Origin of the sequence: Pseudoxanthomonas putridarboris (genome assembly GCF_038321125.1) — a bacterium.
Taxonomy (GTDB): Bacteria; Pseudomonadota; Gammaproteobacteria; order Xanthomonadales; family Xanthomonadaceae; genus Pseudoxanthomonas_A; species Pseudoxanthomonas_A putridarboris.
Window position 1 is genome coordinate 112,456 of the sequence record NZ_JBBWWT010000004.1, and the last position, 57,671, is coordinate 170,126.

Annotated in this window: 43 protein-coding genes, 2 tRNA genes and 1 pseudogene (2 of these 46 only partly in view); 22 read left to right on the forward strand and 24 right to left on the reverse strand. The window is 68.4% G+C overall.

The window, feature by feature from the left end; all coding sequences use genetic code 11:
• From AAD027_RS10465 to AAD027_RS10480, 4 genes are all read right to left on the reverse strand, one after another.
• On the reverse strand, positions 1–1,129 hold the 5' portion of the coding sequence (locus AAD027_RS10465) for an IS4 family transposase (protein ID WP_425605436.1). 83 nt of this gene lie to the left of the window's left edge; the window shows 1,129 of its 1,212 coding nt (coding positions 1–1,129); its start codon is at positions 1,127–1,129; its stop codon lies off the left edge, out of view.
• A gap of 423 nt (positions 1,130–1,552) precedes the next feature.
• Entirely contained in the window at positions 1,553–2,470 is a 918-nt protein-coding gene (locus AAD027_RS10470; RefSeq protein ID WP_341725976.1) for an RHS repeat domain-containing protein, read from the reverse strand.
• A gap of 150 nt (positions 2,471–2,620) precedes the next feature.
• The gene (locus AAD027_RS10475) at positions 2,621–3,535 is read right to left on the reverse strand and encodes a M48 family metallopeptidase (RefSeq protein ID WP_341725977.1); all 915 of its coding nucleotides are present in this window, start codon (positions 3,533–3,535) and stop codon (positions 2,621–2,623) included.
• Between the two features lie 17 nt (positions 3,536–3,552).
• Positions 3,553–5,406, reverse strand: a complete 1,854-nt coding sequence (locus tag AAD027_RS10480) for a formylglycine-generating enzyme family protein (protein ID WP_425605437.1) — start codon at positions 5,404–5,406, stop codon at positions 3,553–3,555.
• An 89-nt stretch (positions 5,407–5,495) separates the two neighbouring features.
• Here AAD027_RS10480 and rnd point away from each other — a divergent pair, with 89 nt between their 5' ends.
• Both rnd and AAD027_RS10490 read left to right on the forward strand, forming a co-directional pair.
• Entirely contained in the window at positions 5,496–6,605 is a 1,110-nt protein-coding gene (gene rnd, locus AAD027_RS10485) for a ribonuclease D (protein WP_341725978.1), read from the forward strand.
• An 18-nt stretch (positions 6,606–6,623) separates the two neighbouring features.
• Positions 6,624–6,699 (forward strand) — tRNA-Ala (locus AAD027_RS10490).
• A 143-nt stretch (positions 6,700–6,842) separates the two neighbouring features.
• Here the strand turns inward: AAD027_RS10490 and AAD027_RS10495 are convergent.
• The 3 genes from AAD027_RS10495 to AAD027_RS10505 form a co-directional block, all read right to left on the reverse strand.
• A complete protein-coding gene (locus tag AAD027_RS10495; RefSeq protein WP_341725979.1) occupies positions 6,843–9,599 on the reverse strand; it encodes a TonB-dependent receptor in 2,757 nt (918 codons plus the stop codon).
• A gap of 321 nt (positions 9,600–9,920) precedes the next feature.
• Positions 9,921–12,701, reverse strand: a complete 2,781-nt coding sequence (locus AAD027_RS10500; protein WP_341725980.1) for an alpha-1,6-glucosidase domain-containing protein — start codon at positions 12,699–12,701, stop codon at positions 9,921–9,923.
• 88 nt (positions 12,702–12,789) lie between these two features.
• Positions 12,790–14,406, reverse strand: coding sequence for an alpha-glucosidase family protein (locus AAD027_RS10505; RefSeq protein WP_341725981.1), 1,617 nt, complete (start codon positions 14,404–14,406; stop codon positions 12,790–12,792).
• A 390-nt stretch (positions 14,407–14,796) separates the two neighbouring features.
• On the opposite strand from AAD027_RS10505, the gene AAD027_RS10510 reads away from it, so the two are divergent.
• A complete protein-coding gene (locus tag AAD027_RS10510; RefSeq protein WP_341725982.1) occupies positions 14,797–16,188 on the forward strand; it encodes an MFS transporter in 1,392 nt (463 codons plus the stop codon).
• Positions 16,188–17,867 (forward strand): alpha-amylase family glycosyl hydrolase, encoded by a 1,680-nt coding sequence (locus AAD027_RS10515; RefSeq protein ID WP_341725983.1) that lies wholly within the window; start codon positions 16,188–16,190, stop codon positions 17,865–17,867. The genes AAD027_RS10510 and AAD027_RS10515 overlap by 1 nt, the downstream gene beginning before the upstream one ends.
• Before the next feature lie 444 nt (positions 17,868–18,311).
• Here the strand turns inward: AAD027_RS10515 and AAD027_RS10520 are convergent.
• From AAD027_RS10520 to AAD027_RS10545, 6 genes and pseudogenes are all read right to left on the reverse strand, one after another.
• Positions 18,312–19,885, reverse strand: a pseudogene (locus AAD027_RS10520) (PepSY-associated TM helix domain-containing protein).
• 8 nt (positions 19,886–19,893) lie between these two features.
• Positions 19,894–20,157 (reverse strand): hypothetical protein, encoded by a 264-nt coding sequence (locus AAD027_RS10525; protein ID WP_341725984.1) that lies wholly within the window; start codon positions 20,155–20,157, stop codon positions 19,894–19,896.
• Positions 20,157–20,453: a hypothetical protein gene (locus AAD027_RS10530; protein ID WP_341725985.1), complete on the reverse strand. Its 297-nt coding sequence runs from the start codon at positions 20,451–20,453 to the stop codon at positions 20,157–20,159. Before AAD027_RS10530 ends, AAD027_RS10525 begins: the two co-directional genes overlap by 1 nt.
• A gap of 31 nt (positions 20,454–20,484) precedes the next feature.
• The gene (locus AAD027_RS10535) at positions 20,485–22,620 is read right to left on the reverse strand and encodes a TonB-dependent siderophore receptor (protein WP_341725986.1); all 2,136 of its coding nucleotides are present in this window, start codon (positions 22,618–22,620) and stop codon (positions 20,485–20,487) included.
• A 359-nt stretch (positions 22,621–22,979) separates the two neighbouring features.
• On the reverse strand, positions 22,980–24,020 hold the full coding sequence (locus AAD027_RS10540) for a LacI family DNA-binding transcriptional regulator (RefSeq protein ID WP_341725987.1): 1,041 nt from the start codon (positions 24,018–24,020) through the stop codon (positions 22,980–22,982).
• Between the two features lie 215 nt (positions 24,021–24,235).
• A complete protein-coding gene (locus tag AAD027_RS10545) occupies positions 24,236–24,706 on the reverse strand; it encodes an OsmC family protein (RefSeq protein ID WP_341725988.1) in 471 nt (156 codons plus the stop codon).
• Between the two features lie 266 nt (positions 24,707–24,972).
• On the opposite strand from AAD027_RS10545, the gene AAD027_RS10550 reads away from it, so the two are divergent.
• On the forward strand, positions 24,973–25,842 hold the full coding sequence (locus AAD027_RS10550; protein WP_341725989.1) for an MBL fold metallo-hydrolase: 870 nt from the start codon (positions 24,973–24,975) through the stop codon (positions 25,840–25,842).
• Between the two features lie 12 nt (positions 25,843–25,854).
• Here the strand turns inward: AAD027_RS10550 and AAD027_RS10555 are convergent, their stop codons facing one another.
• The 7 genes from AAD027_RS10555 to AAD027_RS10585 form a co-directional block, all read right to left on the reverse strand.
• Complete coding sequence (locus tag AAD027_RS10555; RefSeq protein WP_341725990.1) at positions 25,855–26,592, reverse strand: murein L,D-transpeptidase catalytic domain family protein; 738 nt, start codon at positions 26,590–26,592, stop codon at positions 25,855–25,857.
• Positions 26,593–26,650: 58 nt separating this feature from the next.
• A complete protein-coding gene (locus tag AAD027_RS10560) occupies positions 26,651–27,682 on the reverse strand; it encodes a L,D-transpeptidase (RefSeq protein WP_341725991.1) in 1,032 nt (343 codons plus the stop codon).
• A 193-nt stretch (positions 27,683–27,875) separates the two neighbouring features.
• Complete coding sequence (gene thrC / locus AAD027_RS10565) at positions 27,876–29,165, reverse strand: threonine synthase (protein ID WP_341725992.1); 1,290 nt, start codon at positions 29,163–29,165, stop codon at positions 27,876–27,878.
• Between the two features lie 45 nt (positions 29,166–29,210).
• Positions 29,211–30,140 carry a homoserine kinase gene (locus tag AAD027_RS10570; protein WP_341725993.1) on the reverse strand — a complete coding sequence of 310 codons (930 nt, stop codon included), beginning with the start codon at positions 30,138–30,140 and terminating at the stop codon, positions 29,211–29,213.
• A 313-nt stretch (positions 30,141–30,453) separates the two neighbouring features.
• On the reverse strand, positions 30,454–32,946 hold the full coding sequence (thrA, locus tag AAD027_RS10575; RefSeq protein WP_341725994.1) for a bifunctional aspartate kinase/homoserine dehydrogenase I: 2,493 nt from the start codon (positions 32,944–32,946) through the stop codon (positions 30,454–30,456).
• A 331-nt stretch (positions 32,947–33,277) separates the two neighbouring features.
• Positions 33,278–33,733: a GNAT family N-acetyltransferase gene (locus AAD027_RS10580; RefSeq protein WP_341725995.1), complete on the reverse strand. Its 456-nt coding sequence runs from the start codon at positions 33,731–33,733 to the stop codon at positions 33,278–33,280.
• A gap of 47 nt (positions 33,734–33,780) precedes the next feature.
• Positions 33,781–33,857, reverse strand: a tRNA-Arg gene (locus AAD027_RS10585).
• A 162-nt stretch (positions 33,858–34,019) separates the two neighbouring features.
• Between AAD027_RS10585 and amaB the strand changes: the two genes are divergently transcribed.
• The 6 genes from amaB (at position 34,020) to AAD027_RS10615 (ending at position 40,233) form a co-directional block, all read left to right on the forward strand.
• On the forward strand, positions 34,020–35,552 hold the full coding sequence (gene amaB, locus AAD027_RS10590; RefSeq protein WP_341725996.1) for an L-piperidine-6-carboxylate dehydrogenase: 1,533 nt from the start codon (positions 34,020–34,022) through the stop codon (positions 35,550–35,552).
• A gap of 96 nt (positions 35,553–35,648) precedes the next feature.
• Complete coding sequence (locus AAD027_RS10595) at positions 35,649–36,452, forward strand: class I SAM-dependent methyltransferase (protein WP_341725997.1); 804 nt, start codon at positions 35,649–35,651, stop codon at positions 36,450–36,452.
• On the forward strand, positions 36,449–36,727 hold the full coding sequence (locus tag AAD027_RS10600; RefSeq protein WP_341725998.1) for a DUF4190 domain-containing protein: 279 nt from the start codon (positions 36,449–36,451) through the stop codon (positions 36,725–36,727). Before AAD027_RS10595 ends, AAD027_RS10600 begins: the two co-directional genes overlap by 4 nt.
• A 3-nt stretch (positions 36,728–36,730) precedes the next feature.
• Positions 36,731–37,786, forward strand: coding sequence for a quinone-dependent dihydroorotate dehydrogenase (locus tag AAD027_RS10605; RefSeq protein WP_341725999.1), 1,056 nt, complete (start codon positions 36,731–36,733; stop codon positions 37,784–37,786).
• Positions 37,783–38,823, forward strand: coding sequence for a UDP-N-acetylmuramate dehydrogenase (gene murB / locus AAD027_RS10610; RefSeq protein ID WP_341726000.1), 1,041 nt, complete (start codon positions 37,783–37,785; stop codon positions 38,821–38,823). Before AAD027_RS10605 ends, murB begins: the two co-directional genes overlap by 4 nt.
• Positions 38,824–39,324: 501 nt before the next feature.
• Positions 39,325–40,233: a DMT family transporter gene (locus AAD027_RS10615; RefSeq protein WP_341726001.1), complete on the forward strand. Its 909-nt coding sequence runs from the start codon at positions 39,325–39,327 to the stop codon at positions 40,231–40,233.
• Here AAD027_RS10615 and AAD027_RS10620 read toward each other — a convergent pair whose 3' ends face one another.
• Complete coding sequence (locus AAD027_RS10620; RefSeq protein ID WP_341726002.1) at positions 40,234–42,957, reverse strand: serine/threonine-protein kinase; 2,724 nt, start codon at positions 42,955–42,957, stop codon at positions 40,234–40,236. It lies immediately after the preceding gene.
• Between the two features lie 97 nt (positions 42,958–43,054).
• On the opposite strand from AAD027_RS10620, the gene AAD027_RS10625 reads away from it, so the two are divergent.
• Both AAD027_RS10625 and AAD027_RS10630 read left to right on the forward strand, forming a co-directional pair.
• The gene (locus AAD027_RS10625) at positions 43,055–43,951 is read left to right on the forward strand and encodes a diguanylate cyclase (RefSeq protein ID WP_341726003.1); all 897 of its coding nucleotides are present in this window, start codon (positions 43,055–43,057) and stop codon (positions 43,949–43,951) included.
• Positions 43,952–44,512: 561 nt separating this feature from the next.
• Complete coding sequence (locus AAD027_RS10630; RefSeq protein WP_341726004.1) at positions 44,513–45,151, forward strand: hypothetical protein; 639 nt, start codon at positions 44,513–44,515, stop codon at positions 45,149–45,151.
• Here AAD027_RS10630 and AAD027_RS10635 read toward each other — a convergent pair.
• Positions 45,148–46,140 (reverse strand): DedA family protein/thiosulfate sulfurtransferase GlpE, encoded by a 993-nt coding sequence (locus AAD027_RS10635; protein ID WP_341726005.1) that lies wholly within the window; start codon positions 46,138–46,140, stop codon positions 45,148–45,150. The two genes, AAD027_RS10630 and AAD027_RS10635, sit on opposite strands and share 4 nt — an antisense overlap.
• A gap of 183 nt (positions 46,141–46,323) precedes the next feature.
• Between AAD027_RS10635 and AAD027_RS10640 the strand changes: the two genes are divergently transcribed.
• The 3 genes from AAD027_RS10640 to AAD027_RS10650 all read left to right on the forward strand — a co-directional run bounded on the left by AAD027_RS10640 (position 46,324) and on the right by AAD027_RS10650 (position 49,359).
• Entirely contained in the window at positions 46,324–47,019 is a 696-nt protein-coding gene (locus AAD027_RS10640) for an aspartate/glutamate racemase family protein (protein ID WP_341726006.1), read from the forward strand.
• A gap of 251 nt (positions 47,020–47,270) precedes the next feature.
• A complete protein-coding gene (locus AAD027_RS10645) occupies positions 47,271–48,686 on the forward strand; it encodes a pectin acetylesterase-family hydrolase (RefSeq protein ID WP_341726007.1) in 1,416 nt (471 codons plus the stop codon).
• A gap of 55 nt (positions 48,687–48,741) precedes the next feature.
• Positions 48,742–49,359, forward strand: a complete 618-nt coding sequence (locus tag AAD027_RS10650; protein WP_341726008.1) for a hypothetical protein — start codon at positions 48,742–48,744, stop codon at positions 49,357–49,359.
• Positions 49,360–49,540: 181 nt separating this feature from the next.
• Here the strand turns inward: AAD027_RS10650 and AAD027_RS10655 are convergent, their stop codons facing one another.
• Both AAD027_RS10655 and ispG read right to left on the reverse strand, forming a co-directional pair.
• On the reverse strand, positions 49,541–50,212 hold the full coding sequence (locus AAD027_RS10655; RefSeq protein ID WP_425605445.1) for a phosphatase PAP2 family protein: 672 nt from the start codon (positions 50,210–50,212) through the stop codon (positions 49,541–49,543).
• Positions 50,213–50,216: 4 nt separating this feature from the next.
• Positions 50,217–51,479 (reverse strand): flavodoxin-dependent (E)-4-hydroxy-3-methylbut-2-enyl-diphosphate synthase, encoded by a 1,263-nt coding sequence (gene ispG / locus AAD027_RS10660; RefSeq protein ID WP_341726010.1) that lies wholly within the window; start codon positions 51,477–51,479, stop codon positions 50,217–50,219.
• A 141-nt stretch (positions 51,480–51,620) separates the two neighbouring features.
• Between ispG and AAD027_RS10665 the strand changes: the two genes are divergently transcribed.
• From AAD027_RS10665 to AAD027_RS10690, 6 genes are all read left to right on the forward strand, one after another.
• Positions 51,621–53,261 carry an acetolactate synthase large subunit gene (locus AAD027_RS10665; protein WP_341726011.1) on the forward strand — a complete coding sequence of 547 codons (1,641 nt, stop codon included), beginning with the start codon at positions 51,621–51,623 and terminating at the stop codon, positions 53,259–53,261.
• 37 nt (positions 53,262–53,298) lie between these two features.
• A complete protein-coding gene (locus AAD027_RS10670) occupies positions 53,299–54,726 on the forward strand; it encodes an aldehyde dehydrogenase family protein (protein WP_341726012.1) in 1,428 nt (475 codons plus the stop codon).
• Positions 54,727–54,786: 60 nt separating this feature from the next.
• A complete protein-coding gene (locus AAD027_RS10675) occupies positions 54,787–56,022 on the forward strand; it encodes an ATP-binding protein (RefSeq protein WP_341726013.1) in 1,236 nt (411 codons plus the stop codon).
• Positions 56,019–56,570: a response regulator transcription factor gene (locus AAD027_RS10680; RefSeq protein ID WP_341726014.1), complete on the forward strand. Its 552-nt coding sequence runs from the start codon at positions 56,019–56,021 to the stop codon at positions 56,568–56,570. The genes AAD027_RS10675 and AAD027_RS10680 overlap by 4 nt, the downstream gene beginning before the upstream one ends.
• Positions 56,571–56,836: 266 nt before the next feature.
• The gene (locus AAD027_RS10685; protein ID WP_341726015.1) at positions 56,837–57,478 is read left to right on the forward strand and encodes a DUF3011 domain-containing protein; all 642 of its coding nucleotides are present in this window, start codon (positions 56,837–56,839) and stop codon (positions 57,476–57,478) included.
• Between the two features lie 15 nt (positions 57,479–57,493).
• Positions 57,494–57,671: the start of an AprI/Inh family metalloprotease inhibitor gene (locus AAD027_RS10690; RefSeq protein ID WP_341726016.1), read on the forward strand. The gene runs 431 nt beyond the window's last position; 178 of the gene's 609 nt are visible here — the first part of the coding sequence; its start codon is at positions 57,494–57,496; its stop codon lies off the right edge, out of view.

Below are 57,671 nucleotides of genomic sequence, written 5' to 3' on the forward strand. Positions count from 1 at the left end.
GCCATCTTCGCAGCAGTGCTTCACGCCCCAGCCGGACCAGGCTGTACAGCCTTCGTGAGGCCGGATAGGGATTGAGGTTGTCCTGTGCATCAATCGCTTCGGCCGCCATGCCCGCCAGCCACGATACGAACATCGCCAGCGCATGCAACAGCAGCAACACCTCGATCCGTTCGCGCTTGCGGGTCAGACTGTCCTCGTAGGCATGCCCGTCACGATGGGACTTGAGGTCCCGGAAGCTCAACTCGATCTGCATGCGTCGACGGTACACCGCCACGATCTGCGGCACCGTCATGTTTTCCAGCGAAGGCGAGACGGCCAGCAGCCAGGGTTCGGCCTCGCGGCGGGCACATTGCCGGCTGTGCTTGTTGCGTCGCCGTGCGCCCTTGAGGGTGATGTGTTGCCGACCTTGCGGCGCCCGGGCGTAGAGCACCAGCCGCGCCTGGATCGGTGCGCTACGCACCAGATCGAACATCCCCAGGTTGCGCGCATGCGCCGGTCGCACCAACCCATGCAGGGCGCGGCAAGGCATCCACTGGTCCGGGCAATCCTCGACCTCGACCGGCTTGAGATGGGTGCGATGGCGCAGGCGCGTGATCCAGTGCCATCCCATCGCCTCGACCGTCCGGCACCAGGGGGCACGGAAGCCGGCATCGGTGACCAGGATCGGCCGGATATCGGGCGGCAACAGCGCCTTCAGGCACAGCAGGAAGCGACGTTCGGCCTTGGGGGAGGCCAGTTGCCGCTCCGGGAAGACCTGCTCGAACAGGGTCAGCGTGCGACCGCCCACCGGCACGGCCGCACGCAGCAGATGCCAGTGGCCGTCGGCCTTCAGGCGGCACCAGTCCACGACGATGATGGGCGCCGGCGTGCGGATCAGCCATTGCACCATGCCGCCATACAGGCGTTCGCGTTCGGCGTGCAGATGTCGGTTGCCGAGCAACCGATCCAGGCGCTTGAGCGGTGCACGGATGCGCTCGGCGCCGAGCCAGCTTCGGGCCAGGTCAATCAACACCAGACGGCGACCGGCCAACAACGACTCGACCGCCAACAACAGGATCTGTCGGCGCAGGGCATGCATGGGAGTCAGTGCCGAGGTCAGGCATCTTTGCAATACTTGAGTGGCGCGCATGGTCTGCGATCCTCATTGGTGTGGTAACCACGAAGATCGCGCCATGCGCGCACCTTTGCAAACTAGGATCAATGCAAATCATTGATCTGGAAAAGAAAAATGTGGGGAAACCACAGCCTCCGTCCCCTTTGGGTCGCTTTCTCGGCCCCACCCACCCCCAATTGAGGGTCTACTCTGATCCATGCTTCGTATGGCTTCCGCTTCTCGCAGAAGCCCATATCAGCAGCACAGCAAGCATAAGTATTCCACCGCCAATTATTTGATGATACGCCCCAAAATCAAATACAAAACCATACTTACTACTCCTGAAAAATTGAGATGAAAAAACCCTCACTCCTACAAGAGCTATCACTATCGGAATAATAAACTTTGAAAAGTTCACGATTTCCGTCCTCGTCCTAGCATAAGAAGCACGACCTAGCCTCATCTATGGATTGTAGGATCAGGCGGCGGCGGAGGTGGAGCCACTTGCACCTGTTCAATCTCACCGACCACCGCAGAGCCCAAACCAGCTGCAGCTCCTGCAGGCGTCATAGCCGGAGGGCCAGGAACAACATAGCTTGAAACTGCATCGGTTATCTTCTCCATGTTTGCCGCAGCAGAGACATACGCTCCTCTGACTATGTCAGCCTCTACCGTACCTGCGGCTGCGGCACCAATTGCCGCAGCCGTATTAGAAGCTGCATTCAATCCCTGCTGAGCCACTAGTCCCGTTTGCAAGCTTGCACTCTCAGCCGCAGTTGCCACCATCGCTGGAGCACCAACAGTAACAGCAAGGCCCGCTGTCGCGCCGACTGTAGCGACTACCACTGCACCACCCACGAGCAATGCATCCCCCCGATCCGCCCCAGGAATGGGGGCGTGAGGATTGGTCCTATCACCCCGAGGAAGAGGAAGGAAGTCGCAAAAAATCCAGCAACGGCCATCCGGATCAGTGAACCGGTAGGGGTTGTTGCCGGCATATCGGTAGCGATGGAAGTAGTTGACTGGATCGTCGTACGCCATCACCGGATCAACGGAGAGGAAACACCCGCAGATGGGGTCATAGTACCGCTGCTGCATGTACGTCAGCCCCGTGGCCGCATCCTGCACGTGGCCCGTGAAGCCGATGCCCTGGTAGTTCGGCTTGCCGATCACCGCGCCGTACGGCTCGTAATCGTACCGCTCGATGACCTCCCCGGCCTGGTTGGTCACCGCCACCGGACTGCCCAGCGCATCGGTGTGGATGTACTCCACCGTCGTCTGCGCACATAACACCGGAGCAAGCAGACAAAGAAAAATCGTGATCCCTGCCCGGATGGCTTGTATACCCGCCACTCCATTCCACATTCCAATACTCATATGCCTGCATCCATTCGAAACTCCCTGCTTGAAATGTCGCTGTCATGCGCCAGGCCTGCTACGCACAATTGAACTCGCAAAGGCGGCTATCTACCTATCATCGGTGGACGGAATGTCGCAGCAATAAGCATCACGCCAGGTGGGCGGCCTTCACTGCACAGCCGTCTGCTTGCAGAACCTCTGCCGGTATTCCATCGCTTTCGGCATCAGCGCGGTCAGGTTCTGGATGCGCGTGCCGGGATTGGGGTGGGTGGAAGAAAACTCGGGCGGCGCCTGCCCGCCGCTGGCTTCGCTCATGCGCTCCCACAGCGGCACGGCTTCCTGCGGATTGAAGCAGGCCGCGGCGGCCAGCATCAGGCCCACTTCGTCGGCCTGCGTCTCGTGCGTGCGCGCATACGGCAGCAGGTAGCCGTAGCCCATCGCGGCCATCACCATCTGTTGCTGCTGCGGGTCCATGCCGCTCATCGCGCCGGCCATCTGACCGATCTGGGTGAGCTTCTGCTGCGACATGCGCTGCGCGCCGTGGCGCAGCAGGGCATGGGCGATCTCGTGCCCCATCACCACCGCCACCGCATCGGCGTTCTGCGCCACCGGGATCAAGCCGGTGTAGACCGCCATCTTGCCGCCCGGCAGGCAGAAGGCGTTGGCCTGGTCGGACTGGATGACGTTGACGTCCCAGTCGAACGACTTCCAGTTGCCGCTGGGCTGCGTGCCGCGTTCCTGCGCGATGGCCGCCTCCACCTCGGGCACCTTGGCGATAAGCCGCTGCGCGATGGCCCGCACCTGCTGTGCGATCTGCGAGTTCGGGTCCACCGGGCGCTCCTGCGACAGGATCTCCTGGTAGGCCTGCAGGCCCAGCGCCTTTTCCTCCTCCACGCCGATGGAGCCGTCGATCAGCACCTTCTCGCCGGTATAGGGGTCCACCGTGCGGTTGGAGAGGTAGTAGCACCCGCCGTAGACCAGGAACCCCAGCAGGATCAGCCAGCGCACGTTACCGAAAAGACCGCGCCCCTGCGGCGCAGCACGCTGCTCGTGGCGGCCCCGACCAAATGGATCTTGCCTCATCACCCTCTCCTTGGCGGCTAGATGCCGCGGACCACGCGGAAGCCCACCCGCGCATTAGTCATATCCGAATCCGAGGACGAACGCCATGCGGCACGCGCATGCGCCGGCGAACTGGCCCACGAACCGCCCCGGACCACGCGCGAGCGGCAGCCCGGATTGAACCACGCCGCGCCGTCGGCCGGCGCGCGGCGGTAGCTGGCGTGCCAGCAGTCGGCCACCCATTCGCTGGTGTTGCCGCCCAGGTCCTTGAGGCCCCAGGCATTGGCACGGAAGCGGCCGACCGGCGCCGGCCCCCAGTAGCCGTCGCCATAGCCTACGAAGGCGTTGTTCCAGCGCCGGCCGCCCGGCGACACGTCGTTGCCGCCGGTCAGGTTGCCGAAACCGCGCGGGGGCTGCCCGTTGCCCCAGGGGTAGCGGCCCTGTTCGCCGGACCGCAGGGCATATTCGTATTCGGCCTCGCTGGGCAGGCGGTAACCGTGGCCGGTCTGTCCGGCCAGCCATTCCGCGTAGGCTTCGGCGTCGTACACGCTGACGTGCAGCACCGGCATGTCGTCGGCCGCCGGATCGCCGGCATGGTCCGAACGCCAGTCCACCCCGCTGCGCCGCACGAAGTTGCCGCTGCGTTCGTCGTAGACGATGGAATGTCCGCGGCGCGTGGCGCGGGGCCGGTACTGGGTGGCTTCGACGAAGCGGCGGAACTCGCCCACCGTGACCGCATGCCGCGACATGGCGAAACCGCGGTCGAAGCGCACGTAGTGCGAAGGCTTCTCGGCATCGACGGCTTCCAGTTCGTCATCGGCGGCGCCCATCCGGAAGCCGCCATGCGGCACCACCACCATTTCCGGCCCGCGCCCGCCGTTGTGCAGGGCATCGGTGAAGGCCTGCCCCGGGCGGAACAGGCCGTAATGGGTGGCCAGGTCGATCCGCTCGCGGAAATCGGCCGCCACGCGGTCGCCGGGCTCGGCGATGCGCAGCACTTCGGCCAGCTTGCCGCGCGCCTCCTTCAGGCCGGCCGGCGTGGCCAGGTCGCGCAGGCCGCTGTCGCGCAGTTCGGCGATGCGGGCCATGCGGATGGCATTCACCCGCTGGCGCGCATCCGCCACGGTCGGGGCGTCCTCGCGCACCCGCGCGGCATGGCCCAGCCAGACCAGCGCGGTGTCGAAATCGCTGGCCAGCGCGGCCTCCTCGGCGTGGCGGATCATGGCGCTTTCCACCGCCGCCACGCCCTGCAACGCGCGCGCCTGGCCGGGTTTCCATTTCAGCACTTCGCGGAAACCCGCCAGCGCGCCACCGCCGTTCTCGCCCAGCCGGCCTTCGCGCAGGGCGCGCTCGCTGGCCAGGTTCAGCCTGGTGAGCTGGTCCACTTCGTCCACCCGGCCCAGGTAGGCCAGCACGGCCTCGTCCTCCGGCGATACCGCACGCGCCACGGCCGCGATGGCGCGCGCGCGGCGCAGGGATTCGGTGCGGTCGTCCGCGAACCGCAATGCCTGCGCGCCCTGCTCCAGCAGCCGGTCCAGGCTGCGCTCCAGGCCGGTTTTGGCGCGGGCGTCCTGCGGGTCCTGCCGCAGCAAGGCCAGGTAAAGCGGGATCGCGTCCTCGCCAGTATCGAACAGGCGGCCGTCGGCCAGCGCGCGTTCGGCGCGACGAAGCGTGGCTGCGCGCGCTTCGTCGCCCAGGTCCACCGCCGGCGGCTGCCAGTTCAGCTCGCCGATGCCGCTGTCATCGCCGCTCACCGTCACCGTGGGCATGCGCGGGGGGCCGTCGGCCGCATCGTCGCCCAGTGCCGGCGCCGCGTCGCGCGAGCAGGCGCCCAGCAGGCATGACGACAGCAACAGCGTGGTGAGGATCGCGCGCAAACAACCTCCGTGCATCGAACGGGCCACCGCCCGGCGGTATCCGGCGGTGCGACGTTAGGCTATTGTCCCCTGCCTGAGCAAACGACGCACCAAGCGGAGATTTCGTGCCCCACTGGATCGACACCCCCACCGCGCTGGATGCGCACCTGCGGCACCGCCCGGCCCGCATCGGCCTGGATACCGAGTTCGTGCGCGAACGCACCTTCTGGCCCCAGCTGGCCTTGGTGCAGATCGCGGTGGACGACCAGATGCTGCTGGTCGACCCGCTGGCCGCCGGCATGACCGACGCGCTGAAGCCGGTGCTGGCGGACACCGCCATCACCAAGGTCATGCACAGCGCCAGCGAGGATCTGGTGGCGTTCAAGTTCACCTGTGGCGTGCTGCCCACGCCCTTGTTCGATACGCAGATGGCCGCCGCCCTGGCCGGTGTGGCCGCCGGCATCGGCTACCAGAAACTGGTGGAACGCATCGCCGGCGTCGCCTTGCCCAAGGGCGAGACGCGCTCGGACTGGCTGCGCCGGCCGCTGAGCGAAGCTCAGCTGCACTACGCGGCCGACGACGTGCGCTACCTGTTCGCCATGCACGACGCGCTGGAAACGCGGCTGCGCGAAGCCGGACGGTTGCAATGGCTGCAGGACGACTGCGCGCGCTTCGTCGAGAATGCCGCGCAGGACGATGTGGAACGCTGGCCGCACCTGTCCCTGCGCAGCGCGCAGTTCCTGGATGCCGACGCGCAGCGCCGCCTGGTCCGCCTGCTGCGCTGGCGCGATGCGCAGGCGCGCAGCAGCGACAAGCCGCGCAGCTGGATCCTGGACAACGAACTGGCCGTGGGCCTGGCGCGCAATCCGCCTGCCGACCGCGCCGCCTTGCAGAAAGTGTTCGACGCGCAGCCCAAGGCCCCGCGCAAGCTGGCCGACGCGGTGTGGAACGCGCTCGGCACGCCCCTGCCCGACGAGGCCGACGCGCCGCTGGCCCGCAACGCGACCGATAGCGACAAGGCTGCGCTGAAACGCCTGCAGGACGCGGTTTCGCAGCGCAGCGCGGAGCTGGGCCTGCCCGATGGCGTCCTGGCCTCGCGCCGCTACCTGGAGGCGTTGCTGGAATCGGGCCGCTGGCCCGGGGCGCTGTCCGGCTGGCGCCGCGCCGAACTGGAACCGGTGCTCGCCCCGCTGCTGAATCCGGCGGGCTTGGCACCGGCCACGCCGACGGGCTAAAATCGCCGCGTCCATCTTGGGGCCATAGCTCAGCTGGGAGAGCGCGTCGTTCGCAATGACGAGGTCGGGAGTTCGATCCTCCCTGGCTCCACCAAAATCGAAAGGCCAGGCGAAAGCCTGGCCTTTTTGTTGCCCGCGAGGAAACGGTAGACGGCTCGTTCCGTTGCATCCCCGACGCATGCAAAAAACCCGCCGGCATGGGGCCGGCGGGTTCTTGGACGGGCTACGTGTTCCGGATCAGAATCTGTAGTTGACGCCCAGCAGGTAAGTGCGGCCCCACTCGACGTATTCCAGCGGCCGGTCCTTCGACTCGGCATAGGTGCGGTACGCCTCGTTGGTCAGGTTGCTGACCTGGAACAGGACACTCAGGCCGCCGAGCGCATGGCTTTCCGGGAACGAATAGCTGACCTGCGCGTCGGTGATCTCTTCGCCGACGACGTAACGCAGCGTGCGATTTCCATTGAAATTGCCGATCTCGCCGATGAAGTCCGAGCGCCGACGCTGGCTCACGCGCGCCTCGAAACCATTGCGCTCATAGTAAGCGGTCAGGTTGTAGACACGATCCGACAGGCCCGGCAGATCGATATCGCCACTGCCGACGCTCGAGGCGCTTTCCGGGTCCTGGATCTTGATGTTGCTGTCGCTGAAGCTCGCGCTGGCGATGATGCCGAAGCCGGCCAGGGGTTCCCACAGCAAATCCAGCGGCAGCGACGCGGTCAGCTCAAGACTCTGCAGGCTGCCGCCCTTGCCGTTGGCGGGCGCCGAATAGCTGCCGGTATCGGACACACCGACGCCGGGGAAATCCGGATGCTCGGGCACACCGGCAACGAAATCGCTGAAATCGAAGAACGGATTGGTCTGGGTGAAGATGTACGTCCGCAGGTCCTTGTAGAAGTAGGCGGCAGACACGTAGGCCTTGCTGCCGAAATACTTCTCGTACGAGATGTCGAACGCGTAGGCTTCCCAGGGGTCAAGCATCGGATTGCCGCCATTGCCGCTGACGACGCGGTTGCCGGAAGAATCGGGGCCGTCCGACACGTTGACCTCGATGGACGCACGCAGCTGGTCCACGCGCGGACGCGCCACTTGCTTGGCAGCCGCCACGCGCAAGGTCTGGTCGTTCGCGAACGAGAACGCCAAGTTCATGCTGGGCAGCACGTCGGTCATCTTCTTGCCCAGCGACACCGGCTGGGGCTCGCCGCCGTTCGTTAGCTGGACGGCGTCCGACGACTGGTCCGTGCGCTGCACCTGTACGCCGAAGTTGCCGCGCACGGCGACGTCGCCCCAGTTGGTGTCGACGTTGCCCTTGATGTACGCGGTGGCGGTTTCCTCGTTCACGTCCCACGACTTGGCGACCAGATACGGGAAGGCGGTCGCGCTGGGTTCGAAGATCATGTAGCGCGCAACCGCTTCAGGCACGTTCCAGGCCGGGATGTAGCCCAGGCCCGCGAAGCCCAAATTCACCGGGCGGTACTGGAGGTCGGCCGCGATCGGCGTTTCACCCTGCGGGCCTACGAGGATGTCGCCTTCGGGCTGGCGCTTGATCTTCTCGCGATCGGCGTAGGCCAGGCCGACATCAATGCCCGACAGCCAACCCCACGACGCCGGTGCGGGGAGTTCCGCCGCCAGCTTGAAAGTTTTCAATTCATCTTCGACGCTCGGCACCTTGCCATAACCCGATCCATAGATCGTGTTGCGCAGGTACAACTGCGACGGGTCGGAGTAGTCCAGCGTGGGGACCATCTGCGAGAAGCCGTTATTGCGGTAGACGAGCTGTACTGTGTCGTACTGCGGCGCTGGCACCAGCTGGGTATTGTTCTCGAGATTGAGTTCATCGCGCTTGGCCTTGGACCAGCCCAGATCCGCGATGATGCGCGCCTGCCCCACGTTGAACGCGTTGTTCCAGCCGAACGCATTGATTTCGTCCTCGCGCCGGTTGTACATGCCACGCACCAGCGGGTATACGCCGCTCAACGTACCGCCGGTGAACGTGCCATTGCCGTTGACGGTGACGTTGCTGTACACGCACTCCGGGTCGCAGGGGAACGACCCGTTGTACTGGGTGTTCATTTCCCATTGGTTGGCCGTGTCGATCTGCTCGGCCTCGGAGTGAAACAGGTCCAGCGTACTGGTCCAGGAATCGGAGGCGCGGAACTGCAGCGTCGCCATCACGCCATCGCGCTTTGTCTCGCCGGTGCGGCGCAGCGCCTTGATGCCGTCGCTGGCGTAGGTTCCTGCGGGCAGGCCGGGGCGTTCGTCGGTCTTCCAGGGCTCGTACAGGCCGACCTGATTCTCTTGGATGGGCGTGCTGGTATGCGAATAGCCGATCGAGAAACCAAAGCGACGGTCTTCGGACTGCGTGATGTAGCTGGCGTTGATACGCTCGCCATAGGCGGATGTGTTCGCCGCCGCGCCCAGCGAGTTGCGCTGCCCGCGCACGCCGATGGCGCCAACAGGACCATCGAAATTCAGCGGACGTACGGTCTGCATGTCCAACGTACCCGACAAGCCCTGGCCAACGAGGCCGGCGTCCGGCGTCTTGTAGACCGTCACGCCGCCGATCAGCTCGGACGGGTACTGATCGAACTCCACGCTGCGGTTGTCGCCGGTGCTGACCATCTCGCGGCCGTTGAGCAGCGTGGTGGAGAAGTCGGGCGACAGGCCGCGCACGCTGATCACCTGCGCGCGTCCGGCCACGCGCTGCGCGGCCAGGCCCGGCAGTCGCGCCAGCGACTCGGCGATGCTGACGTCCGGCAGCTTGCCGATGTCCTCGGCCGAGATCGCCTCGACGATGGAAGTGGAATCGCGCTTGACCGAAATGGCGCTCTCGATGCCGCGACGGATGCCGGTCACCACGACCGTATCCAGTTCGGTGGCTTCCTGTTGCGGCTGTTCCGGTGCGGTTTCGGCCGTCTGGGCCTGCACGCTGGCCGCGGTCAGCGCGATGGCGGACGCCAGCGCCGCGCTCAGCAGATTGCGCTTGAGTTGCAACATATTCCCCTCTCCAAGGACGTTGTGTGCGGTGATCCGGGTGCGTCGCGCGGTGCGATCGCCCGGACCTGCTACGCCAGGGCAGTGCGCCCTGGAACGTGCGGCAATGGTAGTCGCGGGCGCAGCTGCACAAATTCCCCTGCATACGTATTCATAGGGGTTTTCCGCGCTTTTCCGCGTGCATGGCGCCGTGTGCGGGAAGGATGCGGGCGCACGCGGATGCTCCACCATGCATCAAATCCGATGCTCTTTGTGCTTCCAACCGCTCTTCGCAAGCGGAGCGAACACGCCTGCTTACCCTGCCCCCACGGCCGGCCCGTCGCCCTACTCCACCACGTAGACCACCGTCGTGCGCGGCGGCACGGTGAAACGGCCCAGGTCGCGCTCGAAACGCGCATCGCGGCGCGGCCGCGGGTCCGCCGCGCCAGCGGCACGGTGGACAGGATGCAATCGATAGGATTTGCCCTTCTCGGAAGGCAGTTCCAGCACCTGTGCCTGCGGCGATACGTTCAACAGATAGAGGATCTCGCGGAAACCCGCCCCCTCGACCGCCTGGCCATCGCGTGCTTGCCCGTCCAGCTGCCCCACCACGACCAGCGGGTTCTGCCCGGCCCCGCTGTTGGGGAAACGTAGCCGCTGTTTCACTTCCCCGGCATCGTCCAGCCGGAACAGCCGCGAGCTGGCGCGGATGCGCAGCAGGTCGCGGAACATGTCGCGCGCCAGGGCGATTTCGCGTGGACCGGGCTTGATCGAGGCATCCGCCAGCAGCGGCTTCATCAACGCCCAGTTGGCCGCATTGTCGCTGGCCGGCGGCAATCCGGTACCGAAGGCATTGTCGCGATACGTCCAGTCCAGCCGGTTGAACCAGTCGCCGGAATCGAAGCTGTTGCGGTCCAGCGACTTGGAGCGCAGCGTGTCGATGCCGGCATGGAAATACGCCACACCCTGGCTGAAGGCGGTCACCGCCACGCCCAGCATCTGCACCCGCGCGCGGTCTTCCGCCGAAGTATCGCGCGGCAGCTTGAACGCATTGATGTCGAACAACGTCTGGTTGTCGTGGTTCTCGGCGTAGTTCACCACTTCGCCAGGCTGGCTGGCATAACCGGCGGGCTGGCCCTTGTAGTCGATGTCCCACAAGGACTTTTCATCGCCGTCGGACGTGGCCAGCCTATAGTCGCGCAACGTGCCCGCCAGTCCCACGCGCACCATGTCGGCGGCCGCTTGCAGATCCTCGCGCGAGCGTCCCGCGTCCGCCATCGCGTTGGGCGCATACACCAGGCCGTTGAGCCAACCCTGTTCCTTCACCAGCGCATCGCCGCCATCGGCCGGACCGCCACCGCGCAAGGCATCGCGCGTGCGGTCGCTGAAGGTACCGATGCCCGAGCCGTTCAGCGAAAGCTGCGAGGCCTGCACGAAGCGCGCGCCGTCGGCCACTTCGCCGAAGTTCCAGCCTTCGCCGATCAGTTGCACGTCGCGGCCGGTCGCCGCATCCACGCGGCGCTTCAGTTCTTCCATCGCCGCGCGCGGCTGGTGGCCCATCAGGTCGAAGCGGAAGGAATCGATGCGGTAATGCCGGGCCCACAGCACGGCCGAATCGATCATCAGGCGCGCCATCATCGCGTGCTCGGTGGCGGTGTTGTCGCAGCAGGTGGAGCGCTCGACCCGGCCGTTGCCGTCCAGCCGCTGGTAGTAGCCCGGCACGATGCGGTCCAGCACCGAACCGGCCGCCTGCCCCGAGGCGGCCGTGTGGTTGTAGACCACGTCCATGCCCACGCGCAGGCCGATGGCATTCAGCGCCATGACCATCCGCCGGAACTCGGCGATCCGGCGCGCGCCATCGGATGCGTCGCTGGCGTAACTGCCTTCCGGCGCGTTGAAGTGGAACGGGTCGTAGCCCCAGTTGAAGCAATCGCGCGCCGCCACCGCCATCACCGCGGCCTGCTGGGCCTCGCTGTCCGCCGCCGCGTCCGGCACCCGTGGCGTCAGGCAACCGGCTTCCGGAATGGTGGCGATGTCGAACACCGGCAGCAGGTGCACGTCGGTCATGCCGGCTTCGGACAGCGCGCGCAGGTGGCGCATGCCATCGGATGCCGTGTCGGTGAAGGCCAGGTACTTGCCCCGGTGCGCGGCCGGCACGCTGGCGTCGCCGATGGAGAAATCGCGCACGTGCAGTTCGTAGATCGTCATGTCCGTCTGCGTCTTCACCCGGTCCGGTCGCGGCGCGTCGTCCCAGCCCGCCGGCTTGAGCGCGGGCGAATCGGGATCGGCGAAATAGCTGCGGCGCGAATCCGTCCCCAGGCTGATCGAGTACGGATCGGTGACGCGGTTGCGGACCACGCCCGTGCCCGGCACGTGCACGTCCACCAGGTAGGTGTAGTAGCGTCCGGAGAGGTCGCCGGGCGTGCGCCAATGCCAGATGCCCGTGGCCGCTTCCGGCGACAGGGCGTGCACTTCGGTCGCGCCGCCGTTGTCGTCCGAGTACAGGCACAACGACACCGCGCGCGCGGTCGGCGCCCACAGCGCCAGCGACGACGCTTCGGAAGTGCGGAGCGGCCCCAGGGACGGTGCCTGCACGGCAGCGGCGTAGAGGTCATCCAGTGCGCCGGGATGCTGCACTGCCGTGGCCGCCAGCACGCGGCCCGACGCGTCCTCGCGCACCAGCACTATCTGCTGGCGCAGCAGGTCGGCCAGCCTCTTCCTGTCCTGCGCACCGAGGCGCAGGTCCGCGCCGGCCGGCACGAAACCGAAGCGCTGCGCGATCCCGTCGCCGGGCGCCGTCGTGGCGCTTTCCAGCACGAGATGTCCATCGGCCCCGACGACACTCCTGCCGGGCTGGGCGACCAAGGCCGCGACGGCCGAGTGGTAGAGCCGATAGCGGCCCTGCGGCGAGGTGCCCGGCCAACGGATGCGATCCGCGCTCAACCAGTAGGCCTGGGCCGTGGCATCGACGGTCGCCGAGGCACTGGGCTGCAGCGTGGTGGCGAAGGCCGCGGCATCGCAGTCGGCCAGCGTGGCTTTCGCATGCGCCAAGGGACTGCAGGGCAACAACATCGACACGATGCCCATCGCCAGCCATCGCTTGCGATGACGATGGAAACCTTCCATTCCGCCCTCCCGACCCGGCGACGGCGCACAGGCCGCCGTCATGCGTCCCCGCAAGTGCTGCATGGGCCCACAGGGCGTTGCGCGCGCATCAACCCAGGCGCGCGTAATACGCGCCGCGCGGCGGCAGCGACAGCTGCCCGTCGGCGACTTGCCCGGCCAACAGGCCGTGTCCTTCCACTGGCTGCACCGACAGGCCGTCCGGCAATGTCCAGCGCACCGGCTGCGCCGACAGGTTGAACACCACCAGCAGTGCCTCGTCCCCGGCGTCGCGGCGGAACGCCAGCACCGGTTCGGGCGCGTCGAAGAAGCGGATGCTTCCCACCTGCAGCGCGGCATGCCGCTTGCGCCAGGCGAGGAAACGCCGCACGGCGTTCAGCGCCGACCGGGGATCCTGGTCCTGCTTCGCCACGCTGATGGCGCGGTGCTCGGCGGGGATCGGCAGCCACGGGCGTCCCGCGCTGAAGCCCGCTTCGTCGCCGCCGTTCCACGGCATCGGCGTGCGGCAACCGTCGCGGCCCTTGAACTTGGGCCAGAACGTCTTGCCGTAGGGATCCTGCAAGGCTTCGTAGGGCACGTCGGCTTCCGGCAGGCCCAGTTCTTCGCCCTGGTACAGACAGACCGAACCGCGCAGCGAGCAGACCAGCGCGACGAGCTGCGCGGCCAGTGCGGGCGACGCGTCGCCATTGCCCCAGCGCGTCACCGCGCGCTGCACATCGTGGTTGGACACCGCCCAGCACGGCCAGCCTTCCGCCATCGCCGCTTCCAGCCGCTCGACCGTGCCGCGGATGTAGCCGGCGCTGCCGTCGTCGGTCAGCAGCTCGAAACTGTAGCCCATGTGCAGGCGCCGGTCGGTGACGTACTCGGCGGTGGTGGCCAGCGAGTCCTCCGAGGATATCTCGCCCAGCGCGGCGGCATCGGGGTACCGGTCCAGCAGCGCGCGCAGCCGCTCCAGGAACGGGATGTTCTCCGGCTGGGTGTTGTTGAAGTAGTGGTACTGGTAGGCGTACGGGTTGTCCGGGCTGAAGCCGCGGCCCACGCGCTTTTCCTTAGGCTTGGGCGGATTGTCGCGCAGCCGCGCGTCGTGGAAGCAGAAGTTGATCGCGTCCAGGCGCAGGCCGTCCACGCCCTTGTCCAGCCAGAACTTGACGTTGTCCAGCGTGGCCTGCTGCACGGCGGGATTGTGGAAGTTCAGGTCCGGCTGGCTGGAGAGGAAGTTGTGCAGGTAGTACTGCTCGCGGCGCGGCTCCCAGCGCCAGGCCACGCCGCCGAACAGCGACATCCAGTTGTTCGGCGCGGTGCCGTCCTCCTTGGCGTCGGCCCAGACGTACCAGTCGGCCTTCGGGTTGTCGCGGCTCTCGCGGCTTTCCTTGAACCAGGCATGCTCCACCGAGCAATGGCTCAGCACCTGGTCGATCATCACCTTGATGCCCAGCGCATGCGCCTTGGCCAGCAGGCGGTCGAAGTCGTCCAGCGTGCCGAACAGCGGGTCGACGTCGCGGTAGTCGGCGATGTCGTAGCCGAAGTCGGCCATCGGCGACTTGAAGAACGGCGAGATCCAGATGGCGTCCACGCCCAGGCCGGCGACGTAGTCGAGCTTCTCGACGATGCCCGGCAGGTCGCCCACCCCGTCCCCGTTGGTGTCCAGGAAACTGCGGGGGTAGATCTGGTAGATCACCGCGCCGCGCCACCAGTTGTTGTCGTTCATCGCTCCACCGGATTCCCTGCGTCACGCGCCCAGCCGGCGCGCACGGCGGGCGCAACTATTCCATGCCCCGCTGTCCCGCGTGACCGTGGTCCGTCGTGCCGGTGGATGAATACGTATGCAAGCAGGGTGGCGGATGGGTGCGCGACGACGGTGGCCGGGCAAGCGCCCGCATGCGCCGGCATGGGAAGAAGCCAGCAACGGCGCGGGTTTCGACGCGGACGCGGCTGTCCCGGCGTGCGTCCTGCGCGGCATTCCGCAGGTCGCGGCGTGTTTGCAGTGCAGCATGGAATCGAAGGCCGTTGCCTTCAAGATGCCGCCTCAGCCGCAGGCCGCGTCGAACCGATGCGGGCTGTGCCCAGGCGATCCCACCGGCACCAGGAATCCACCCGCATGACCCCCAAGCCGCAACTGTCCTTCTGGCAGATATGGAACATGTCGTTCGGGTTCCTCGGCATCCAGTTCGGCTTCGCGTTGCAGGGCGGTTTCATGTCGCGCATCTTCCAGACCCTGGGCGCGGAAAAGGATTCGCTGCCGCTGCTGTGGATCGCCGCGCCGCTGACCGGCCTGCTGGTGCAGCCGATCATCGGCTGGTTCAGCGACCGCACCTGGCATCCGCTGCTGGGGCGCCGCCGTCCGTACTTCCTGATCGGCGCGGTCCTCAGTTCGATCGCGCTGGTCTTCATGCCGCACTCGCCGGCACTGTGGGTGGCCGCGGGCCTACTGTGGGTGCTGGACGCGTCCATCAATATCAGCATGGAGCCGTTCCGCGCCCTGGTGGCGGACAAGCTGCCCGAACAGCAGCGCTCCTACGGCTTCGTCCTGCAAACGCTCATCATCGGCATCGGCACCTGGGTGGCCAGCAACCTGCCCTGGTTCGTCGCGCAGATGGGCGTGCCGAACGAGGCCGGGCCGGGGGTGGTGCCGCCCTCGGTGAAGATCGCCTTCGCCATCGGCGCGTTCGTGTTCATGGCCAGCATCCTGGTGACGGTGTTCACCACGCGGGAATACCCGCCGGAGGATCTTGAGGCCTTCCGCCGGGAGAAGCGCGACCAGGGCAACTTCATCGCCGGGATCGTCCACCACGTGGCGCACATGCCGGCGCAGATGCGCCGGCTGGGCGCGGTGCAGTTCTTCAGCTGGCTGGCGTTCTTCGCCATGTGGTCCATGGCCACGCCGGGCCTGACCGAACACGTGTTCAAGGCGCCCGCGCCGGACCCGGCCGCATTCGACATGAGTGTCCCTGCGCAGGCGGCCGCCTTCCAGTCGGCCAATGCGGCGTTCCAGAACGCGGCCGACCTGGTGGGCTCGTACATGGGCTACTACGGCCTGTCGTCGATGCTGGTGGCGCTGCTGCTGAGCTTCTATGCCGCGCGTTTCCCGCTGAACCGCAAGGCGGTGCATTTCGGTTCGCTGCTGCTGGGCGGGATCGGCTTCCTGTCGATGTGGTTCGTGCCGCAGCCGTCGTGGCTGATCCTGTCCTTCGCGCTGGTGGGCGTATCGTGGGCCAGCATCCTGTCGATGCCGTACGCACTGCTGTCCAGCCACGTGCCGGCGGACAGGATGGGCATCTACATGGGCATCTTCAACATGTTCATCGTGATCCCGCAGATCGTCGCCGCCACCCTGCTGGGACCGGCCCTGCGCCACTTCTTCGGCAACCAGCCGATCTACGCGCTGGTCATCAGCGGCGCCAGCCTGGTCGTGGGCGCGCTGTGCCTGGCCCGCGTGCGCGAAGCCGCCTACCAGGACACTCCCACCGCCCATCTGCAGCAGGTGCACTGATGACCCGATCGATACCGCGCCTGCGTTGGCTGGCCTTCGCACTGCCGGTCGCCTTCGCACCCACGGCCCTTGCCGCCGACGACTTCTACGGCACCACCGAACCCTTCGCGAAGGAAGCCGTCTACTTCGTACTGACGGACCGTTTCGTCAACGGCGATCCGACCAACGACCACCGCGACCAGGGCGGCGCGCACCGCACGTTCGACCTGCCCGTGCCCGGCGCGCCAGAAGGCGAATCGGACAACGTCGGCTATATGGGCGGCGACTTCAAGGGCATCGTCGACAACGCCGGCTACATCCGCGGCCTGGGCTTCACCTCGGTCTGGGTCACGCCCATCGTCGACAACCCGGACCAGGCGTTCACCGGCGGCGAGGCAGTGACCTGGGGCGGCATGTTCACCGACCGCGGCAAGACCGGCTACCACGGCTATTGGGGCATCAACTTCTACAAGCTGGACGAGCACCTGCCCAGCGAAAGGCTGGACTTCGCCGGCTTCACCCGCGCGATGAAGGACCAGCAGTTGGACGTGGTGCTGGACATCGTCGCCAACCACGGCTCGCCGGCGTACTCGATGCCGAAGATGCAGCCGCAGTACGGCAAGCTGTGGGACAAGGACGGCAAGCTGGTCGCCGACCACCAGAACCTGGACCCGGGCAAGCTGGACCCGCGCCGCAAGCGACTGCACGCGTTCTACAACACCGGCGGTGGGCTGGCCCAGCTATCGGACTTCAACGAGAACAACCCGCAGGTGCTGGAGTACCTGGTCGGTGCCTACGGGCAATGGATCGACCAGGGCGCGGCGGCCTTCCGCGTGGACACCATCGCCTGGATGCCGCATGCGTTCTGGAAGCGGTTCGCCGACCGCATCCGCGAGAAGAAGCCCGGCTTCTTCATGTTCGGCGAGAACTTCGACTACGACGCCGCCAGCATCGCCGGCCATACCTGGGAACGCAACGGCGGCTACAGCGTGCTCGACTTCCCGCTGAAGGCCAGGTTGACCGAAGTGTTCGAGAAACCCGGCAGCGACTTCGCCGAACTCGGCAAGGCGCTGTATCTGGAGGACGGTCCGTACGCCAACCCGTACGACCTGATGACCTTCTACGACAACCACGACATGGCGCGCATGGACGCCCGCGACGAAGGCTTCATCGACGCGCATAACTGGCTGTTCACCGCGCGCGGCATCCCGGTGATCTACTACGGCTCCGAAACCGGCTTCATGCGCGGCCGCGCCGAACACGCCGGCAACCGCAACTACTTCGGCCAGGAACGCATCGACGCGGCGCCGCAGAGCCCCATCTTCGCGCCGCTCCAGCGCATCGCGCAGTTGCGGAGGGACACGCCGGCCCTGCAGCGCGGCCTGCAGCTCAACGTGCGCCTGAAGGGCGACCAGGCCGTGTTCTACCGCGTGCTGCAGCACAACGGCATCCACCAGACCGCGCTGGTGATGTTGAACAAGGCCGACAAGGCCAGCCGCATTTCGGTCAGCGACCATCTACAGCAGGGCGAATGGCGCGATGCCTTCACCGGTCGCAAGCAGCGCGTGCGCAACCGGCTGGAAGCCGAAGTGCCGGCGCACGGCGTGCGCGTATTCCTGCTCGACGCCCCCATCACCCGCGAAGACACCCGCGCCCGCCTGGCCGAACTGATGGAGCGCAAGGCACCGAAACCCGATTGACCCGCTCCCCTTGTAGGAGCGGCTTCAGCCGCGACCGCGTACCCACCAGAACTCCAGACGCGGATCAACGCGGATGGGTAGGGAAAAGACGTTTGGCTTTGCCTGCGCGATCCGGATTGGACCGTGGCGCACAGCTTCTCCGTGGCTCCCGGTCGCGACTGACGTCGCTCCTACAAGGAAAGATCGATCCGCGGACCGGTCCGAGCCGACACTCGTCAGATGTCGGAGACTTGACCCCGGCCTGCACGGCTGATGTCGCGCAAGATGCCCCAGACCGATTGACCTGCCTCTCCTGTAGGAGCGGCTTCAGCCGCGACCGGGAGCCATCAGTAAGCCTCAGCCACGGATGACACGGATAAAGCCAGAATGCTTTATTCGTGTCATCCGCATTCATTCCCGTCCGTCGCCTGTCTGGCGGTCGTGCGGTCGCGGCTGAAGCCGCTCCTACAGTGCTTCCGCCCACACGCTGTTGGGTTCGCCCACGCGCGCGCGCTTCGCGGTCATGCGCGCCAGCCAGGCGAAGCCGACCGCCATCGCCAGCGCGCCGGCGTCGATGGCGAACAGGGCGGCATGCCCGGCCGCCGCGCTTTTCCACAGCCACCAGCCCGTCATCGCGCCATGCGCCACGGGTATCAGCGCCGTCGCCAATGCGGCCAGCCACAGCAGTTCCCGCGCGGCGCGCACGGGGGGGCGCACGGCGGCCCAGAGCAGACACAGCGCCCATGTCGTGAAGCAGGCCCCTTTCACGCCGGCTTCGACCCCGGTGCCCCATGAAACCGCGTGCGCTTCCAGCACCTGCACCGCGACGAACGCGGCGGAGATCGCCACGCAGACGCCGATGCAGGCCCCACCGTCGCCTTCGCCATCCAGACCTGCGCGGCGCCCTGTTGCTGTTGCCGGCGCTTGCGCCGCGATTCGATCCACAGCAGGTTGCCCGAATAGAACAGGAACGCGCCGCCGATGCCCAGCAGGAAGTACAGCCACTGCACCCAGGCATTGCCGTATTCGCCGAAGTGCAGCAGGTAGGCGATGGACAAGGTGGCGTGGTTGGCGTCGCGCCGGCCCGGCAGCTGGCTGGCGATCACTTCGCCCGTGTTGGCGTTCAACGCCACGGCGCCCAGTGCACCCAGCATTCGCGGCGCCTCGCCGGTGATCTCGACGATGGCGTTGGCGTCGCCCGCATTCGTCAGCTTCAGGTAGGCCGGCTCGAACGATGGCAATCCCTGCTCCCGCGCCACCTCTTGCGCGCGCGCATGCCACACCGCCACGCCACCCAGGGTCTCGGGCTTGCCGGCGGCGGCCACCCTTGGCGCGGTGTCCAGCGCGGCCGGCATCGCTTCCATCAGCTTGCCGCCGTAGATCAGCGGGTTGAGCGCGAACGCCACCACCATCACCAGGCACAGCAACGCGCCGGTCACGGCGAACATGACGTGCATCGGCAGGCTCAGCACGCCGATCACGTTGTGCGCGTCCTGCCAGAACCGTTTGAGGTTGCGCCCCGGCCGCAGCGCGAACAGGTCGTCCACCAGTTTGGGCAGGTGGATCACGATGCCCGATACCAGCGCCACGCCGTACAGCAGGCTGACGATGCCCATCAGGTAGGTGCCGGCCAGGGGAATGCCCAGCGAATAGTGCAAGGCGTTGACCAGTTCGGACAGCGCGGCGGAAGGCGGCTGCTCGCTGCCCTCCAGATCGTCGCGGGTGGCGAAGCGCCAGACGCCTTTTTCGTCCGGCCAGTAGACCGCCGCCTGGGCCGACTCCTCGCCCGGGAACATCATGCCCACCCAGACGCGCGCGGGAGGATGGCGCTTCAGCGTTTCGTCGAGCAAGGCCTGCGCGTCGTCCAGCGTCTCGACGGGCCGCTCCACCGCGTGCGGCGACTGCCAGACCATCAGGTCGTGGTGGAACACGGTGATCGCGCCGGCATAGAACGCGACGAACAGCGCGAAGCCGGCCACCAGTCCCACCCAGGTGTGCAGCGTGGTGAAGGTGCGCAGCGTGGAGGATTTCAGTTTCATCGGCGCCCTTATTGCACCCATTGCAGGTGGCGCAGCAGCCACAGGCCGGCGAATCCCAGAGCTGCCAGCGCGCCGTAGATCGTCCATGCGCGCTTGCCGTTGCGGAACGCGAACGCCAGCGCGATCGCGCCCATCCATACCGGGAAGAACGCCAGCATGCCGGCCACCAGCGTCGATTCCCAGGGCCCCGGCAGGCACCAGCTCACCAGTCCCACCAAGGCCGCCGACAACAGGAAGCCGGGCACGATGCCGGCCGTGGCGCGACCCCACATCAGGCGTCGTCCGCGTTGGCGTTGGCGTTGGCCGGTGCCACCGACATGCCGGCCAGGTAAGGCAGGCCCATCATCGCCAGCATCCAGGTGCCCAGCATCGCGCACAGCCCCGCGCCCGTGCCCAGCGCGACGATCCAGAGCGACAGCGACACGACGGCGAGCGACAGGCCGGCCCAGGTACCGGTGCGGCCCAGCCTGCGCCACGAGGCCCAACGGCAGTGGCGGGAACCGGCGTACAGCGCCGCCGCCGACGATACGGCGGTGGCGAAGGCGACGATCAGGAGCAACGAAGGCATGGCGGCGGCTGGCCCGTGGGGATTCAGCGGCTTACCACTGGTAACGCGCCGTGGCGGTCACCGTGCGTTCGTAGCCGTAGTAGCACCAGTAGATCGCGTTGCAGGCGCTGATGTATTCCTTGTCGCCCACGTTCTGCACGTTCAGCTGCAGGCGCCAGTTGGCGATGTCGTAGTGCACGGCGGCGTCGAACAGGGTGTACGACGGCGTCTCCCACTCGTTGGGCGCATCGCCGAAGTGCTCGCCGGTGTAGCGCACGCCCGCGCCGAAGCCCAGGCCGGCCAGCGCACCGCCGGTGAAGGTGTAGTCGGCGCCGGCCGAGGCCGCGTGCTTGGGCTGCAACGCGATCTGCTTGCCCAGCGTGCTCGCGTCGTTGCTCTTGGTCACTTCCGAATCGATGTAGGCGTACGCGCCGTACACGCTCAGCCCGGAGCCGATGTTCCAGCGGCCCTCCAGTTCGACGCCGCGCACCCTGGTCTCGCCCTGCTGGATCTGGAACAGGGTGTGCTCCGGGTCGACCGTCAGCGTGTTTTCCTGGGTGATCTCGTACAGCGCCAGCGTGGCCAGTACCTTGCCGCTGGCCGGCTGGTACTTCAAGCCGGCCTCGATCTGCTCGCCGGTGGTGGGCACGAACGCGCGGCCGCCACGGTCGACATGCTCCGCGCCGATGGTGGCCTGGAACGACTGCGACCAGCCCACGTAGGGCACCAGGCCGTTGTCGAACACGTAGTTGACGCCCACTCGCGCGGAGAACTCGTCGTCGCTCTGGTGGTCGCCATTGCTGTCGGTGCCCACCCAGTCCTGGCGCCCGCCCACGGTGAACACCCAGCGATCCAGCTTGATCTGGTCCTGCACGTACAGGCCCACCTGCGACTGCGTCTGCCGCGTGCTGGCGGTGGTCAGCGGATCGAAGTCCGGGCGCAAGTCCGGCATCGAGCCGTAGACCGAGTTGAACACGTCCAGGCCGGTGGCGGCGAACACGAAATTGGAGTCGTAGTCGTAGCGCGTGCGGCGGTAGTCCAGGCCCGCTAGCACCGTGTGCTCGGCACGGCCGGTGGCGAAGCGCCACTGCAGGTTGTTGTCCAGGCCGAAGGTCTTCTCGTCCTCCCGCGTGGACCACAGGTAGCGGCTGAGTTCGGTCTGGCTGCCGGGCGCGAAACCGAACGCGCCCACCGACACGCTGGGCTCGACCTCCGCATCCACCAGGCGGGCGCTCTGCTGGAAGGCCACGCCGCCGCCGAAGTCGTGGCGGAATTCGTAGCCCAGCGACTTCATCGTCTTCACGTAGTCGTTGGCGTTGGGCTCGCCGGTGTACAGGCTGGGGCTGATCTTGCCGTTGGGGTTGGGCAGCAGCGTGCCCTCGGCCGGCAGGAAGCCCGCGCCGCCCTTGGTGTCGGCCTTCTGGTAGCGCGCCAGCACGGTCAGTTCGTTGGCCTCGTCCGGCTTCCAGGTGATCGCCGGGGCCAGGAAGTAGCGGTCGTCGTGGATGAAATCCACCGGCGTGTCGCTGTTGCGGCCCAGGCCGGTCAGGCGGTACAGCAGCGTGCCGCTGTCGTTGAGCTTGCCGCCGAAATCGAAGGCCAGTTGCTTCATGTCGTCGCTGCCGACCTGCACTTCCACTTCGCGCAGCGTGTCCTCGGTCGGGCGCTTGCTGACGTAGTTGACCAGGCCGCCGGGCGGCATCGCGCCGTAGTTGACCGAAGCCGGGCCCTTCAGCACTTCCACCCGCTCCAGGCCGTAGGGTTCGATGCGGGTGATGCCGGTGCCGGAACCTTCCGGCAGGGTCAGGCCGTCCATGTAGCGCGCCGGGGTGAAACCGCGCACCAGCAGCCAATCACTGCGGCTGTCGCTGCCATAGCCGCCGCCCTGCGCGCCGGCGGTGAACCACACGGCTTCTTCCACGCCGTGGATGCCGCGGTCGCGCATCTGGCGGTCGGTGACCACCGAGATCGACTGCGGGATTTCCTTCAGCGAGGTCGCGGTCTTGGTCGCGGTGCCGGTGCTCCTGGGGATGGGCGCCTGCACCTGCACCGCATCCAGCGTGGTGGCGTCGGAGGGGGCCACCTCGCCCGACTGGGCGAACGCGGCGAGGGGCGCGGCCAGCGCGACGGCGATGGACAGGCTGAGGGAACGAACGGACAGGACGACGCGGGGGGAGGAAGCGGACATGGGGGCCTTGGGGAGTTCGACGGACAGCGGCCGGTGGCCCACGACCCCGCCTGCCGGTGGGTATCGCGGGCGAAGGAAGCGCCGGACAAGCCGCTGCCGCCACCAACAAGAAATAAGAATCATTCTTATTCTAGTGTCGAAGCCCCTTTCAGGCAATCGGTGCGGGAAGTCGCCACAGCTGCGAGCTGTGAGGGGGAAGCCGGCGGCTGCGCCGCCTGCAAGGAGAAACGTTTTGCGTCCGCGGCGCATTACCGCCCTTCGTACGCCGCGCCTCTGTAGGAGCGCCCTTGGGCGCGATGCTCTTGGGACCGGGCACGCGTGGTGGGGAAGAGCATCGCGCCCAAGGGCGCTCCTACCCCTTACCGCTTTTCCCCGGTGGACCCCCGCAGCGCCAGCCTGACCGGGATGGTCTGGCTCTCCACCGGTTCATCGTGGATCAGCTTCAGCAGGCTTTCCACCAGGATGGCCCCGGCCCGCTTGGTGTCCTGCTGCACCGTGGACAGGCCCGGATTGGTGAAACTGGCCAGCGGGATATCGTCGAAACCGGCGACGGCCACGTCGTCCGGTACCCGCAAGCCCTGTTCGTGCAGCGCCTTCATCGCGCCGACCGCGATCAGGTCGCTGGCCGCGAAGATCGCATCGAAGGCCACCCCGCGCCGCAGCAGTTCACTGGCCGCTTCGTGGCCGGACTGCTCGGTGGTGATGGCGTCCACCTGCAGCGCCGGGTCGGCGGACAGTCCAGCGGCTTCCAGCGCCCGCTGGTGGCCCAGGTAGCGCTCGAAGAATTCCGGGTAATGGTTGGAGGCGTGGCCGAGGAAAGCGATGCGCGTCCGGCCCTGCGCCAGCAGGTGGGCGGTGATGTCGTGCCCACCCTGCGCGTTGTCGCAGCCGATGGAAATGCCCGGCGTGTCCGGCAGCACCGCGCCCCAGCGCACGAAATGCGTGCCCTGCTGCACCAGCCGCTCCAGCCGCGACTGCGATTCCAGGTAGTCGCCGTAGCCCAGCAGGATGATGCCGTCGGCCTTCTTGCTGTCCTCGTAATCGGCCTGCCAGTCGTTGGACAACTGCTGGAACGAGATCAGCAGGTCGTAGCCGCACAGCGCGCAGGCGCGGGTGATGCTGCCCAGCATGGACAGGAAGAAGGGGTTGATCGCCGACTCGTCCGGCGTGGGATCCTCGAAGAACAGCAGCGCCAGCGTGCCCGAATGCTGTCGGCGCAGGTTGGAAGCGTTCTTGTCGACCTTGTAGTTCAGCTGCTCGGCGATGGCAAGGATGCGCTTGCGCGTTTCCTCGTTGACCATCGGGCTGCCGCGCAGCGCGCGCGAGACGGTGGGCTGGGACACCCCGGCCAGATGCGCGATGTCCAGCGAAGTGGCTTTACCCTTGATCGGTGCGGTCACGGATTGCGTCTGCGGCGGAACGTCCAGAAAGCCGATGATGCCATGCCCGCCCGCCGGCGGCGATCCGCGGCGGCCAAGCAGACGCTTGCAGCTTCCCCTGCCCCGCCATTCCCATGCCCCCTTGTGGGAGCGACGTGAGTCGCGAAAGGCTACCGGTAAAGCTTCATCGCGACTTGCGTCGCTCCCACGGTCCGTCCCTCCGTCTCGGGACCTGCCTAACCGGTCCGCGTCGCGCCGTGGAGCTGCACGCCCTCGGCATCGGTGATGCTGACCGAGACCTCGATGCCGCTGCGCACGCTTTCGGTGACCACGCAGAAGTTCTCGAACTGGGCCAGGATGCGCTCCAGCGACTGGTGCGCCGTACCCGCCTCCGCCAGCCGCACGTCGGCGTGGATGTGCCCCACACGCAACCGGCCCTGCTCGTTGCGCACCAGTTCGGCGGTGGCCGTGGTGACCAGCCTGCCGGGCGTGTTCTTGAACTTGCGCAAGGCGAACAACAGACTGGCCGACAGGCAATTGGCCACCGCCGACAACAGCAGCCGCGTCGGGTTCGGTCCGGCGCCGGCGCCCAGCGGTGCGGGCTCGTCGGTCAGCAGGTCGGGAATGTCGGTTTCGTCGAAACGGATGCGGAAGGCGTAGTCGTCTTCCTGTTCCAGGGTCAGGCGGATGGTCTGGGTCTCGCTCATGAGGGGCTCCGTGCGCAGAAGAAGGCTGTTCCGGTGCCATCATCGCATCGCGCAGGGTCCATGGCATCGACCCGACGGTTGCCGGTGATCACGATTCAGCCGAAACGCGGTGCTTTTGGGCATGCGTCCCTCGTCAGGAATCTCCGGCAATCCTCCTCACCTGCGGGCAGTAGCGCGGACTGGACCCAGGCATGGACGCAGGACGATTTAGCATTCCATTCATTCGGCATTGCCTAGATTGACGGCCAGTTTTCCCGGAGTACTCCATGGCCTCGCCGTCCTTGCGTGCCTTCTTCGATGACGCCAGCCACACCGTCAGCTACGTGGCGTGGGATGCGGCCACACGCACCGCGGCCGTGCTCGACCCGGTGCTGGACTATGATCCTCGCACCGGCGCGGCGGGCTTCGCATCGGCCGATGCACTGCTGGCCTTCGCCGCTGCCGAGGATCTGACGATCGCCTGGATCCTGGAAACCCACGCCCATGCCGACCATCTCTCCGCCGCGCCCTACCTGAAGGCAAGGACCGGCGCCCGGATCGGCATCGGAGAACACATCCGCGATGTGCAGCGGGTGTTCGCTCCCGTGTTCAACCTGCCGGACGTCAGCGGGACCGGAAGCGAGTTCGACCATCTCTTCGTCGATGGCGAGACCTTTGCGCTGGGCGACCTGCGCGTGGAGGTGCTGCACACGCCCGGCCACACCCCCGCCTGCGTGGCCTACCGCATCGGCGATGCGGTGTTCGTCGGCGACACGCTGTTCATGCCCGACTACGGCACCGCGCGCGCGGATTTCCCGGGTGGCGACGCGCGCACGCTGTACCGCTCGATCCAGAAGCTGCTGGCGCTGCCGGACGACACCCGGCTGTTCATGTGCCACGACTACAAGGCGCCGGGACGCGACCACTACGCCTGGGAAACGACGGTCGGCGAAGAGCGGGCCCGCAACGTCCACATCGGCGGCGGCGTGGACGAGGATGCCTTCGTCGCCATGCGCGAACAGCGCGACGCCACCCTGCCCGCCCCGGCGCTGCTGTTGCCGGCGCTGCAGGTCAACATCCGCGCCGGCCGCCTGCCGGATCCGGAAGACAACGGCACCCGCTATCTCAAGATTCCCCTGTCGCCGCCGGCGGAATAGTCGGTTGCTGCGTCAGCGGCCGCCCGCATGCGCGGTGGCGTGTCCTGATGCCGCGGCGCCGGTGCCGCAATCGGCGCTCAGCAACCGCGAGCTGCGCAGCCAGTCCGGATCGGGGTAATAAGCGAACACGAACGAGCCGCCGCGGATCGTGTCGATCAGCGGACGTGCCACCGCCGTGCGCACGGCGGGACAGCCCAGGCTGCGCCCCAGCCTGCCCTGCGAACGGATCAGGTCGTTGCTGACATAGGGCGCGCCGTGGATGACGATGGCGCGCTCGCGCGCCTTGTCGTTGAAGCCGGGCTCCAGCCCGCGCAGGCGCAGCGAGTAACCGTTGGCGCCCTGGTAGGACTCTTCGGTCTGGAACGCGCCCAGGCTGGACATGTAGCTGCCGGTGGCGTTGGAAAAGCGCGTGGCGAGGTTCTCGCCGGTGTTGCGGCCGTGCGCCACCCATTCCTCGAACAGCAGGCGCTGGCGCTCCAGGTCGAACACCCACATCCGCGGCTGCGTGGAGGGTCGGGAATAGTCGATGACGCTGAGCCGCCGCATCGGCACCGCATCGCCGCGCTTCAGCGAACAGCTCATCGCGCGCGCGGCCATCGACAGTACCTTGCGGTCCAGCGCGGGCGCGGCGCGATGCAGGGCATCGACGATGCCCTCGGGCGGGTTCGCCTGCGGCGGCTCCGCCGAACCCGCCGCCGGCAGGGCGACCAGCAATGCAGGCAACAGGGAAAACCATCTGGAACGGGTCATGGCAAGGAACCGGCAGGCACGGGAAGGCACGCTGCCTGAACGACTCCTTCCGCGAGGTTCAGCGTGGGGCTTGGATGGGGTCATCGCCATCCGATTCCAAGACCGGGGCCGTTTCCTGTTCGGCCGGCGTTGCGCGCACGCCCGGCAGATCGGACAGCAGCACGGTGGTCCCGGGCGTCAGGATGGTGTACAGCCGGCGCGCGAAGTCCTGCGGGATCCAGAACGACTCGCCCAACTCGCGCAGCGGCGGCATCGGTGCGCCCTCTTCGCCCAGGATGCGGTGGGCGATCCAGCGATGTTCCTTCTGCTGCGGGTCCAGCAGGCTGGGGATGTCCTCGATCTCCGTGGTCATCACCAGCAGCACCGTGCCGTGCAAGGCGAAATCGCGCACCATCTGCAGCGGCGCCGAACCGATCAGCACGCCATTGCGCAGCACCGACACGCGCGCATCGTACAGGCTGACCAGGACGCTCACCGGCCCTTCCGGCGACGCGGCTTCGTCCCAGTAGACCTCGTAGCGCGAGGCGGGCAAGGACGCCGCCTGCCCGCCCGCGGTCACCGGTGCCAGCACCGCCGGATGCACCACGCTGGCCGGCGACGCCTTGGCGTTTGCCACCACCACCGAATCGCCGCGCTGGGTGATGGCGAACAGCTTCTCGGCGAACTCCTGCGGCAGCCGCACGCAGCCGTGCGAGGCCGGATACCCCGGCAGGTTGCCGCCGTGCAGGGCGATGCCGTCCCACGTCAGCCGCTGCATGTACGGCATCGGCGCGTTGTTGTAGAGGTTGGAGCGGTGGTCCTTGTTCTTCTGCAGGATGGTGAACACGCCCGTCGGCGTGTCCTTGCCCGGCTTGCCGGAACTGATGGTGGACACGCCGATCGCGATGCCGTTGCGGTACACGTAGGCGCGCTGCTCGTCCAGGCTGACCACCAGCACGACGGGACCTTCCGGCGCGACCTGCGGATACCACAGGAACTGGCCCGGCTCGAGCGCGCGCGCATCGGCCACCGGCCCGACCGCCTGCGCCATGGATGGCGCGACCCACAGGTGCATGGCCAGGAGGCAGGTCAACAGGCAGGCTTTCAACATGCACGCAGCTTAGCCCAGATCGGATCCGCGCGGACGCGCGCAGGACGTTCCCGGGTACAGTGCCTTGGATGGGATGCGCGAAGGGCATCGCGCCCAAGGGCGCTCCTACAACCTTCCGACGCCTTGTAGGAGCGCCCCATGGGCGCGATGCTCCTGCTCTTCGTGCGCAAGGCATCGCGGGCATGGCCCGCTCCTACGCCAACAATCTGTCGCGGAGCGCTGCGTATTCGGCTGGAATGGGCTCGGCATGCGCGGGCCGCGCAAGCAGTTCCGCCAGCGCGGGCGGAACCTCCACCGCGCGGCCGATCAACGGCTCCACCACGCTCTCGAACTTGGCCGGGTGCGCGGTGGCGGCCGCCGCCCAGTCGCCGCCCTCGCCGGCCGCGCGCAGGTCCTCCAGCACCTTCACCGCGGTGGCGGTATGGGGGCAGTGGATCTCGCCGTATTCGCGATGGCGGCGCGCGATGACCTCGCGGATCGTGGCGTCGTCCACGCTGGCCGACGCGAACGCCGCGCGCAAGGCCGCGTCGTCGCCCCGGTACAGCCAGCGCAGCCGTTCGAAGTTGCTGGGCGCGCCCACGTCCATCGCATTGGCCAGCGTCGCCACGCTGGCCTGCGGCGCATAGTCGGCGCCGGCGAAGAAATCCGGCAGCACCCGGTTGGCGTTGGTCGCCAGCACGATCCGCCCCAGCGGCACGCCCAGCGCGCGCGCCAGGATCGCCGCCTGCGCATTGCCCAGGTTGCCGGTGGGCACGACGAAATTCAGCACCCCGCCCGTCGCGGCGCTATGCGCGAGCGCGGCGTGCGCGTAGTAGCTCATCTGCGGCAGCAACCGACCCAGGCTGATGCTGTTGGCGGAACTGAGCGGCGCCCGCGCCTGCAGGTCGGCATCGTTCAGCGCGCGCTTCACCAGCGCCTGGCAATCGTCGAACGAACCGGCCACGCGCAGCGCGGCGATGTTGTCGCCCAGGCAACCCAACTGGTGCGCCTGCCGCGGCGACACGCGGCCATCCGGATACAGCACCACCACGCGCAGGCCCGGCTGCCGGTGGAACGCCGCCGCCACCGCCGCACCGGTATCGCCCGACGTGGCGACCAGAATGGTGAGCGGCGTGGTGGCGTCGCGGCGCAGCCGAGCCAGGCTGGCGGCCAGGAAGCGCGCGCCGAAATCCTTGAACGCCGCCGTCGGCCCATGGAACAGCTCCAGCACGTGATCGCCCGGCGTGGCCAGAGGCACCAGCGGCGCGGGGAAGTCGAAGGCCTCGCGGCAGATCGACGCCAGTTGGCCTTCCAGCGCGTCGCCGGCGAAAAAGGGTTGCAGCAGCGCCGCCGCGGTTTCGGCGATATCGCGCCCCGCCCGCAGGTCGCGCGCCGCGGGCAACGCCTCGGGCACGTACAGGCCGCCGTCCGGTGCGAGGCCGGCGGCGATGGCCTGGCTCAGCGTGGCGGCGGAAGAGGCATTGCGGGTGGAGATGAAGTTCATCGTGCGGATTCGGCAAAGGGGAAAGGACGGCGGAAGCGGATTCGGTCAGGACTCGGACAGCACTTCCGCGCCGGTGGCGTTGATCGGCGATACCCAGGCCTGGCTGGTTAAGCCGGCGGCGGCGAACGCGGCCTGGATGCGCGGCGCGGCGGTTTCCGCATCTTCGCGGCCATCGAACCAGGCGAACACGCTGGGACCCGCGCCGGAAATGCTGGCGCCCATCGCCCCGCCGTCGAGCGCCGCCTGCTTGGCCGCGTCGAAGCCGACGATCAGCGGCGCGCGGCGCGGTTCCACCAGCACGTCGCGCAGGCCGGCACGGACCAGTCCGGCGTCGCCGGCATGGCAGCCGGCCAGCACCAGCGCCAGTTGCGCGCTCTGGGCGACGAACTCCTTCAGCTCGTAACTGCCCTGCAACGCGGCGCGCGCGCGGCGCGTTTCCAGGATGGCGTCCGGATGCACCAGCACGCTGTGCCAGTGCTCGGGCACGGGAATGCGCACCAGTCGGTCCGCCGTGGACAGCACCAGCCCGCCCAGCAGCATCGGCCCCAGGTTGTCGCCATGCCTGCCGCCGCTGGCGACCGCCTCGCCCACCAGCGCGTGCGGGTACAACTGCTCGCGCGTGAGCGGCGATTCCAGCAACTGGTTCGCCGCCACCAGCGCGGCGACGCACGACGCGGCGGAACCGCCCATGCCCGATCCCAGCGGGATGCCCTTGTCGATGTCGACCTCGAAGCCGAACGGCAGCGCCAGCGCCTCGCGCAACGAGATCAGCGCCGCGCCGGCGGTGTTGCCCGGCGCATCCAGCGGCAGGTCCATGGCGACCCCGCGGATCGCGGCGATCCGCACTTCGGGCGACGCGATGCGGCGTACGGTGACGGTATCGCCGACGCCTTCGATCACATGGCCTAGGATGTCGAATCCCACCCCGACGTTGCCGACCGACGCCGGCGAGAATGCCGTCGCCTGCGCCTTCATGCCGATACTCCTGCCGTCCGCGCGAAGGCCGCGGGTAGGAGCGGACCATGCCCGCGAGCCTTTCCCGTCACCGCGCGAAAAGCATCGCGGGCATAGCCCGCTCCTGCGGATCCGGCCGCACGGGAGCACTGGGGCCACGGATCGACGCGGATCATCGCGGACGAATTATCGGCAAAAGCACCCAGCCGCTGTCGCAAGCGGCGACGATGACGGATTCCCTCCGCTCCGTCGCGATCATGCATTCCATCTCCTGCTCCCGCTTCATCCGCGTCCATCCGCGCGAATCCACGGCCCGACCGCATTCCACTCGATATCACAGCTTCGCTCCCTGCCCCGCCGCCACCCGCAGCACGTCGGCGAACACGCCGGCGGCGGTCACTTCCGGGCCGGCGCCCGGCCCCTGCACGATCAGCGGATTGTCGCAGTAGCGGCGCGTGCTGAACTGCACGATGTTGTCGGTCAGGCGCAGGTTGGCGAACGCGTGCGATGCCGGCACCTCGACCAGGCCGACGCTCGCCTTGCCTTCCGCATCCAGCCGGGCCACGTAGCGCAGCACGTTGCCGGCGGCGCGGGCCTTGTCCAGCCGTCCGGCGAACACCGCATCCACCTCCCCCAGCCGCGCCATGAAATCGCCCACGCTGGCCTGGCGCAGCGCGCCGGGCACCAGGCTTTCCACCTGCACGTCCTCCAGCGCCAGTTCGCGGCCGGCTTCGCGCGCCAGGATCACCAGCTTGCGCGCCACGTCGGTGCCGGACAGGTCGTCGCGCGGATCGGGCTCGGTGTAGCCCAGCCCCCGCGCCTCGGCGACGAGCTGCGAGAACGGCACGCTGCCGTCGAACCTGTTGAACAGCCACGCCAGTGTGCCCGACAGGATGCCTTCCACCGACACCACCGCATCGCCGGTGTCCAGCAGGTCGCGCAGCGTGGAGATCACCGGCAGGCCTGCGCCCACCGTGGCTTCGTAGCGGAAGCGCGCACCGCTGGTGGCGGCGGACTCGCGGATGGCGTGATAGCGCGGCAGCGGACCGGCGCCGGCCTGCTTGTTGGGCGTGACCACGTGGATGCCGGCGGCCAACCACTCGGCATAGCGGTCGGCGACGGCCGGGCTGGCGCTGCAATCGACGATCACCGCATGCGGCATGTGCGCGGCCAGCAGGTGCTGGGCGAAACGGTCCAGGTCCACCGCCTGCGGGCTGGCGTCGAGGCGTCCGCGCCAGTCGCCGCCGATGCTGCGTTCGTCCAGCAGCATCTTCCGGCTGGACACGATGGCGCGCAGGCGCAGGTCCAGGTTGGCCTTGCCGAGCAACTGCGGTTGCGCGGCATGCAGTTGCTCGATCAGCGTGGCGCCGACGTTGCCCGGCCCGATCACGCCCACCGCGAAGGTCTGCGGCGACAGCCAGAAGCCCGCATGCGCGGCGCGCAGTGCCTTGGTGGCGTCGGCGCTGTCGATGGCCACGGAGATGTTGCGCTCCGACGAGCCCTGCGCGATGGCCAGGATGTTGACGCGCGCGCGGCCCAGCGACTCGAACAGGCGCGCGGCGACGCCGGGCTGTCCGGCCATGCCGTCGCCCACCGCCGCCAGCACGCTGACGCCTTCGGTCACCTGCACCCGTTGCACCTGGCCGATGGCGAGTTCGTGCGCGAACGCATTGAGCAGGGCGCCCTGCGCGCGCACGGCCTCGGCGCGCCTGACCACGCAGCAGATCGAATGCTCCGACGAACCCTGCGAGATCATCACCACCGACACGCGCGCATCGCGCAGCGCGGCGAATACGCGTTCGGCGGTACCGGGCACGCCGATCAGGCCGGTGCCTTCCAGGTTCAGCACGGCCAGATCCGGGCTCAGGGTCAGGCCCTTCACCGGGCCGCTGACGTCGCGGTCGGCGGTGATGCGCGTGCCGGGGTGCTCGGGGTGGAAGGTGTTGCGGATGATGATCGGCAGGCCGCGCTCGATGGCCGGCGACATGGTCTGCGGATGCACCACCTTGGCGCCGAAGTAGGCCAGTTCGCAGGCCTCGTCGTAACTCAGGGTTTCCAACTGCACCGCTTCCGGCACCACCCGCGGGTCGGCCGACAGCACGCCGTCCACGTCGGTCCAGATGTGCAGTTCGGAAGCGTCGTACAGCGCGGCGAAGATGGCGCCGGAATAGTCGCTGCCGTTGCGGCCCAGCGTGGTGATGCGGTCGTTGCGGTCGCGGGCGACGAAGCCGGTGGCGACCACGCGGCGCTGCGGATGCATGCCGCGCCATTCCGCCAACCGGTGCGCGCTGATGGCCCAGTCCACGTCCACGCCCAGGTCGCTGCGGTCCACCACCAGCACGTCGCGCGCGTCCAGCACCGCGCAGTCCTGGCCCAGCGTGCGCAGGTAGTCGCCCAGCAGGCGGGCCGACAGCACTTCGCCCAGCCCCTGCACGCGGTCCAGCACCTCGCGCGGCAGCTCGCCGATCACGCCCAGCGCGGCCAGGATCTGCGCCAGCTGGTCGAAGCGCTCGTCCAGCCACTCCAGCGTGGCGCCGGCGTGCTCGCCCAGCAGCGAGACGGCCGCGCCGCGATGGCGGGCGCGCAGTTCGTGCCAGCGCTCGCGCCATTCCTCCTGCCCGCGCGCGGCCAGTCCGGCCAGTTCGATCAGCGCGTCGGTGACGCCCTTCATCGCCGAGACCACGGTGACCTGCACCTCCTCGTCGCGGGCCAGCAGCAGCTGGGCGACGTGGCGGTAGCGTTCGGCGTCGGCGACGGAGGTGCCGCCGAACTTGTGGACGACGGTGCGGAGCTTGGGTTGTTCGACTTCGGCGCTGCGGGACGGCATGGGTCTGGAACCTCAGGTGGGAGGCCCGGCGCGCATCAGGAGGTGGGTGTGCCCTGCATCCTGATCCGGGTGCGGGGCCATGGTTTGCGAATTACGCGAACACGACCAGCCGCACCCGACGAGTCAGGGTGGTAATGGTGGTCGTAATAAGGGCCGCGCCGGCCGCGACATCCCGTGCCGGCCGGGGGGCCGGGGCGGAGAGGGTCGACGGGAGTCGGACGCGGGCACGCATGGCCTAAGGGAAGCATGAAGCCCGGGGGGGCTGTCAAGCGTTGCAATGCAACAATCCGCCCCGACCCGATGGATGCATCTGAAACGATCGGTGCCGACGCTACAGCGCGCGCGTCATGAAGACGCTGTTGGGGTCTTCCACGTAGTCGCCGAACGGCTGGCACGGCACGAAGCCTGCCCCGGCATACAGGCGGCGGGCCGGGGCGAAGCCATCCATCGAACCGGTTTCCAGGCTCAGCCGCCGGTAACCGCGGCGCCTGGCCTCGCCCATGATGTGGTCCAGCATTCGGGACGCCACCCCGCGGCGCAGATGCGACTGCGAGGTGCGCATCGACTTGATCTCGCCATGGGTCGCATCGAGTCGGCGCAGGGCGCCGCAGCCGGCCAGCGCGTCGCCGTCCCACAGGGTCCAGAAGGTGATGTCGGGGCGACGCAGGCCGTCCAGGTCGAGCGCGTGCACGCTCTCCGGCGGCGAAAGCCGGTGCATCCCGTCCAGGTGTTCCCGCAGCAGCGCGAGGACGGCCGGGTGCTGCAGCGGATCGACGCGGATCTCCATTGCCCTCCCGCGCGCGCGGGGCGCGACGCCGGCCATGCGGCGAAGAATGGCGGCCCCGGCGCGATTCGAACGCACGACCTTCCCCTTAGGAGGGGGACGCTCTATCCAGCTGAGCTACGGGGCCTTGGACGGCATTCTCGCACGATCGCCGGCGCGGACGAAGCCGCGCAACGCGTATCGGCCCGGCCGGCGCCGGTCCGTGATGGGCCGGCGGACCTGCCCGCTCTGCTAAAATTGCGGTTCCCCTGGACGCCCGCGCGCCCGACACCGCATTCCTGGAGCAACCATGCCCACCGATCTTCTCAAGGCGCTTGGCCTTGGCAGCACCAATTCCGGCACCTACCTCGGCAGCGGCGAATGGTCCCCGACCACCGATGCCGGCCTGTTGCGGTCGATCAACCCGACCACCAACGAGGTGATCGCCGAGGTACATGCCAGCAGCCAGACCGACTACGAGAAGATCGTCGAGCGCGCCCAGGCCGCCTTCAAGGTATGGCGCACCACGCCGGCCCCGCGCCGTGGCGAGGCCGTGCGCCTGTGCGGCGAGGCGCTGCGCGCGCACAAGGACGCGCTGGGCTCGCTGGTCGCGCTGGAAATGGGCAAGAGCAAGCCCGAGGGCGACGGCGAAGTGCAGGAGATGATCGACATCGCCGATTTCGCCGTGGGCCAGAGCCGCATGCTGTACGGCTACACCATGCACTCCGAGCGCCCCGGCCACCGCATGTACGAGCAGTACCACCCGCTGGGCCTGGTCGGCATCATCAGCGCGTTCAACTTCCCGGTGGCGGTGTGGGCGTGGAACTCGTTCCTGGCCGCCATCTGCGGCGACATCTGCATCTGGAAGCCGTCCAACAAGACCCCGCTGACCGCGATCGCCAGCATGAAGATCTGCAACGACGCGCTGAGGGCCGGCGGCTTCCCGGACATCTTCTTCCTGATCAACGACGCCGGCGTGGAACTGGCGCAGCGGTTCGTCGACGACACCCGCATCCCGCTGATCAGCTTCACCGGCTCCACCCAGGTCGGCCGCACCGTCGGCGAGCGCGTCGCCCGCCGCATGGGCCGCAGCCTGCTGGAACTGGGCGGCAACAACGCCATCATCCTGGACGAGAGCGCCGACCTGAAGCTGGCGATCCCCGGCATCGTGTTCGGCGCGGTCGGCACCGCCGGCCAGCGCTGCACCACCACCCGCCGCCTGATCGTGCACGAATCCATCCACGACACCGTGCTGTCCACGCTGGTGAAAGCCTACAAGCAGGTGGAAGGCAAGATCGGCGACCCGCTGGACCCGGCCAACCTGATGGGTCCGCTGAACAGCCCGGGCGCCGTGCAGCAGTTCCTCGCCTCCATCGAGAAGGCCAAGGCCAGCGGCGGCACCGTCGAGACCGGCGGCACCGCCATCGACCGCCCCGGCAACTTCGTGCTGCCGACCATCGTCACGGGGCTGAAGAACTCCGACGAAGTGGTCCAGCACGAGACCTTCGCGCCGATCCTGTACGTGATGAAGTACAAGTCCCTGGACGAAGCCATCGAGATGCAGAACGCGGTGCCGCAGGGCCTGTCCTCGTCGATCTTCACCCAGAACCTGAAGGCGGCCGAGCAGTTCCTGTCGGCGGCCGGCAGCGACTGCGGCATCGCCAACGTCAACATCGGCACCAGCGGCGCCGAGATCGGCGGCGCCTTCGGCGGCGAGAAGGAGACCGGCGGCGGCCGCGAGTCCGGCTCGGACGCCTGGAAGGTCTACATGCGCCGCCAGACCAACACGATCAACTATTCCGATTCGCTGCCGTTGGCCCAAGGCATCAAGTTCGACCTGTAACGGCCGTTTGAAGAAGTGCCCACCGGGCGCGACCGGACGCTTGCCCAGCGGGATGTCCGGTCGCACTCATGGAGCACGCCTGCCAGGAAACCCTCCATGACCGCGACCGCCCCCACCGAACGCTTCAGCAGCCGCGTCGAGGACTATGTCCGCCACCGGCCGGACTACCCGCCGGCGCTGCTGGACTGGTTGCGGCGCGAGCACGGCGTCGAGGCCGGCTGGCGGGTGGCCGACATCGGCGCCGGCACCGGCATCTCCTCGCGCATGTTCCTGCAAGCCGGCCACGCGGTCGCCGCCGTCGAGCCCAATGCGGCGATGCGCGCGGCGGCGGTCGAAGCGCTTTCCGGTTTCCCCGGGTTCCGCGCGGTGGACGGCAGCGCCGAGGCGACCACGCTGGACGACGCCAGCGTCGACCTGGTGTCCGCCGCGCAGGCGTTCCATTGGTTCGACCCGGTCCGGGTCAGGGCGGAATGGGCACGCATCCTGCGCCCGGGCGGGCTGGCGGTCGTCTACTGGAACTCGCGCCGGCTGTCCGGCACGCCGTTCCTGGCGGGCTACGAGGCGTTGCTGTCCGAATACGGCACCGACTACGCCGCCGTCGCCGAGCGCCACCCCGACGACGACGCCATGCGCCGATGGTTCGGCGACGGATGGCGCGGCAGCGTGGTTTTCCCGCACGCGCAGTCGATGGATTTCGCCGGGCTGCGCGGACGCCTGCTGTCTTCCTCTTACGCCCCGCAACTCGGCCATCCCGCCCACGCGCCCATGCTGGAAGCCCTGCGGCGGCTGTTCGAGGCCACCGCCGAAGCGGGCCGGGTGCGCCTGGACTATGACACCCGCGCGTTCGTCGGCACACTCGACGACGCCACCGCCCCCTCCAGCAAAGAGCCGCTCCCATGAATGTTCCCGTCCGCCAGAACAGCACGCTGGCCATCATCAGCCTGGTCGCCGGCATCCTGGGCTGGACCCTGCTGCCCTTCCTCGGCAGCATCGGCGCCATCATCACCGGGCACCTGGCGCGCGCGGAAATCAGGCGCGAACCGCAACGCCTGCAGGGCGACGGACTGGCGGTCGCCGGACTGATCCTGGGCTGGCTGTCGGTGGCCACGTGGATCGTCGGCATCCTGATCTTCGTGCTGTTCTTCGGTGGCCTGTTCTGGCTGGGTAATCACTGATCCATGTACCGGTTCGCTCGCCCCTTCCTGTTCGGACTCGATGCGGAACGCGCCCACGGGCTCGGCCTCAAGGCCTTGGACCTGGCCTACCGCACCGGCACCAGCCCGCTGCTGGCGCGCCCCATCGCACCGATGCCGACCAAGGCGATGGGGCTGACCTTCCCCAACCCGGTGGGCCTGGCCGCCGGCCTGGACAAGAACGGCGCGCACATCGACGCGCTGTTCGCGCTGGGCTTCGGCTTCGTGGAAATCGGCACGGTCACGCCGCGGCCGCAGCCCGGCAACCCCAAGCCGCGCATGTTCCGCCTGCCGCAGCACCGGGCCATCATCAACCGGCTGGGCTTCAACAACGAAGGCGTCGACGCGCTGGTGCGCAACGTGGAAGCGGCGCGCCGCGACCGCGGCCTGCTGGGCATCAACATCGGCAAGAACAGGGACACGGCCAACGAACGGGCCGCCAGCGACTACCTGTACTGCCTGGAGCGCGTCTACCCGCTGGCCGACTACGTCACCGTCAACATCTCTTCGCCCAATACCGCCGGCCTGCGCGAGCTGCAGGAGGAACAGGCGCTGCGCCAGCTGATCGGCGCGCTGCGCGAGGCGCAGGAGGACCTGGCCGCGCAGCACGGCAAGCGCGTGCCGATGCTGGTGAAGATCGCCCCCGACCTGTCCGACAGCGACATCGACGCCGTCGCGCGGGTGCTGGGCGACATGCGGGTGGATGGCGTCATCGCCACCAACACCACCGTCTCGCGCATCAGCGTGCAGGACCATCGCCATGCGCACGAAACCGGCGGCCTGTCCGGCGCGCCGCTGATGGGCCAGGCCACGCTGGTGCTGCGGCGCCTGCGCACGCGCCTGCCCGACCACATCCCGCTGATCGGCGTGGGCGGCATCCTGTCCGGCGCCGACGCGGTGGCGAAGATGTCCGCCGGCGCGTCGCTGGTGCAGTGCTACACCGGCCTGGTGTACCGGGGGCCGGAACTGATCCACGAATGCGTGGAAGCCATCCGCCGCCGCCGCGAGGCGCCCAGCCGCGGTCCCGTGGCGCCGGAATGACGCCCGCTTTCCGGCTGACCGCGAATACGCCCTTGCAGGCGCGCAACACCTTCGGCGTGGCCGCCACCGCGCCATGGCTGGTGGAAATCCACGATGCCGCCGCACTGCCCGACGTGCTGGCCCTGCCGCAGGTCGCGCAGGCGCCCGCCCTGGTGATCGGCGGCGGCAGCAACCTGCTGTTCGCCGGCGACCCGGAAGGCGCCGTGATTTCGCTGTCCACCCGCGACATCCGCATGCTGTCGCAGGACGACGGCCACGCCATCGTGCGTGCCGATGCCGGCGTGGCGTGGCATCCGCTGGTGATGTGGACGCTGGAGCACGGTCTGGGCGGGCTGGAGAACCTGGCGCTGATCCCCGGCACCGCCGGCGCCTCGCCCATCCAGAACATCGGCGCGTACGGCACCGAGGTGGGCGAATTCATCCGCGCGGTGGAGGCGCTGGACCGGCACAGCGGCGAACCGAGGCGGCTGGGCCGCGATGCCTGCGCGTTCGCCTACCGCGACAGCGTGTTCAAGCGCCAGCCGGACCGCTACCTGGTGACGGCAGTGGAATTCGCCCTGCCGCGCACGCCCGCGCTGCGGCTGGACTACGCGGGCCTCCGCGAGGAACTGGCGGCGATGGGGGTCGCGTCGCCGACGGCGCGCGACGTCGCCGACGCGGTGGTGCGCATCCGCCGCCGCAAGCTGCCCGACCCGGCAGTGGTCGGCAATGCGGGCAGCTTCTTCAAGAACCCGATCGTGTCGCAGGCGCAGGCCGAGGCCTTGCAGACGGACTACCCGACGCTGCCCGTGTTCCGCGGCGATGCCGCGCACAACCGCAAGCTGTCGGCCGCGTGGATGATCGAGGCCTGCGGCTGGAAGGGCCATCGCGACGGCGATGCCGGCGTCTCCGCCGATCACGCCCTGGTGCTGGTGAACCACGGCCGGGCCACCGGCGCGCAACTGCTGTCGCTGGCGCGGCGCATCGCCGCCTCGGTGCACGAACGCTTCGGCATCGCCATCGAGCCCGAACCGAAGGTCATCGGGGCGAGTTGGTAGCAGACCATGGTGCGCTTCTCCCACCCGCTCACCGCCCCCTCCCCCGTTCACGGGGGAGGGCTGGGGTGGGGGCAAACCGGGGCCGATACCTTCACGCGCCCGCGATGGCGGCGAGTGCGGCGATCCGTCGTCCGGCAGCCCATCGACGGCGCATCCACGCTTCCCGGCTCCGTCCGCCCCCATCCCAGCCTTCCCCCGCGTGCGGGGGAAGGGGCAGGTTCCTGCCGCTGATGCCCGCACTGCACATCCACAGCTACGCCGCTTGGCAGCCCCTCCCATGACATACACCCCTACCCCTGGAATCACCCCCTCCCCCGTTCACGGGGGAGGGCTGGGGTGGGGGCAAGCCGGAGCCGATACCTTCACCCGCCCGCGATGGCGGCGAGTGCGGCGATCCGTCGTCCGGCAGCCCATCGACGGCGCATCCACGCTTCCCGGCTCCGTCCGCCCCCATCCCAGCCTTCCCCCGCACGCGGGGGAAGGGGCAGGTTCCTGCCGCTGATGCCCGCCATCCCCACCCACTTCCGCGCCGCGCTGCTGATGCTGGGCAGCACGGTGCTCTTCGCGCTGATGGTGGTGGCGATCCGCCTGGCGTCGCAGACGCTGCACACCTTCGAGATCGCGTTCTTCCGCAATTTCTTCGGCCTGCTGGCGGCGTTGCCGCTGCTGTTCCGGCATGGACCGGGCTTCCTGAAAACGGATCAGTTCCCCCGCTACCTGTTCCGCTGCGTGATCGGCATCTGCTCGATGCTGGCCGGCTTCTGGGCCATCGGCCACCTGCCGCTGGCGCAGGCGGTGTCGCTGTCGTATTCCACCCCCATCTTCGTCACCCTGGCCGCGGCTGCGCTGCTGAACGAAAAGGTGCGCGCGCGCCGCTGGAGCGCGGTGATCCTGGGCTTCATCGGCGTGCTGGTGATCGTGCGGCCGGGCTCGGCGGAATTCAGCGTGGACGCGCTGATCGCGGTGCTGGCCGCGGTGATGAGCGCCATCGTCGCCATCCAGATCAAGCAACTCTCGCACACCGAGCCGGCCGACCGCATCGTCATCTACACCACCCTGTTGTGGGTGCCGATGTCGCTGCTGCCCGCGCTGGCCGTGTGGGAGTGGCCGCGGGGCATCGCCTGGGTCTGGGTGGTCGCGGCCGGCTTCCTGGGTACCGGCGGCCACATGCTGTGGACGCGCGCATTGAAGCAGGGCGAAGTGTCCGCGCTGACGCCGATCAGCTTCATGCAGCTGCCGGTGGTGGCGATCTTCGGCTGGTGGCTGTTCGGCGAAGGCCTGGACCGCTGGACGCTGGTGGGCGCCGGCATCATCTTCGGCGCCAACGCCTACATCGCCCACCGCGAAGCCGTGCTGTCGCGCAAGTCCGCCTCGGAAGCCGCCAGTTCGGCGGCCAAGCCGGGCGAATGACTACTGCTTGCCGGGGCGCCGGCCCTCGCGGTAGAGCGCGACGAATTCCGCTTCGGGTTCGCTCAACGTCTTCGCATCCGCCGCCAGCAACGGCGCCACGTAGCGCTGGTACAGCGGTTCGGCTTCCGCGGGGCGGCCCAGTTCGCGATACACGTCGATCAGGTTCCAGGCCGCGACGCGCGTCTCGACATGTTCCTCTCCCAGCAGCGTACGGCGCAGATCGAACAGTTCCCGGTACTGGACGAGCGCCTGCTCCCGCTGTCCCCGCGTCCGCAGCGCTTCGGCACGGATGACCATCGCGATCTGGGCCTGCGGATGCTTGCCGCCTAGCGCCTTGAGCGCCAGCGGCTGGACGTCGCCGAGCAGCCCGAGCGCCGCCTCGGCCTGACCGTCGTTCAGCAGCGTGCCGGCATGGTTGACCAGGATCGACAGGGTGTCGGGATGGGCGGGCCCCAGCAGCCTGCTGCGCGCACGGATCACCTGTTCCTCCAGCGGCAGCGCCGATGCGAAGTCCTTCAGGCGCGCATGGGCGGTCGCCAGGTTGAGCCGCGTACGCAGGGTCTGCGGATGATCCTGGCCAAGCACGCGTTCACGGGCCGCCAGCACCTCCTTCATCATCGGCAACGCCTCGGCGGCCTGGCCTGAATCCACCATCATCGTGGCCAGCGTCGCACGCGCCTGCAGCGTCACCGGATGCTCGCTGCCCAGCCTGTGCAGGTAGATGTCGGTCAGTTGGCGCTGCATCTGCACGGCCCCCTGCTTCTCGCCGCTCATGATGCGCATGACGGCCAGGTTGCCCATCGCCGACAGGGTCTCCTCGTGGTCCGGCCCCAGTGCGGCCGTGCGCAGCGGCACCAGTTTCTCCATGTTGGCGCGCGCGGCCTCGATGTCGCCCACCGATCGCTGCACGGCCGCCAATCCGTTCAGCGCCTCCATCGCGGCGAGGTCGCGCTCGCCGACGGCCGCCACCAGTCGCTCGTGCACGGCCTGCGCCATGCCCTTGGCGCGCTCGCGGTCGCCCCGCGCCGAGATGACCTGGACCTGCGCAAGTTCCAGCTTGACGCGGGTGCGATCGTTGACGGGCAAGGAGATCGCGCGGGGCAGCGCGGTGCGCAGCACGGCATCGGCCGCATCGACGTGCGCGCCCTCCAGCAATGCCTGCACCTGCGCCTGCTGCGCGCGCAGCGTGGGCTCCGCGGCCTCGCCCAGGGTGCGGCTCCGGTAGGCCGCGACCTCGCCGAACTGCGCGGCCGCCTTGTCGTACAGGCCGATGGCGGCGTACACGCGCGCGACCGATTCGCGCAGGTCGGCGGCCACGTCGGGCTGGTCCGCGAAATCGCGTTCGATGGCGGCCTCGGCGCCAGCCAGCAGTTGCCGGTCGACCAGGCTGCGGGCCAGGTCGCCGGTGCTGGCCTTCGCCAACGCCTTGCCGAAGGCGTCGGCGGCCGACGGATCGGCACTCTCCACCTGGCGGTAGAGCCCCTCGGAAAGCCCCACCCCCATCGTCTCGATGTCGATGTCTTCCAGCATCGACTGCTGGAACGCCGCGACCTTCGCCAGTTCGGCGCTGCGCGCCTCGGCCATCGCGCGCTGCGTGCGTGCCTGCTGCAAGCCGTACAGCGACAGGCCCAGGCCGCCCAGCAATGCCAGCAGCACCGCGCATGCCGCCACTACCGCGGTGCGGTGGCGACCGGCGAATTTCCTCCACACGTAACGGCGGGTGGCGGGCGCTGCCTGCACCGGCCGGCCATCCAGGTAGCGCTGCAGGTCCTCCGCCAGCGCGGACACCGAGTCGTAGCGTGCGTTGCGGTCGTGCTGCATCGCCTTCAGCACGATCCAGTCCAGGTCGTCGCGCAGCAGCCGGCGCATCCGCGGCAGGCTCAGGCCTCGGTCGCGCGCCGCGTCCTGCGCCTGCGCGGCGGGCAGCGCCGCCAGCCGCGACGACGGGGCCATGGCGGTCACCGTATCGGCGGACCAGGTCTCGCCGACCGCGTCCGGACGCATGCCCGCCACCAGTTCGTACAGCACCACGCCCAGCGAATACACATCGCTGCGCGTATCCAGCTGCGCGGCATCGCCGTGCGCCTGCTCCGGGCTCATGTACTCGGGCGTGCCGGCGCGCTCCATCGCCGCATCGCCCAGCGCCAGCGTGGCGGCGGTGGCGATGCCGAAATCGATGATCTTCGGCAATGGCCGGCCATCGATGGTGTCCACCAGCAGGTTGGCCGGCTTCAGGTCGCGGTGGACGACGCCCTTGTGGTGGGCGTGCTGCACGCCTTCGCAGATGCGGATGAACAGGCCGATGCGCTGGTTCAGCGGCAGCGCGTGCTCCTGGCAGTAGCGCGTCAGCGGGCTGCCTTCGATCAGTTCCATCGCGAAGAACGGGAAGCCTTCCTCGGTGGCGCCGGCGTCGTAGATCTGCGCGATGGCCGGGTGGCGCATCTGCGCCAGCAACTGGCGCTCCACTTCGAAATAGGCCAGGTGCCGCGCCTGCAATCGCTGCGAACGCAACAGCTTCAGCGCGACGGTCCGCCGCACCGGCTCCAGTTGCGCCGCGCGGTAGACCTCGCCCATGCCGCCACGGCCCAGCAGGCCCTCGATGCGATAGCGGCCCAGGCGCGCGCCGGGGGCGAGCGTGCCGTCGGGCGCGGTCGCCGCGCCTTCGAGGCGGGTGGCCAGGCTTTCGGTCGGCGCCTGGTCGTCGTGCGGGTGCTGCGAGGTCATGCCACTTCCCCCTGTGGACGGGCGCCATGGTAGCGGAAGCCTGCGACCGCGGGCCGATCCGGCTACACTCGGCGGACTCCCTGCGAGCCCCCAGCGCATGTCCCGGGAAAAGCGAGATCCGCAAACCACGCAGCGCACGGTGTTGAGCGATGGCCCGCGCGCGCTGTCGCCGCGCTCGGCGTGCGTGGTGGTGATCCAGGGCGAAGGGCTGGGGCGCCGCGCCGACATCGACCTGCGGCGCGTGCTGGTGGGGCGTTCGCAGGAGGCCGACCTGCACATCCCGCACAGCAGCGTCTCGCGCCATCATTGCGAAATCTGGCGCGACGGCGACACCTACTGGGTGCGCGACCTGGGCGCCACCAACACCACGCGGCTGAACGACAAGCCGGTGCACGAAGCGGCGCTGAGCGACGGCGACCACCTGGCGCTGGGCGAGAGCATGGTCAAGTTCATCAGCCACAGCAGCGTGGAAGCGCACTACCACGAAGAGATCTACCAGCTGGCCACGCACGACGCGCTGACCGAGATGCACAACCGCCGCCATTTCATCGAGACGGTGGAGAAGGAAATCGCCCGCGCCATGCGCCACCGGCGCCCGCTGACGATGTGCATCATCGACGTGGACCTGTTCAAGCCGGTCAACGACCGCTACGGCCACATCTCTGGCGACAACGTGCTGAAGCAGATCGCCACGCTGGTGCGCCGCCACGTGCGCAACGACGATGCCGCCGCGCGCATCGGCGGCGAGGAGTTCGCGGTGCTGCTGCCGGAGTGCGGCGCGGATGCCGCCTACGGTTTCGCGGAACGGTTGCGCGAAGCGGTGGCCAACGTGGTGTTCCGCCCCGGCGGCGAGCCGCAGTCCATCACCGTCAGCATCGGCATCGCCGAGCTGACCCCCGAACGCGACACCTGCAGCCGCATGATGGCCGCCGCCGACGCCGCGCTGTACCGCGCCAAGAGCGAAGGCCGCAACCGGGTGTGCATCGAACACTGAAATTTCATCACTGCCGGAAAGGAGTTCCCATGCAGCTAAAACACCCCGCCTTCCCCTTCTGCCTGGTCATGACGCTGTTGCTGCCCGGCTGCGACTATCCGCAGGCGGAACAGCGCCAGCCGGCCTCGACGGAACAAGCCCAGACTGAAGCGGAGGACGCCAGCGCACGGCATCGCGACCCGGCTGTGGGCCAGCGGACCCGCTGGATGCCGGCATCCGATGTCGATCCGCCATCGCCTGCGTCATCCCCCGCCGTCGCGAGGACGGCACCGAAGGCGGATGGCGACGCCCTGGTGCGCTTCACCGGCAAGGTGGCCGAGACGTCCTCGGCCGCCACCTGCGAGATGCCGGGTTTCGTGCCGCCGACGCAGTTCAAGGTATTCGCGGCGGGCGCCTATGCCGGCCGGAAACTGGACTACCAGATCGACCAGAGCGGCCATCAGGCCACCCGCATGGACGTGGCGGTCAACCACGCGCGGGAACCGGTCGTGCTGATGCTGGGCGCCTACGAACCCACGGTCTGGAACATCGGCTGGTCTCCCTTCCACCCGCATCGCCGCGGTGCTGGTCAGCGGCTACCACCGCCAGGCAGTGGCGGGATTGCCCGCCGACGTGCCCGTGCTGGTCAGCACCCACGACGATCGCGGCGCCTGCGGCTATTTCTACGTCGCGGAGAAGCGCCTGGCCCAGTTGAACCCCATCGCGACCCGGCTTTTCGATCGTCCGGTGGACATGGTGTACCTGGCGCGCGAGGGCAGCGTGACCATCGGCGATGCCGTTTCCGCGGAGTCGCTGGTGACTTCCCCGCGCATTGCGCCCGATTCCTTCCGCGACCTTTCCGCACCGCTCGCCGGCGAAGCGGGCCTGCGCGACGCCGTCGCCAAGGGCCTGCTGCGCGAGGCGCGGCGCTCGGACATGGACGCCTGGCAGCAGGCTCGCGCCGCGGTGGATCGCAGCGCCGGAACGCTGCCGCCGATCGCGGGGCAATCCGGGCGGGCTGTCGCATCGCATGACAGCAGCCTGCACAACGGTTACGTGGTGCTGAAGCCGATGATCCTGCCCGCCGGGCTGTACGGCGCGCATTCGGCGACCTTCATCGTGCCGAAGGGCGTGCCGCGACCGACAGGAAACCCGGGGCATTCGGCCATCTACGATTTCAACACCCTGACCTGTGCGGGCGCGGTCTGCGAGAACCGCTAGGGCGGTCCGGACGGTATCGCCTCATCCGCCATGCCGGAGCGGTCCAACGGGGCCGCAATGCGCTCGACACCCAACCCGGCCGCGCGCCAGGCATCGATGCCGCCGCGCAACGGCAGCACGTCGCGGAAACCGGCGCGCCGCAGCTGGCCGGCCATCCAGGCGGCGGAGACCTCGTCCGGGCACGCGCAGTAGATGACGATCTTCCGTTCGCGCGCATAGGTCGAGCGGATGCCTTCCAGTTCGCGCTCGTCGGCGAACACGGCACCCGGGATGACGTACGGGTCCACGTCGCGGAAGCCCGGCGCGCGGATGTCGAACACCACCGGCGGCTGTCCGTCGTGGATCAGGCGGTCGAGTTCCCGCACCTCGATGCGTGCGGCTTCCAGCGACTTGAACAGCGTGCGCCGCCGCCACCAGCGCCAGCCGATGTATGCCGCCAGCAGCAGGCCGACGAGCGCACCGGCACCGGTGCCCAGCTGCGACAGGGTGTCGATGACGGTCTCCACCTGCGCGGAAAACACCACGCCCAGGGTCAACCCCAGTCCGGCCCACAGCGCCGCGCCCAGGCCGTCGTAGCGCAGGAAGGGCGGCAGCCGGGCCTGCATGGCGCCGGCCATCGGCACCGACACCATCGACAGGCCGGGGATGAACTTGGCCACCGACAGCACGCGGATGCCGAAACGCCCGTAGAAGCGCTCGGTGCGCTTCATGCAGGTGTCGCGCGACAGCGACAGCCGGCACAGCGACTGCAGCGTCCGGTTGCCGTAGCGGCGCCCCGCGTAGAACCACACGCTGTCGCCGATCAGGCTGGCCGCCACCGACACCGCCAGCACGCCCGACAGCGGCAGCCACATCGGGTCCGGCTGCAACGCCAGCCCCGCGCCGACCAGGATCAGCGTGGGCATAGCCGGCACGGGCAGGCCCAGCGACAACGCCAGCACGTTGACGAAGACCAGCGCCAAGCCGTACTTGTCGATCAGTTCCTGCATCGGTTCCCCAGGGGATGGACGCGCCGCGCCTGCGCCGCGGACGATGGCGACATGTTCCGCCGAGCGCATGCCGGCGGCAAGCCGGAATCGCGCAACGATGCGTCACAGCCGCCGATCGCGCACTGGCGTACCGATGGGACCGGCAGGCAGACTCGCCCCCTGGCGCACAGGCATCGCACCTCCATGAAGACCCTCGGCATGATCGGCGGCATGAGCTGGGAATCCACCCTGCCCTACTACCGTGTCGTCAACGAAACCGTGCGCGCGCAACTCGGCGGCCTGCATTCGGCCCGGCTGGTGCTGTACAGCATGGACTTCCACGACATCGAACGGCTGCAGCATGCCGGCGACTGGGATGCCGCGGGCCAGGCGATGGCGGACGCGGCCCGGGCGCTGCGGGCCGCCGGCGCCGACCTGCTGGTCCTGTGCACCAACACCATGCACAAGGTGGCCACGGCCATCGAGCAGGCCACGCCATTGCCGCTGCTGCATATCGCGGATGCCACCGCCGACGCCATCCGCGCCGCCGGACTGGCGCGGGTGGGCCTGCTGGGCACGCGCTTCACGATGGAACAGGATTTCTACCCGGCGCGGTTGCGGCGCCACGGCATCGAGACGCTGGTGCCGGACGCCGCCGGGCGCGAAGCGGTCCACCGCATCATCTACGGGGAACTGTGCCTGGGCCGGGTGACGGAAAGCTCACGCCGACGATTCCGCGACACCATGGCGCAGTTGGTCGAGCGCGGTGCCGAAGGCATCGTCCTGGGCTGCACCGAGATCATGCTGCTGGTGCAACCGGGCGACGCCCGCGTGCCCACCTTCGATACCACCACCCTGCACGCGCGGGCCGCCGCGATGCGTTGCCTAGCGCAGGACTGAAAGGCGCCAAGGCATGCTGCGGCGCATGATTCACGCGCGTAGCCCCGCCCCCGGCATGCGCTCTGGCGGGGCATAAGCGGCCACCGTGGGGGGTTTGCGCAGCCAATCCCGCCCTCATCACGCGCGCTTAATCCCCAACGCGGCCTCACCGCCCACCATGCGCCGCTGTACGGAGCCGCCCGCGCGGCCCGCACCACGCCCCCATCCCGGTTGTTGTCCTTGTCCACCTGGCTGTTACGGAGGGTTCGATCATGGCCATTGCTGCACGTCCCGCGCGTATTCCCGTCATGGTGGCGGCCGCCGCCGTCACCGTCCTCATCGCCTCGCCGCTGAAAGCCGAGGAAGGCGACTACAGCTTCTGGCAGACGCTGGTGAACCTGGTCTCGCCGCCCAAGGCCGACAACAAGGTTACCGCCGCGCAGCGCACCGGCGCGTATCCCCTGCTGGCCAATCCCTCCGGCTTCAACGACGGTTTCCGGCCCGGCCGCTACAGCGAATGGCAGACCATCCAGTTGGCGCCGGAAACCGGTGCGGTGTGCGGCGACGGTTCACCGTTCAAGTTCTTCGTCAACCGCGTGGCCGACACGCGCAACACCATCCTCTACATGGAAGGCGGCGGCGCTTGCTGGGACTACGCCAGTTGCAGCGGCCAGAGCGGCATCCGCGGCGCGCGCAATCCCAACGGCATTCCCGACGACTACATGAGCCTGCTGAATCCCGGCGCCAGCCTGGTCAGCCCGTTCGTCACCCGCGTCAGTCCGTTCGACGCGGTGAAGACGCAGGGCTGGAACATGGTCTACATCCCCTATTGCACCGGCGACATCTACAGCGGCGACCGCGTGGCCGTGTACGAAGACCCCAGCGGCCAGCAGGCGCCGCTGGTCTGGCACCACAACGGTGTGCGCAACGTGCGCGCGGTGGTCGGCTGGCTGAAGGACAACCTGCCGCGTCCCACGCAGATGCTGTCCACCGGCTGCAGCGCCGGCGGCGCCGGCAGCCTGACCAGCTACCACCCGCTGCGCCGCGACATGGCGCCGACGCGCGGTTTCCTGATCGACGACTCCGGCCCCATCTTCCCCACCCCGGCCAACGGCAGTCCGGTGGACTATCCGTCGCAGCCGCTGATGGCGCTGATCCGCCAGGCCTGGGGCCTGGACCAGCCCAACGGCCCATTGCCCTACCTGGCCAGCGGCATGCCGCAGTTCGACCTGGGCGAACTGGGCAGCCTGTATCCCGCGCTTTCGGCGAAGTACCCCAGCGACCGGCTGGGCCACACGCACTTCTGGAAGGACCTCAACTACTCGTCCTATTCGTACGAGCGCTTCCATCCCGACATCGCCAACGCACCGGACCAGGCCACCAAGGAAGCGCGTATCCACGCCCGCTGGGACACGGATACCGCCCGCCTGCGCGACCGCTTGAACACGCTGGACAACTTCGGCGGATACTTCCCGCAATACCGCGCGTTGAACGAAAGCCACTGCACTACCATCGTCGACTTCAAGAACGCCGACATCCAGGCGCAGAACCTGCAGTTGAAACACTTCATCGACAGCGTGCTGGACGGCCAGGGCAAGGTGCTGGACGCCAGCGAGCAGGACGACCAGGCCGATCGCGCCAAGCCGTTCAACCTGCTGTACTGGCTGGTGGACCAGTTGCTGGGATGAGACGCACGGCGTGGACCGTCGCCGCACGACGGTCCACGCATCCGGAGGAGCGATCGTGAAGAAGACCCTGCCCCTGGCGATCCTGTTGGGCGCGGCCGCCCTCGCCGCAGGCGGTGCGTGGATGGCGCGCTCGTCCGATGCCGCCTCGCCACAGGCCGCCGGCCACGACGACGACGCACGCGCCCCAGCCCCGCCCGAACTCGCCGCGTTGCAGGCCAGCCCGCAGGCCGAGGCGCACCGCGAACGCATGCGCTTCGAACGGGAAGCGCGCGACTTCTTCGCCCACGCATCCTCGCTGCGCGCGGTGGAACGCAGCGAACGCGCCGACGCGCTCACGCGCCAGATCGACCGCTACGAAGCCACCGGCGGACTTTCCGCCGGCGAAGCTGTGCTGCTGCGCACGGCGCTGGTGAAGGCCACGGTGGACGACCCCGTGCGCCAGGCCGAGGAAGTCGCGGCCATCGCAGATCGCTATCGTGCGCACGCGGACCAGCGCATGGCGGCGTTCGCCGAGCGGCAGCGCAACGACCCGCGCTTCCAGTCCTACAAGGCGCGCGAGGCGCAAGTGGTGGCGGAAGTGATGGCGATGCCGACGGTACCGGCGGGACTCACCCGCGACCAGTACCTGCGCCAACGCCTGCAACAGGAACGCGAACGCGCGTACGCGCCTTGAAGAAACCCCTGTAGGAGCGACGTGAGTCGCGACCGGAAAAACCAAACGGCCTGCACCCTCGGATAAACTGGGCAAATCCCGGCCGACGACCAACGCCTCGTTCGCATTCATCCATGCGATTCGGACTTACGGTGGTGTTGCTCTTGCGGTCGCGACTCACGTCGCTCCTACAACGATATCCCTACCGCACCTGCCAGGGCCGCTCGCGGATGCGGAACAGCACCAGGTAGACGCCGGCCACCCAGGCCATGCCCGCGGCCCATCCGCCCAGGATGTCCGATGGGTAATGCACGCCCAGGTAGATGCGCGAGGCGCCCACCAGCAGCACGAACAGCAGCGCGAGCGCCGCCACCGGCCAGCGGAACCGCGTGTGCCAGCACAGCAGCGTCACCGCCATCGCCAGCGTCATCGACCCCATCGCGTGGCCGCTGGGGAAGCTGAAGGTGTGTTCCGGTGCGATGGATTCCCACAACGACGGGCGGTCGCGCCGGAAGTACTGCTTGGTGGCCAGGTTCAGCAGCCCCGAACCGGCGAACGACACGCCCGCGAAGGTCGCCTCTCGCCAGCGGCGCGCGGCCAGCAGGCCCAGCGTCAGCGCGATGTCCGCCGGCACCACGCCCCGTTGGTAGCCGATGGCCGACATGAAGACGAAGAAGCGGTCCAGCGCCGGACCGGCCAGCGCCTGCGCCCACCGCAACAGCGGGTCGTCGAAATGAAAGGCTTCCAGTTCGTGTATTTCGTCGGCCAGTTCGACGAACAGCCACAGCGGCGCCAGCAGGCACAGGAACAGCAGGACCAGACGGCCGCCGTGCTGGCGGAACAGGCCCGCGATGAAGCGCAGGCCCTGGGCCAGCGCCTCAGCCGGCGCCACGCGCGTATTTGCTCTCGACGTAGCCGTCGATCAGCGCGACGAACTCCTGCGCGATGTTCTCGCCGCGCAGGGTGACCTTCTTCTCGCCATCGACGAACACCGGCGCGGCCGGCGCCTCGCCCGTGCCGGGCAGCGAGATGCCGATATTGGCGTGGCGCGATTCGCCGGGGCCATTGACCACGCAGCCCATCACCGCCAGCGTCATGTTCTCCGCGCCTGGATGGGTGATCTTCCACTCCGGCATCTTGCCGCGCACGTGGTTCTGCACCACCTTCGCCAGTTCCTGGAAGAACTCGGACGTGGTGCGCCCGCAACCCGGGCAGGCGGTGACCATCGGCGTGAACGCGCGCTGGCCGGTGGTCTGCAACAGTTCCTGCGCGACGATGACCTCCTGCGTGCGCGACTGCCCCGGGTCGGGCGTCAGCGAGATGCGGATGGTGTCGCCGATGCCTTCCTGCAGCAGCACCGCCAGCGCGGCGCTCGACGCCACGATGCCCTTGCTGCCGATGCCGGCCTCGGTCAATCCCAGGTGCAGCGCGAAATCCGAACGCTGGGCCAGGTCGCGGTAGACGGCGATCAGTTCCTGCACGCCGCTGACCTTGGCCGACAGCACGATGCGGTCGCGCGGCAAGCCGATCTCCACCGCGCGCTCGGCCGAATCCAGCGCCGAACGGATCAACGCCTCACGCAATACGCGGCCGGCGTCCCATGGATCTTCGCGCCGCGAATTCTCGTCCATCAGCTGCGCGGCCAGCGACTGGTCCAGCGAGCCCCAGTTGGCGCCGATGCGCACCGGCTTGCCGTACTGGATGGCGAATTCGATCAGCTGCGCGAACTGGGTATCGCGCTTCTTGCCGAAGCCGACGTTGCCCGGGTTGATGCGGTACTTGGCCAGCGCCTCGGCACAGGCCGGCTCGCCCGCCAGCAACTGGTGGCCGTTGTAGTGGAAGTCGCCGATCAGCGGCACCGGCACTCCCATCATGTCCAGCTTCTCGCGGATGCGCGGGATGGCGGCGGCGGACTCGGGATTGTTGACCGTCAGCCGCACCAGTTCCGATCCGGCGCGCCACAGCTCGGCCACCTGCTTCACGCTGCCGGCGACGTCGGCGGTGTCGGTGTTGGTCATGGACTGCACCACCACCGGGTGGCCGCCACCCACGGTGATGCCGCCGATGGCGACGGCCTGGGTGATCCGGCGGGGCCAGGCGGCGCCGGCGGGAGGCGTGGGGCGAGTGACGGCGTCGTGCATGCGGCTATTTTAGACTGTTACGGGCAAGCTTCCGCACGTCATGTACCGGCGCGGGCGGGCAGCCTGAACCCGTCCGTAACATGACGATGATGATCGGGCGGGCATACTGGGAACCGAGCCCGTAACGGACCATTGCCCTGCATGAAAGCCTCCGATCTGTTCGTCCGCGCACTGGAAGCCGAGGGTGTCGAGTACATCTTCGGCGTGCCGGGCGAGGAAAACCTGGACCTGCTCGAATCCCTGCACCCTTCCCCCATCCGCATGGTGGTCACCCGCCACGAGCAGGCGGCCGGTTTCATGGCCGCCACCCTGGGCCGGCTGACCGGCAGGCCCGGCGTCTGCCTGTCCACGCTGGGGCCCGGCGCCACCAATCTGGTAACCGCCGCGGCCTACGCCCAGCTGGGCGCGATGCCGATGCTGATGCTGACCGGGCAGAAGCCCATCCGCAGCAGCAAGCAGGGCGCCTTCCAGATCGTCGACGTGGTCGACATGATGCGGCCGCTCACCAAGTACACCCGCCAGATCGTCGCCGCGGCCGGCATCCCGGCCAAGGTGCGCGAGGCGTTCCGGCGTGCGTCCGAGGAGCGTCCCGGCGCCACCCACCTGGAACTGCCGGAGGACATCGCGCGCGAGCAGTGCGACGCGCCGTTGCCGCCGGCCAGCCAGGCGCGGCGTCCGGTCGCCGACCAGAAGGCCATCGTGCGGGCCCGGCGCGCGCTGGAGAAGGCCAGGCATCCGCTGCTGGTGATCGGCGCCGGCGCCAACCGCAAGACCTCCTCGCGCATGCTGCAGCGCTTCGTCGATACGCTGGGCATTCCGTTCTGCTCCACCCAGATGGGCAAGGGCGTGGTCGACGAGAACCATCCGCTGTGGCTTGGCTGCACCGCGCTGTCGGACGGCGACTTCGTGCACCGCGCCATCGCCGCGGCCGACCTGATCCTGGTGGTCGGCCACGACGTGGTCGAGAAGCCGCCGTTCTTCATGCGCGAGGGCCGGCGCACGGTGATCCACATCAACTACGTCAGCGCCGAGGTGGACAGCGTCTACTTCCCGCAGATCGAACTGGTCGGCGACATCGCCAACACGATGTGGCGGCTGCAGAACGAATTCGAGCCGCAGCCGCACTGGGATTTCTCGTTCTTCGACCGCGTGCGCGAAGCGCTGTGCGCGCAGGTGCGCGAAGGCGCCGACGATCCCCGCTTCCCGATGCTGCCGCAGCGGGTCGTGGCCGACGTGCGCCAGTGCATGGGCGAACAGGACTTCGTCTGCCTGGACAACGGCATCTACAAGCTGTGGTTCGCGCGCAACTACCGGGCCGCGCGTCCCAACACGCTGCTGCTGGACAACGCGCTGGCGACGATGGGCGCCGGCCTGCCGTCGGCGATGGCCGCGGCGCTGCTGCATCCGGAACGCAAGGTGCTGGCGGTGTGCGGCGACGGCGGCTTCATGATGAATTCGCAGGAACTGGAAACCTGCATGCGGCTGGGCCTGAACCTGACCGTGCTGGTCCTGCGCGACGACGCGATGGGCATGATCCGCTGGAAACAGGAGGAAATGGGCTTCGCCGACTACGCGATGACGATGGGCAACCCGGATTTCGTCAAGTACGCCGAAAGCTACGGCGCGCGCGGCCATCGCCCGGAGTCGGCCGAGGCCTTCGCGCCGCTGCTGGCGCAATGCCTGGCGCGCGACGGCGTGGACCTGATCGACCTGCCGGTGGATTATTCGCAGAACGGCCCCATCCTCAACCACGAACTGCGCGAGCGCGCCGACGCGCTCTGACCGACCGCAACGCGGCCTCCACGAAGGAAACACTCCCATGCTGAAACCGAGCTACCCGCTGTACCTGGCCAACGCCGCGGTCGCCGCCAATACCGATCTGGACGTGCTGGACAAGTATTCCGGCCAGATCGCCACCCGCGTGGCGATGGCCGATGCGGCGATCATCGAGAAAGCCATCGCCGCGGCGGTGGACGCGGCGCCGGCGATGGCCGCGTTCGCGCCGTACAAGCGGCAGGCGGTGCTGGAGCATTGCGTCAAGCGCTTCCGCGAACGTGCCGAGGAACTGGCGCTGGCCCTGTGCATCGAGGCCGGCAAGCCGATCAAGGACGCGCGCGGCGAGGTCTCGCGCCTGATCGACACCTTCCGCATCGCCGCCGAGGAATCGGTGCGCATCGAGGGCCAGACCATCAACCTGGAGATTTCCGAACGCACCCGCGGCTACCGCGGCATCTGGAAGCGGGTGCCGATCGGCCCGTGCAGCCTGATCACTCCGTTCAACTTCCCGCTCAACCTGGTCGCGCACAAGGTCGCGCCGGCGATCGCCGCTGGCTGCCCGTTCGTGCTCAAGCCGGCCGGCAAGACCCCGGTCGGCGCGCTGATCATCGGCGAGATCCTGGCCGAGACCGACCTGCCCAAGGGCGCGTTCTCGATCTTCTGCTGTTCCAACGACGATGCCGCACCGCTGATCGAGGACGACCGCATCAAGCTGCTGTCGTTCACCGGCGGCCTGATCGGCTGGGAATTCAAGGCCCGCGCCGGGCGCAAGAAGGTCACCCTGGAGTTGGGCGGCAACGCGGCCTGCATCGTCGATGCCGACCAGGCCGGCAACCTGGACGCGGTGGTGGAGCGCCTGGTCTTCGGCGCCTATTACCAGTCCGGGCAGAGCTGCATCAGCGTGCAGCGCATCCTCGCCCACGCCGACGTCTACGACGCCCTGCGCGAGAAGCTGGTGGCGAAGATCGGCGGCCTGGCGATGGGCGACCCGAGGCAGGAAGACACCTTCATCGGCCCGATGATCGACGAGGCCGCGGCGAAGAAGATCGAAGGCTGGATCGCGGACGCCACGCGGGCCGGCGGCACCCTGCTGGTCGGCGGGACGCGCAAGGGCAACATGCTGCAGGCCTCGCTGCTCGAGAACGTGCCGCGCGACTGCGAACTGCAGCGCAAGGAAGCCTTCGCGCCGGTCGCGCTGCTGGAGCGCTTCGACGATTTCGATGCCGCCATCGCCGCGGTCAACGATTCGGACTTCGGCCTGCAGGCCGGCGTGTTCAGCAACGACTTGGCGCACGCGCTGCGCGCCTGGGACGGGCTGGAAGTGGGCGGCGTGATCGTCGGCGACGTGCCCAGCTTCCGGGTCGACAACATGCCCTACGGCGGGGTCAAGGATTCCGGCCTGGGCCGCGAAGGCGTGAAGTTCACCATAGAGGACATGAGCGAACTACGGCTGCTGGTGCTCAGGCACTGAAGCGCCGCTGCGACCGCCGGTCGCAGCCCCTGCCCGCACCGCTTGGTTTAGCATGGGTGGATGTCCGCCGCACCCGGCACCGCCCCCTCCTTCCTGCGCGCGCTGTGCAACCTGCGCTGGGTCGCCATCGTCGGCCAGGCGGTGACGGTGCTGGTCGCCACCGGGCCGATGGGCCTGCCGCTGCCACGGGCGCCGTTGTGGAGCGGCATCGCGGTGCTGGCTGCGTTCAATCTGTACGCCAGCTGGCGCAGCCGCCGTCCGGGCGCAGAGTCCCCGCGCGAGGCCTTCTGCCACATGCTGGTGGACGTGGCGGTGCTGGCCTGGCTGGTCGGCTGGAGCGGCGGGATCAGCAATCCGTTCAGCTCGATGTTCCTGCTGCTGATCGTGGTGTCGTCGCTGGCGCTGCCATTGCGCTGGGTCCTGGCCACCGGCGTGGCCTGCCTGCTGGGTTATGCATCGACGGCGGCGTTCGGCCGTCCGCTGCCGCACCTGCACGGCAACGGCTTCAACGTGCACCTGTGGGGCATGGCGGTGAACTTCGTGCTGTCGGCCGGCGTGGTGCTGTACTTCTCCACCCGGCTGGTCGCCGCGCTGCGCCAGCGCGAGCAGGAACTGGCCCGCCTGCGCGAACGCTTCGCCCGCAACGAGGGCATCGTGGCGCTGGCCACGCACGCCGCGGCCGTGGCGCACGAACTCAACACCCCGCTGGCCACGATGACGCTGCTGACCGAGGACATCCGCGAACACGCCGCCGACATCGAAACGCGCGAGGACGCAGGCACGATGCGCGAACTGATCGACCTGTGCCGCGACCGCGTGCGTGCGCTGGCCGCCTCCGCCGACATGGGCGCCGGCGCCAGCGTCGATCTGGACGAAGTGGTGCAGCGCTGGCGGCTGGTGCGGCCGACCGTCGAACTGCAGCGCAGCGGCCACCTGCCGCCATGGCTGGCGGTGGACGCCTCCACCGGCCATCTGCTGCAGGCGCTTTTGAACAACGCCGCCGACGCCAGCCGCCAGGCCGGGTCGCCGCGCGTGGACCTGGACCTGCATTGCGAAGACGACGAACTGGTGGGCACGGTGCGCGACTACGGCAACGGCTTCCACGAAGCGCTGCCGTTCCAGTCCGACCAGTTGTTCCGCACCAGCAAGCCCGACGGCATGGGCGTGGGCCTGGCGCTGTCGCACGCCACGGTGGAACGGCTGGGCGGCAGGATGACGATGAAGGCCGTGCTGCCGAAGGGCGTGCAGGTGCAGTTCCGCCTGCCCGTCTCGCCCGCCGACGAGGAAACGCCATGAAAGGCCTGCTGGTCGACGACGACGAACTCTACGCGCGCACGCTGCAACGCAGCCTGGCGCGCAGGGGCATCGAGACGGCGATCGCGTTCGATGCCGCCAGCGCCTTGGTGCTCGCGCGCGAACACCTGCCCGACTTCGCGCTGGTGGACCTGAAGCTGGGCGCCGATTCCGGCCTGGCCCTGATCGAACCCTTGCGCGCCCTGCGCGCCGACATGCGCATCCTGCTGGTGACCGGCTACGCCAGCGTCGCCACCGCGGTGGAATCGATCAAGCGCGGTGCCGACGACTACCTGCCCAAACCGGCCACCGTGCCCACCATCCTGCGCGCCCTGGGAGTGGATGTGCCGGCGACGCCCGGCGATGCGCCGTCCGCCGACGACACCATGACCCCGCTGAGCCGGCTGGAGTGGGAACACATCCAGCAGGCGCTGGCCGAAACCGACGGCAACATCTCCGCCGCCGCCCGCCTGCTGGGCATGCATCGCCGCTCTCTGCAACGCAAGCTGGCCAAGCGGCCCGGGCCGGAACGGCGCTGGGTGGATGAGTGAGGCGGCTTCCGACCTGAAGCGGAGACTAGGAGATGTGTCGCGGGGAAGTGAAGGCGATTTTATAAAGCTGAATGCGCCGGCTTCGTCGGCCGTGAGCGCTCAACACCCGCTGTGTGCAGACACGGCAGTCTGCGCGCACCCCATAAGCGGCCGAAGGATATTGAAATGGGCACAAATCGGTTGCACGATTGAGCTACGGGGTACAAGTACGAGGATGTAGCAGCGCCAACCGGTTTATCCGTGTCAGCCAACAAGGAGAGAGTGGAATGACGGGTCTAGGGCGTATGGTCTTCGTGGCGGCTTGTCTTGCGCCCATGTATTTTCCTTCGGCTTCAGCGTTAGCGCAAAGCGGCACGGTGACGGTCGAGTGCCACTCGGTCGGCTACCAATACAGCGAGTGCCGTGCCCCGTTGCGCGCACCTCAGCTGATCCATCAGATTTCCGGCAGCTCCTGCATCCTCAATCGCACCTGGGGCTTCGATCGCCGCCGGCAACGGCTGTGGGTCGATCAAGGTTGCCAAGGCGTGTTCGCCGATGTGGGGGGCTATCACCATGGCCGCAATGGCAGCTTTGATCCCGGCAGTCGACGGTACGACGATCGGGGCCGTGATATCGGCATGCTTGTACTGGGTTCCATCGCGGGCGCCGCGCTCGCCTCTTCCGACCAGCACGAGCACCACTCGAACTACCGCTCCGACACCCATTCCTACGCACACGGCGGCTACGATGGTTGCCACGGCGTTGGCTGTTTGGTGGACCCCCCGGCAGACGACCGCAATTCCAATGCCATCGACACCAGGCCGTCTTTCGACAAGCAGGGCAATCCGAATTTCGACACGCATGGCAACTGGATCGGGTGCCATGGCGTAGGCTGCGACGTCGATCCTCCGTCCGACGAAAACAACTGAACCGGAGACGCCAGCATGCGCAGATCGACCCTCTTCGTAGCCGCCGTCGCCCTCGCCGGCGCGGCGTTCGCCCAAGACAATGCCGGTTCCTTGAGCCAGAGCTCGCAGAGCAGCAGCGAATCCAGCAGCTCGATCACTACCACCCATTCGGGTTTCGACACTTCTTCGACAAACGATCCTCCGGAGAACCAGA

What these genes read in the sequence shown, in the direction of transcription:
- AAD027_RS10505 (WP_341725981.1), bottom strand. Translation starts at nt 14,406, where the DNA reads ATGAACGACAACAACTGGTGGCGCGGCGCGGTGATCTACCAGATCTAC.
- AAD027_RS10605 (WP_341725999.1), top strand. Translation starts at nt 36,731, where the DNA reads ATGTACCGGTTCGCTCGCCCCTTCCTGTTCGGACTCGATGCGGAACGC.
- AAD027_RS10615 (WP_341726001.1), top strand. Translation starts at nt 39,325, where the DNA reads ATGCCCGCCATCCCCACCCACTTCCGCGCCGCGCTGCTGATGCTGGGC.
- thrA (WP_341725994.1), bottom strand. Translation starts at nt 32,946, where the DNA reads ATGCCGTCCCGCAGCGCCGAAGTCGAACAACCCAAGCTCCGCACCGTC.
- ispG (WP_341726010.1), bottom strand. Translation starts at nt 51,479, where the DNA reads ATGCACGACGCCGTCACTCGCCCCACGCCTCCCGCCGGCGCCGCCTGG.
- AAD027_RS10535 (WP_341725986.1), bottom strand. Translation starts at nt 22,620, where the DNA reads ATGTCCGCTTCCTCCCCCCGCGTCGTCCTGTCCGTTCGTTCCCTCAGC.
- AAD027_RS10510 (WP_341725982.1), top strand. Translation starts at nt 14,797, where the DNA reads ATGACCCCCAAGCCGCAACTGTCCTTCTGGCAGATATGGAACATGTCG.
- AAD027_RS10580 (WP_341725995.1), bottom strand. Translation starts at nt 33,733, where the DNA reads ATGGAGATCCGCGTCGATCCGCTGCAGCACCCGGCCGTCCTCGCGCTG.
- AAD027_RS10600 (WP_341725998.1), top strand. Translation starts at nt 36,449, where the DNA reads ATGAATGTTCCCGTCCGCCAGAACAGCACGCTGGCCATCATCAGCCTG.
- AAD027_RS10640 (WP_341726006.1), top strand. Translation starts at nt 46,324, where the DNA reads ATGAAGACCCTCGGCATGATCGGCGGCATGAGCTGGGAATCCACCCTG.
- amaB (WP_341725996.1), top strand. Translation starts at nt 34,020, where the DNA reads ATGCCCACCGATCTTCTCAAGGCGCTTGGCCTTGGCAGCACCAATTCC.
- AAD027_RS10480 (WP_425605437.1), bottom strand. Translation starts at nt 5,406, where the DNA reads ATGCACGGAGGTTGTTTGCGCGCGATCCTCACCACGCTGTTGCTGTCG.
- AAD027_RS10550 (WP_341725989.1), top strand. Translation starts at nt 24,973, where the DNA reads ATGGCCTCGCCGTCCTTGCGTGCCTTCTTCGATGACGCCAGCCACACC.
- AAD027_RS10560 (WP_341725991.1), bottom strand. Translation starts at nt 27,682, where the DNA reads ATGTTGAAAGCCTGCCTGTTGACCTGCCTCCTGGCCATGCACCTGTGG.
- murB (WP_341726000.1), top strand. Translation starts at nt 37,783, where the DNA reads ATGACGCCCGCTTTCCGGCTGACCGCGAATACGCCCTTGCAGGCGCGC.
- AAD027_RS10665 (WP_341726011.1), top strand. Translation starts at nt 51,621, where the DNA reads ATGAAAGCCTCCGATCTGTTCGTCCGCGCACTGGAAGCCGAGGGTGTC.
- AAD027_RS10515 (WP_341725983.1), top strand. Translation starts at nt 16,188, where the DNA reads ATGACCCGATCGATACCGCGCCTGCGTTGGCTGGCCTTCGCACTGCCG.
- AAD027_RS10675 (WP_341726013.1), top strand. Translation starts at nt 54,787, where the DNA reads ATGTCCGCCGCACCCGGCACCGCCCCCTCCTTCCTGCGCGCGCTGTGC.
- AAD027_RS10495 (WP_341725979.1), bottom strand. Translation starts at nt 9,599, where the DNA reads ATGTTGCAACTCAAGCGCAATCTGCTGAGCGCGGCGCTGGCGTCCGCC.
- AAD027_RS10475 (WP_341725977.1), bottom strand. Translation starts at nt 3,535, where the DNA reads ATGAGGCAAGATCCATTTGGTCGGGGCCGCCACGAGCAGCGTGCTGCG.
- AAD027_RS10555 (WP_341725990.1), bottom strand. Translation starts at nt 26,592, where the DNA reads ATGACCCGTTCCAGATGGTTTTCCCTGTTGCCTGCATTGCTGGTCGCC.
- AAD027_RS10625 (WP_341726003.1), top strand. Translation starts at nt 43,055, where the DNA reads ATGTCCCGGGAAAAGCGAGATCCGCAAACCACGCAGCGCACGGTGTTG.
- AAD027_RS10525 (WP_341725984.1), bottom strand. Translation starts at nt 20,157, where the DNA reads ATGTGGGGTCGCGCCACGGCCGGCATCGTGCCCGGCTTCCTGTTGTCG.
- AAD027_RS10680 (WP_341726014.1), top strand. Translation starts at nt 56,019, where the DNA reads ATGAAAGGCCTGCTGGTCGACGACGACGAACTCTACGCGCGCACGCTG.
- AAD027_RS10645 (WP_341726007.1), top strand. Translation starts at nt 47,271, where the DNA reads ATGGCCATTGCTGCACGTCCCGCGCGTATTCCCGTCATGGTGGCGGCC.
- AAD027_RS10470 (WP_341725976.1), bottom strand. Translation starts at nt 2,470, where the DNA reads ATGAGTATTGGAATGTGGAATGGAGTGGCGGGTATACAAGCCATCCGG.
- AAD027_RS10635 (WP_341726005.1), bottom strand. Translation starts at nt 46,140, where the DNA reads ATGCAGGAACTGATCGACAAGTACGGCTTGGCGCTGGTCTTCGTCAAC.
- AAD027_RS10545 (WP_341725988.1), bottom strand. Translation starts at nt 24,706, where the DNA reads ATGAGCGAGACCCAGACCATCCGCCTGACCCTGGAACAGGAAGACGAC.
- thrC (WP_341725992.1), bottom strand. Translation starts at nt 29,165, where the DNA reads ATGAACTTCATCTCCACCCGCAATGCCTCTTCCGCCGCCACGCTGAGC.
- AAD027_RS10500 (WP_341725980.1), bottom strand. Translation starts at nt 12,701, where the DNA reads ATGGAAGGTTTCCATCGTCATCGCAAGCGATGGCTGGCGATGGGCATC.
- AAD027_RS10530 (WP_341725985.1), bottom strand. Translation starts at nt 20,453, where the DNA reads ATGCCTTCGTTGCTCCTGATCGTCGCCTTCGCCACCGCCGTATCGTCG.
- AAD027_RS10670 (WP_341726012.1), top strand. Translation starts at nt 53,299, where the DNA reads ATGCTGAAACCGAGCTACCCGCTGTACCTGGCCAACGCCGCGGTCGCC.
- AAD027_RS10685 (WP_341726015.1), top strand. Translation starts at nt 56,837, where the DNA reads ATGACGGGTCTAGGGCGTATGGTCTTCGTGGCGGCTTGTCTTGCGCCC.
- AAD027_RS10620 (WP_341726002.1), bottom strand. Translation starts at nt 42,957, where the DNA reads ATGACCTCGCAGCACCCGCACGACGACCAGGCGCCGACCGAAAGCCTG.
- AAD027_RS10595 (WP_341725997.1), top strand. Translation starts at nt 35,649, where the DNA reads ATGACCGCGACCGCCCCCACCGAACGCTTCAGCAGCCGCGTCGAGGAC.
- AAD027_RS10570 (WP_341725993.1), bottom strand. Translation starts at nt 30,140, where the DNA reads ATGAAGGCGCAGGCGACGGCATTCTCGCCGGCGTCGGTCGGCAACGTC.